Origin of the sequence: Halomonas gemina, assembly GCF_023554995.1 — a bacterium.
Lineage (GTDB): Bacteria > Pseudomonadota > Gammaproteobacteria > Pseudomonadales > Halomonadaceae > Halomonas > Halomonas gemina.
Genome location: NZ_JAMJPK010000001.1, coordinates 108133 through 161776 on the forward strand (window position 1 = coordinate 108133; position 53644 = coordinate 161776).

Below are 53644 nucleotides of genomic sequence, written 5' to 3' on the forward strand. Positions count from 1 at the left end.
CCTCTCTCTCTGGCGCGGATGCGAGCGATGCGCCGAGCGTGTTCGACCGTGCCGATGGCCTGAGCGACGACGGCCACCCACTGGACGACACTGCCAGCCAGCTGCCGCCCCTGGCCGGCCACCGCGACCGCCAGCAGCCGATGACCCTGGACTGGGAGCCGGACCTGCCGACCTGGCAGTGCGCCTGCTTCGACCGCGGCTTGCCGGTGGACGTCGATGTCTCGATCGCCCTGATCGATTTCCGCGAGCACTACGCCGCCCAGCCAGGGCGCACCCATACCCCTGCCGACTGGACCCGCCGCTTCGCCAAGTGGGTCCACCAGAACCTGCAGCGCCAGGCTGCCCAGCCCGCCGCCACCGGAGGTGACCATGCAAACCGCCGCCAACGTACTCCAGCACGTCGTCTCACCGCAGCAGAGGCGCGTCAACGTGACCGACTCGCCCGCGAGCAACCTGCAGCGCGAGTCTTCGACGGCCAGTGCGCCGGCTCTCGCTGAGCAGGACATGGACCTGGTTTTCGATGCCATGGGCCAGCTGTTCGGTGCCAAGTTCTCTAGCCAGTGGGGCAGCTACGACGCCGACGGTGCCTGGCTGGCTGAGCTTTCCCACTTGAGCCGCCGCCACCTGGAGCTGGGGATCTCACGGCTGCGTCAGCAGGTGCGTGAGGCGGCCCGCTCCGGGGACGAGGCCTGGCCGCCCCAGCCGGTGGCTTTCGCCGCGCTGTGCGAGCCGCGTCCGGAGGATCTCGGCATGCCGGACGTGGCCGTGGCCTGGCGCGAGGCAGCAGGCCATGCCCACGACCCCGCTGGTCATCGCTGGCGCCATGAGGCTGTGCGCCTCGCCGGTGCCGCGGTGGGCTGGTGGGAGATCACTCACGTGGTGCCCAGCCGGGTCGAGCGACTGGAGCGCCGCTTCGCTCGGGAGTATCAGGCGCTGATCAACCGGGTGATGGCCGGCGAGGATCTCACACCGCGTCAGCTGCTCGAGCACGACGGCAACCGCAGCGCCGCCGAGCTGGCCGAACGCGCCGGGCGCGAGGCCGCACAGCAACAGGTAGAGGCCGCGGGCCTGCCGCATGCCATGAACGCCGACCAGGGGCTTCGCTCCCTGCGCGCAGCCCTGGGGAGGGACTGATTATGACCGCACTGGCACAACCCACCAGCAACGAGGTCAAGCGCGAGGGCCTGGACCACGCCCGCCGTGCCGGCCGGACTGCCCTGCAGCAGGGCCGCATCCTGCGCCATCTCTACTGGCTGGCCGAGGGGCAGGGCAGCACCCGGCAGGACATGGCCGAGGCTCTGGGGCTGGCGCTCTCGAGTGTATGCGGGCGCTGCGCCGAGCTGGCCGACCTCGAGCTGATCGCGCCGATCGGCACCGTGGGCAAGCCGGCCCGCCAGGTGCTGGGGATCACCGAGAAGGGCATCGACCACCTGCTGGCGGTGATGGAAGACGACCAAGGGAGCAGCGCATGAAACCCATCGACCTGGAGAACGCCATCCTGATCGCCCTGCGCCGCTGCGACGGCCGGGCCGGGAGTGAAGGCGCCACCGTAGGCCGGCTGCACAAGCTGCTGGCCGAAGGCTATGCCAAAGCTCCGATCTGGCGCGAGGTGGCCAACGCCGTGTGCCGGCTGGAGCGCATGGGCCTGGTGCGGCTCGTGGGTGACGAGACCATCGGCGAGGACTGCCACCCCACCTACGTCTTGAGCCCTGCCGGGAACCGGGCGGCCCACACCGCCCGCATCCAGCAGCATAACGCCGGCGTGCTGAACAATGAGGTGGACCATGGCTGCGCATGAACGTATCCGGGTGCCCGACTCGGTGCACCACTGCCGCCACTGCGACATCAAGTTCCGCCGGGCGGATGCTGCGCCGATCCCCGATGACCGCTGCCAGGCCTGCCACGAGGAGATCGAAGCGCGGAGACTCGATGCGCCTACCGACGCTTTCATGACCGCACCGTTGACACGCCCCAGCACTCGCCGCTGCGTGCAATGCGGCCAGCAGCGCCCGCACGGCCACTTCGCCGAGCAGGTCTCTCTCGACCACGATCCGCAGCGCTGGCGACGAATTGAGCACGACGCCTGCCGAGCTTGTCGGGTAATGAAACGCACCGCACCGGGGAGGGCCTTTCGATGACGCCATTGATCAGCTCCGGGCTGTTGCTCGCCACCGCCGGCCTCTCTATCGCCCTGGGACTGACCCTGCGCCAGCTCTACCGCGAGCTGGCCGGCCCCGAGGACGAGGGAGGTCGCCCATGACTGCCGATCCCGGCCACCAGGTGCTGCGCGCGCTGGCGCTGCAGGCCAACCGCGAGGGCAGCACCCCGCTCGACACCATCATGAACCATGTCTCGGGCATCACCTGGAGCGACGCCGAGGAGGCCCTGCAGCGCCTGCAGATGCTCGGCCAGGTTCGCTCTCTCTCCATGGGGCACTGGTTCATCACCCGCGAGGGGCTGGCTGAGCTGCGCCGACAGACCGAGGCCCTGGCCCGGGAGGCGCGTGATGGATGACAACCCCAAGGGAGGCACGCTGGCGCGCCAGGCCGCCATGCTCTGCGAGCTGCCGGTGTTCGGACTCTACCTGGACCAGCGCCGCCGCTGGCGCCAGGGCCTGAGCCCCGCCCAGCTGCCGGACGGCACCCACACCGCCCAGGACGCCGCTGATGCACTGCGTCAGGCCTGCGGCATCGAGAGCCGCGCCGAGCTGGATCACAACGACCAGGCCGCGGCGATGTACAAGCGCATCGCCGCGGACTTCAACCGCTGGAAGAGGAGGGCGGGACTGTGACCGAAGCCAATCACCCGATGGAAGACCAGGCCCGGGCCCTGGTCGATGACTTGAGGTTCTGTGAGTTCCTTGATGTCTGCCATGCTCTGCGAAGGGGCTGGCCGCATAGCCGCTACAGCGCCCGGCGCTGGCTCGAGGAGCAGTGCGGCATCGAAAGCCTGGGGCACTTGGCCATCGATCCGGAGGCGGCTGCCGCCTTCGCCGAGATCTCCCGGCGCTTCGCCGCCTGGGACCGCAATGGGGAGCTGGAAGTATGAGCCTGATTACGAAACATGAGGCGAACACGACTGGCCGCGACTTCTTCGTCGGCGACATCCATGGCCAATACGACCTACTGATGGAGGCCATGGCCCGGGTCGAGTTCGACAAGGCACGCGACCGGCTTTTCTCGGTGGGCGATCTGGTCGACCGAGGGGCTGAATCTTTCGAGTGCCTGTCGCTTGCCTTCGAGCCCTGGTTCTACGGGGTGCGCGGTAACCACGAGATGCTGGCCTATGACGCCCTGAATGAGGGAGCCGGCCAGGCCTGGGATCTCTGGCAGATCAATGGCGGCAGCTGGGTATACCTCCAAGGCGTTCATGAGGTGCGCACCATCCTCAATGCGGCCATGGAGCACCTGCCCTATGCCCGGGAGGTCGAGGTGGAGGGCAAGCATATTGGCATGGTGCATGCGGAACCGCCAGGCGACTGGGGCCTGCTCCAGCTGGAGGACCACTCGGCTGGCCTCGAGTCCCTGGTATGGGGCCGCAAGCGAATCAGGCAGATGGATGTGACACCGGTGGCCAACATCGACGCGGTGGTGGTTGGGCATACCATCCTCGAGCACCCGGAAACGCTGGGTAATGTCCACTACATCGACACCGGGGCCTTTACCACCGGCCGACTGACACTGATCGATGCCCGGGAGGTGCTGGCTTGACCTACCGCAAACGCAAAATGCCCACCCTGGCGCAGATCAAACGCAACCCGCCGCCCGGGGCGAAGGGGTATAGGCGACCGGACGAAAAGGGGAAGCGCAAACCCGCCGGGCAGGGGAGGCGCTGATGGAGCGCATGGAAGTGATGATGCCCTGGCCGCCCAGCACCAACAGCATCTGGCGCAATGTCGGCAAGCGCACCCTGCTAAGCAAGGAGGCCCGGGTCTACCGCAACCGGGCGAGGGGAGAGCTGCTGGCGCAGGGAGCCGCCAATACCAAGCTGGCGGGCCGGGTGGCGGTGGAGGTGATGCTCTATCCGCACAACGCCCGGGCATTCGACATCGACAACAAGCTGAAGGCTCTGCTGGATGCGCTGACCTACAGCCGGGTATGGCTGGATGATGGGCAGGTGGACGAGATCCTGGTGCGCCGCGCTGAAGAGCATCGAGACGGCGGCCAGGCGCTGGTGATCATCAAGACGATGGAGGTGGGTGAGCATGGGGATGGCAGCACTGGCGACGACACGGAGTGTGATGATGACGCGTGACGACTGGCAGCGGGTGGCCAGCCCCTGGCGGGTGGTGGAGGCGGCAGCCACCGACGAGGTGGCCCGGGATGCGGCGGTGATCCGCATCATCGACACCTGCCTCGAGCTGCAGCTGGTGCTCCGGCATGACTCGTTGGGCTATCAGCCGTTCTCGGTGACGGGTAACGTGCCGATGCCGGGGTCCGGCCGGAACATCGACCAGGCCATGCTTGCCGCCGAGCGCTATCGTCCCGAGAGCGAGTGGCACAGCGCCTGCGCCTGGCTGCTCGACAAGTTGCCCCGCCGCCAGGCCGCGGCGATGATGATGCAGGCGGCTCGGGTGCGTCCTGACAAGCTGGGCAGTAGCCAGTGGTCGGTGACTGCATCGCAGATGGTGGGGCGACAGGCTCTGCTGCTGCGCGACCTGGGCATGGCGGAGCATGTGCGGACCCCGTTCGCCAGCGTGGAGGATCTTCAGAAGGCCGCCCAGCGGGCCCGTAAACGGCTGCGCGAATGGCTGGCCGATGAGGCGTACCAACAACATCTTGACGAAGTGTCCGGTTAGCACTACCTTATGTAGTAGGCTGCTGGCGCTTTGCGCTGAAAGCCACCCCCTTTCGACGCCCTGCCGGTTCCCGGCGGGGCGTTCTCGTTTGCAGCAGGCGAGACAGACGGCAAGTCGCCGGGCTCATAACCCGGAGATACTTGGTTCGACTCCAGGGCTTGCTACCAGATACGCCCCTCCCAGCGTGCCCCTGGCCATGGATGGCCACCCCTTTCGTGATGGCGCCGCTGGCGCCTTGCCCGGCCAGTTCCTCCGGGCCCTTTCTGATGAGGTGTGCCATGTCTGCCCATGCTCCCGTCCACTGGTTGGGCGAGGTCGAGCTCGTGCCGTTCGACCCGCCGGCAGATCCAGCTGCAGACGACAAGGGCAACGTGGCCGCCTTCTTCGACATGCTGGCGCATGCCGAAGGCACTACACGCTTCGGCGATGAAGATGGGTATGACGTGCTGGTCGGAGGAGAGCTGTTCGACAGCTACCACGATCACCCGCGCCGCCTGGTTTACCTGCCGGCCTATGAGATCAGCAGCACGGCGGCCGGGCGCTACCAGTTTCTGGTTGGCACCTGGGACGACCTGGCCGCTCGCTTCGGGCTGCGCGACTTCACCCCGGTCAGCCAGGACGCGGGTGCCATCCAGTTGATCCGCCAGTGTAAGGCCCTTTGCCTGGTGCACGATGGCCGGATCCGCGAGGCCATCCATGCCTGCCGCCGCATCTGGGCAAGCCTGCCCGGTGCAGGCTACGGCCAGCGCGAGGTGGCTACCGAGGAACTGGTCGAGGTGTATCGACAGGCAGGCGGCCGCGTGGCCGAAGAGCAAACCGGCAGAGAACGAACGTGACTATGGCCGAGGTACCGAAGCAGGGATCGCAACTCGACCGCATCGAAGGTCTGCTGGCACAGGTTTTGGACCGGCTGACGCGAATGGAAGAGCGCCAGAACGCTCAGTCCGCGCAGATCGACAGCCACGCCATGCAGCTGACCGAGTACAGCCAGCGGATCCGCGAGCTGGAGGTACAACTGGCGGTGGCGGCGGCTTCCGGAAAGGAGCAGAGCAGGGCGCTTAATGGGCGCTGGACGGCAGTGGGTGCCGCCTCGCTCGTGGTGCTGGGCTCCATCGGTGCGTTCGTCGGAAACGCCGTCATCCAGCTGATAAAAGGTGTGTCATGAACTGGCGAGATGCCGTATCCGAGGTTGCCAAGTATGCGCCCGCCGTTGCTGCTGCGTTGGGCGGTCCTGCTGCTGGTGGTATCACTGCTGGCGCGTCCCGCATGGTCACTGGCCTACTCGGCGTTGAGGACTCTCCCGCGGGCCTGGTGGCGGCGACGCAGGACCCGAAGAAGCGGGCCGAGCTGATCCGCATCAACAACGAGCACCGCGAGAAGCTAGAGGGCATGCGCCTGAATGCCGAGGCTGCCCAGGCGGCGGAGGAGACGGCCCGGCTGGCTGAGACTCAGAAGACTTTGCGTGCCGAGCTCGAGCACGATGGCTGGTTCAAGAGTGGTTGGCGTCCTGCACTAGGCTGGGTATTTGCTGCGTCTCTCGGCGCGCTGGCCGGCGTGATGGCCTTCACGATCGCCCGCACGCCGACTGTGGTCAGCGATCCTGAGTTCACCGGCATGCTGGTGTGGCTGTTCGTGACCATGGGCGGCGCTCTCGGCATCAACGTGCGTGAGCGGAGCAAGGACAAGATCCGCCGCTTGGGCCAGTCGCCGCGGACGTTCATGGATGCGCTGCTGGTGAGAAAGCCGGAAGGTTAGAGGCTGGCTTAACCTCGGGGTGGGAATGGATCATTTCCGTGGCTATCCCGGTCTCGGATGGCTCCGTCTTTTCCTTGGATGATGAACTCGACGCCTTCTCGGCGGGCCATGTCCCGCCCGTAATTGATGGCCTCTTTTTGTGTTTCAAAAGTCCGGGCTACTCGATCTGTGTTCTCGTGGCGGACGGCCCAGCCTTTTGGATGTACAACAACCCATACATTGGGCTTCATAAGTACCTCCTTAGTTGGTGGTGCTACTCAGACTGGCATCTGCCGGTAGAGCCAGCAAGAAACTGAGTGTCGACATGCCTCAACGTCCACCACGCCCCTGCCGCGCTCCAGCGTGCGGGGGCAAGACCACTGAGCAGCACGGCTACTGCCAGGAACACGAGCACCTAGCGACTGGGTGGCAACGGACCCAGCAGGGCAAGAGCTCCTCGGTTCGTGGGTACGGCGCTCGCTGGCAGAAGTTACGTCGAGTAGTTATCCAGCGGGATGGTGGGTTGTGTCAGCCCTGCCGACAGGTCGGTCGGATCACGTCGTTTGATGCTGTCGACCACATCGTCCCAAAGGCCGAAGGCGGCACGGACAGCCACGACAACCTGCAGTGCATCTGCGACCCGTGCCATCGGGAGAAGACCCAGCAGGAAGCAGCCAGGGCCCGCCAGCGCGACGCCTGAGGGGGAGGGGGGGATGCAATCCCTACAGCCTTTGCCGGGGTCGACCGCAAGCCTTCGGCAGTTTCTTACACCCGCGAAATATGAAATTCCAGGGCTTGAGCAGGAGGTAGCACCATGGCAGGCACCAGCAAGAGTGGGCGGAAGCCCAAGCCCAGCCATCTGAAGGCGGTGCAGGGCAACGCCGGCAAGCGCAAGGTCAATGAGGACGAGCCCCAGGGAGAGGGGCTCGTCGAGGCGCCGGAGCCGCCGGAGTGGATGGACCCGATCGGCCAGGCTGCTTGGCGCGAGCTGGCGCCCTGGCTGGTCAGGGTCAAGATCCTGACCGGTTCAGATCTCCATGTGCTCGAAACTTATTGCGAGGCCTACGCCACCTGGCGAGCCTCGGTGGAGGAGGTTGCCCGCACTGGGCTGACCGTCGAGACCGCGATGGGCGGCATCGCCAAGAACCCCGCTCTGACGGCGAAGAACGAGGCACATCGCCAGATGACAGTAAGCGGGTCGGCCCTCGGTCTGACGCCTGCCGATCGCGCGCGGCTGGCCGTGCCCGGCGCCAAGGACGCCTCCAACCCCTTCAAAGACCTGGTAGGCAAAAAGCGATGACTCTCAATGGCCAGCTACCCCAACGTCAACGCCGCGAACAGGTACGCACGGGACGTGGTGGCTGGCCGGATTCCGGCGTGCAAGGAGGTCCGGCAGGCCTGCCGGCGCCATCTGGAGGACGCCAAGGCAGCGAAGTCCCGGTCCTATCCGTACCGCTTCGATCGCGAGGCCGCTGAACGCGCCGCCATTTTCATCCAGCTGCTACCCCACACCAAGGGGCGCTGGGCACGTGAGAAGCGACTGATTGCGCTGGAGCCCTGGCAGCTGTTCATCGTCTGCGCGATCTTCGGCTGGCTGAAGAAGCGCACCGGTATGCGCCGCTTTACCGAGGCCTACATCGAGGTCGAGCGCAAGAACGGCAAGTCAGTGCTGGCCGCGGCCATCGCCAACTATATGCTCGCCGCCGATGGCGAGTACGGTGCCGAGGTCTACTGCGGCGCCACCACCGAGAAACAGGCCTGGGAGGTGTTTCGGCCGTCCCGCTTGATGTTGATGAAGTCACCGGCGCTGGTGAGTGCCGCGGGCATCGAGATCATGGCCAAGAACGTCTCGATCCCGGAGGACGGATCGCGCCTCGAGCCCTTGATCGGCGACCCGGGTGATGGCTCGTCGCCCAGCTGTGCCCTGGTCGACGAGTTCCACGAGCACCAGTCGCCAAGTCTCTACGACACCATGGCGACCGGCATGGGCTCCCGCGACCAGCCGCTGATGTTCATCATCACCACGGCCGGCTTCAACCTGGCGGGGCCGTGTTACGACAAGCGCCGCCAGGTGCAGCAGATGCTCGATGGCGCGCTGCCCAACGATGAGCTGTTCGGCATCATCTACACCATCGACCAGGGCGACAGCTGGCAGGATCCGGCGGTACTGCGCAAGGCCAACCCCAACTTCGGCATCTCGGTCTCCGAGGAATTCCTGCTCAAGGCCCAGCGTGACGCGATCCGCTACCCCAGTCGGCAGAACTCGTTCCTGACCAAGCACCTCAACGTCTGGGTCAGTGCCCGCAGCGCCTGGCTGAACATGGCCGAATGGCATGCCGTCGGCGACGCCTCGCTTGCGATCGAGGACTTCATCGGCAAGCCGTGCTGGCTGGGTGTTGACCTGGCCAGCAAGACCGACATCGCCGCCATCGCGCTGCTGTTCCGCGACGAGATCGAGGACAAAAAGGGCCGGCTCAAGACGCGCTGGACCGTCTTCGTGCGCAGCTACCTGCCTGAGGGTGCCGTCGAGCGAGCCAGCAATAACAAGGCGGCCTATGAGACCTGGGTCAACAGTGGCTACCTGCTCACCACCGATGGCGAGGAGCTCGACTTCGAGGTCATCCGCGAAGACATCAAGGACCTCGCCAGCCTGTTCGAGATCCAGGAAATCGCCTACGACCCCTGGCGCGCCACCCAACTGGCTCACCAGCTGATGAACGACGGCGCCGAGATCATCGAATACCGCAACACCGTGCAGAACATGTCGCCGGCGATGCGCGAAATGGAGGCCGCCATCACCGGCGGGCGCTGGCGACACTCCTGCGATCCGGTGCTGACCTGGATGGCCAGCAACGTCGTGGCTAAGGCCGACGCCAAGGACAACATCTATCCGCGCAAGGAAAAGCCCGAGAACAAGATCGACGGCATCATCGCCATCCTCATGGCCCTGGGCCGTGCCATCACCGCCGAAGGCCAAGCGCCGGACGAATCCATCTACGACACCACGGACGTGACATGCTGATTTCCCTCGTCACCTTTCTCGTCGGCCTGGTGGGCGCTGCCCTGGTTGCCTTCGGCGCCTGGCTGCTGGCGCCCGCTGCCGGCTACATCGTCGCCGGCGTGCTGTGCCTGGCCTGGTCGTGGCTGGCCGCTCGGGCTGGCGCACGGCAGGCCCCGCCCACCGAAGAGGGTGACCACTGATGTTCTGGCCCAACATGTTCACCAGTGCCGCCAGCGGCCAGCAGCGCAAGGGTGTCGACTGGACCGGCGGGTGGGTCAGCTCGGTGGTCGGTCGCCAGAGCTCAGCCGGCACCATGGTCAACACCGAGACCGCGATGGCCGTCAGTGCTCTGCGTGCCTGCGTGACCCTGCTGGCCGAGTCGGTGGCTCAGCTGCCCTGCGAGCTCTACCGCCGTGACGACCAGGGCGGCCGCGTCCGTGCCGTGGATCACCCGCTCTACGACCTGATCCACAGCCAGCCCAACCGCAAGGACACCAGCTTCGAGTACTACGAGCAGGGCATGGGCGCTCTGACGCTGGAGGGCAATGAGTTCTCGCTGATCGACCGCGACGGCGCCGGTTATCCGCGCGAGCTGATCCCCGTTCACCCCAAGAAGGTGCGGGTGCTCAAGGGGCCGGACGGGCTGCCCTACTATCAGCTGCTCGAGCACGCCGACGAGATCGTGCCGATGCGCATGATGCACCACGTCAAGGCATTCTCCATCGACGGCTTCGTCGGCCTCTCACCGATCGCCACCAATGCCGATGCCATCGGGCTGGCGTTGGCCACCGAGCAGCATGCCGCCGCCGTCTTCCAGCGCGGCACCACCATGTCCGGGGTGATCCAGCGCCCGCGGGAGGCCGCCCCGATCCAGGATCAGGCCAAGGTCGACCGCCTGCTCGAGAAGTTCGCCGAGCGTCATTCTGGCCTGCGCAACATGTTCAGCGTGGCCCTGCTGCAGGAGGGCATGGAGTACAAGCAGCTGGCCATGGACAACGAGAAGGCCCAGCTGCTGGAGTCGCGCAACTTTGGCGTCATCGAGGTGTGTCGGCTTTATAAGGTGCCGCCGCACATGATCCAGCAGCTCGACAAGGCGACCTTCAACAACATCGAGCACCAGGGCCTGCAGTTCGTCATCTACACCCTGCTGCCGTGGATCAAGCGCAAGGAGGCCGCGATGATGCGCGACCTCCTGCTGCCCGAGGAGCGCAAGAACCTCTACATCGAGTTCAACGTCGGCGGCTTGCTGCGTGGGGACCAGAAGAGTCGCTACGAGGCCTACGCCCTGGGCCGCCAGTGGGGCTGGCTGTCGGTCAACGACATCCGCCGCTTGGAGAACATGCCGCCCATCGCTGGCGGCGGCAAGTACCTCACGCCGATGAACATGACCGATTCCCAGCGCCCCGGCGAGAGCCTGAACGCCACCCCCGAGCAGCTCCAGGCCATCCAGGAGATCCTTCAATGAGCCACGCCATGATCAACTACCCACACATCGCGTCGATGGTGTTCAACACCCCGCTCTATGCGACGCCGACCCTGGTGCAGGCCGTGCGCTCGGTGCTCGAGCCCCGCCTGCTGGGCCGCACCCACGACCTGCCGCAGAGCCTCGGTCTGGGCGGCGACGAAGAGCGCGAAATGCAGCGCCTGCAGGTGGTGGGGCGGCTCGCCATCATCCCCGTGCACGGCGTGCTGGTTGCCCGCCGCGGGCAGATCAACGGCGCCTGCGAGGAGATCCTCTCCTACGAGCGCCTGCGCGGGCAGATCACCGCCGCCCTCAACCATGAGTTGGTCGAGGAGATCGTCCTCGACTTCCACACCGGCGGCGGCCAGGCCATGGGCTGCAAGGAGCTGGGCGACTTCATCCGGGCCAGCACCGCCATCAAGCCGATCACCGCCCTCGTCAACTTCGCCGCTTACTCGGCCGGCTACTTCCTGGCTTCAGCCTGCACCCGGATCATCGCCAGCCCCACCGCCGGCGTCGGCTCCATCGGCGTGATCATCGAGACCTACGAGATCAGCCGGATGGAAGAGGAGATGGGCATCACCTTCAACACCTTCTTCCGCGGTGATCACAAGAACAACCTCTCCCCCCACGAGCCGATAACCGACCAGGCCATCCAGGAGATCAACACCAAGCTCGACGATGCCTATGCCACCTTCACCGAATCCGTGGCCAGCTACCGTGGGATCTCGGTCAGTGACGTGATGGCCAGCGAAGCGCGGCTTTACACCGCCAAGGACGCCCTCGCCGTCAAACTGATCGACGAGATCGCCCCCGCGCAGGACGCCCTCGATGCCATCGCTCAGGCCTACACCAGCCAGAGCCCACCCTTGACCACCCGAAACAGTCGACGCATTCAGGCCCAGGCCCGAGCGCTCGATACCAGTTGTCAGCTCTAGCCACGCGGCGGAGCGACACCCCAGGCGGCCACGGCCGCCTTTTTCGTGCCTAACCGAAAGAGGACGCACCATGCTTACCATCGAAGAACTCCGCCGCCAGCGCGCCGAGGTGAATGCCCAGGTGCAGGCCCTGGCCAAGCTGGAACAGGAGAACGGCGAGCTCGACGCCGAGCAGCTCGAGCAGTTCGAGCAGCTTGCCGGCCAGTTCGACAAGCTCAGCGAGCAGCTGACGCGTGCCGAAGCCGTGGAGCGCATGAACGCCACCGCTTCCCAGCCGGTGGAGAGCTACGGCAACCGCGCCCCGGCGGTACATACCAAGCCCGAGCTCAAGCAGTACACCGGTGCCAAGGTGGCACGCATGGCCATGGCGGTGGCCGCCGGCAAGGGCGACCTGCAGCTGGCCGCCAAGTTCGCCTCAGGCGAGATTGGTGATGCCGATGTGGCCATGGCCATCGAGACCAGCGCCGGCTCCGGTGGATCGCTGATCCCGCAGAACCTCCATGACGAAGTGATCGAACTGCTGCGCCCGCGTACCGTGGTGCGTGGCCTCGGCGCCCAGACCATGCCGCTGCCCAACGGTAACATGAGCATCCCGCGCATGGCCTCTGGGGCGACTTCCAGCTACGTCGGCGAGAGCTCCGACGTGCTGGCCTCCGAAGGCAGCACCGACGACGTCGCGCTGCAGGCCAAGACCATGATCACCCTGGTGCCGTTCTCCAACCAGCTGATCGGCCGCGCCGGCTTCAACGTCGAGCAGCTGTTCCTCAACGACATGATCGCCAGCATGGCGGTGCGCGAGGACAAGGCTTTCCTGCGTGACGACGGCTCCAGCGACACCCCCACTGGCTTCGCCAAGATCTGTGCCGATGAGGGTCGCACCGTTCCCTGGAACGGTACCGCCGACATGGCCGGCATCGACGCCTACCTCGACAGCCTGATCCTGACCCTGATGGAGAGCGACAGCCTGCTGCTCCAGCCGGGCTGGGCGTTGTCACCGCGCACCTACATGAAGCTGTTCGGTCTGCGCGATGGCAACGGCAACAAGGTCTATCCGGAAATGGCTCAGGGCGAGCTCAAGGGCTGGCCGATCAAGCACACCACCACCATTCCCACCAACCTCGACACCTCAGGGGATCTCAACAACAACGAGACCGAGATCTTCTTCGCCGACTGGAACGATGTGGTCATCGGCGAGAGCGACATGATGACCATCGACTTCTCTCGCGAGGCCACCTACAAGGACGCCAGCGACAACCTGGTCAGCGCCTTCTCGCGCAACCAGTCGCTGCTCCGTGTAGTGAAGGAGCACGACGTGGCCTTCCGCCATCCCGAAGGTCTGGTGCTGGGTACCGAGGTGCCCTGGTAACACCGAGCGCCGCCACCCTGTCGCCGGCCGCCTGAGTGCGGCCGGCGTCGTATCCGGATCCCATCCCCGAAAGGAGCCACACCATGGCCACCACCAAGAAAACCGATCGCCAACTGGTCTCGATGACCTTCCGAAAGCCCTGGGGCCGCTACACCAAGGGCGACCGCGCCGGCTTCGAGCCCGAGCGTGCCAAGCAGCTTGAGGAGCGCAAGCTCGCCGTGCGCAGTGCCCAGGCCAAGGATGCCGAAATGGCGGCGGACACCAAATCGAGCAGCGCCAAGGGCACTGAAGGCGCCGACAAGACCTGAGCCCGTTGCCGCCCATTCGGGCGGCAACCCGAACACTGACCGAGCGCACTCATGATCACACTCGCCGAGGCCAAGCTGCACCTGCGCCTGATCGATGACATCGCCGATGCCGACAGCTACACCGTCGAGGACACTCACATCCAGGCGCTGATCGGCGCGGCCTATCGTCATGCCGAGCAGGTCACCCGGGTGATGTTCGAGAAACGTAACGAGACCCTGGTGCTCGACGGCTTTCCTTCGGGCAGTGAGAGCATCGAGCTGCCGTGGACACCGGTCGCATCGATCGAATCACTCGACTACATCGACGCTGATGGCATCAGCCAATCCCTGGACGCCGAGACCCTGCGTCTCGATACCCGTCCGATCACTCCTCGGCTGGCGCCGCAGTGGGGCAGCCTGTGGCCCAAGACCATCGACGAACCTGAAAGCGTCACCCTCATAGCCGGCGTTGGGATGGACGTCACGCCCCCGGACGTTCGGGCTGCACTGCTGCTGTTGATCGGTCACCTCTACGAGAATCGCGAGGCGGTGGTGATCGGCACCATCAGCAGCGAGGTTCCCCTAGGCGTCCAGATGCTGCTGGCGCCCTACACACTCCATTCCGTGGGGTAGGACATGCGTATCGGACGACTCCGCCACCGCGTCACCCTGCGCGGCGCCCGCCATGGCCACCAGCCGAGCTGGCCCGAGGCCGGCCAGGCATGGGCCGAGTTCGTCGAGCCAAAGAGTGCGGGGCGTACCGAACAGCAGGGCATCCGCGCCCCCGGGGCGACCCTGGTGCGCATGCGCCCGCGGCCCGGCCTGCAGGTGGGCCAGCTGATCGAGCGTCGCGACGGGGCGCTGTTCATCATCGAGGCCATCGACCCGGCGCGCACGGTGGTGGAGATCGCCGCGCGGCGCCTGCAGGGCGTGCCGGCCAGCTACGTGCCGTTCGCCACCGGCATCGGCTACGCCATCGAGGCCTTCCTGCTGCGCGAGAACGTCTTCGTCGGCCAGGCCAACGAGCCGCGCCACCTGGTGGAAGTCATCCAACTGCAGCTGACCTGGCCATGGGCCGAGGGCGGCGACCTGATCCAGATCGCCGGGCTGTCGCTGGAGATCGTCGGCCAGGTGGAAGGCACCGACGACGGCATCACCGTCCAACTGTTTACCATTCCGGGCTGAGCCTTCGCCGGCTTCGGGGCGATGTAAGGAGCCGTCATGGCACGTAAGCGCGGCAAGTACAGCAAGCTGCCCAAGGGCATCCAGGTCGGCGGGCTGAGTGAGAGCAAGAAGGCCTTCCAGGCGCTGCCCGCCGCCACCCGCCGGGCCATCGCCGGGGCGGTAAACGAGCAGGCCGCCGAGACCCGCACCACCCTGGTCGGCCGCATCAGCCAGGATGGCGGCGTGAAGAAGGGCGAGGTCGCCCGACGCATCAGCATCAACAAGGCCAAGGCCGGCGAGGGCCGGGCCTTCGCCGAGCTCAAGCTCAGCCGACGGCCGGTGCGCTTCAAGAATTGGCAGTACGAGACCCGCCAGACCGACAGCACCGGTACCCGGGCCAGCATCTGGATCCGCAAGGGCGGCGCCCGCATGCGCGTGTGGGGCTTCGTGAACCCCAAGGGCCGTGGGGTGCCGCTCACTCGGTACCGCAAGGGCAACAAGGACCGCATCCGCCGCGCCGCCGGCTGGGGCCTCAAGAACCACTGGAACCACCAGGTCAACGATGCGCTGCGTAGCGAGATCGCCACCGGCGTCGACGGCAAGTTCCTCAACCGCTTCAACAAGGAGTGGGCAAAACGATGAGTCAGCCCAAGAGCACCCAGGTGGTCAACAAGCTCATCCAGCGCCTGGCGGCGATCAGCACCGCCAACGGCTACCACACCGATGTCGCCGACCTGGAGACCAGCGCCCAACAGGTGCAGATCGACCACCACACCACGCTGCCGGTGCTCCACCTCCACAACGTCGAGAACGCGATCACCCGCGTGGTGGCCGGAGGCGCCCGCAGCGAGAAGCGCACCCTGCAGATCGACGCCTACCTCAAGGGCGGGCAGGGCACCCGCGAGCGGCAGGATGACATGCTCGATGACCTCTACCGGGCGCTTTACACCGGCGAGAAGATCAAGCTCGACCGCCTCGCGGTGGAGATCGAAACGGGCGTTGCCGCCCTCGACGATGCCGACCTGGGCAGTCGCATCGTGCCCATCTACCTGCCCGTCACCATCACCTATACCAGCGAGAGGTAATTCGCCATGCCTGGCTATCAAGATACCGGCCTGATCGTCGCCGGCGACGTGTTCATGGGCGAGGTCGACTCGGACGGCAACGTCGGTGCCCTGCGCGGCCCGATCAACGTGCCGTCCCTGGCCATCACCCCTAACACCGTCGAGACCATCGAACGGCAGAGCTACAAGAAGGCTACCTACGGGCAGACGCTCGACGCCGTCAACCTGCCCAACGAGGCCGCCAACCTGACCATCCAGTTCGACTCGCTGCCGGCGATCCAGCTGGCCGAGGCCTTGGCCGGCAAGACGGTGGCCATCGACGATGCCGCCGACACCGTCACCGGCGAGGCCCACACCCTGGAGGAAGGGCTGTGGATCAAGCTGGCCAAGTCGAACCTGTCCAACGGCTCGGTCACCATCACCGAGACCAGCGGTAGCACCGACATCACCGCCGACTGCGAGATCGACCATGCCGCCGGCCTGGTGCGTGCCAACACCAGCGCCGCCGCCACCGACGTGACCATCGACTACGACACCGATGCCGCCACCGGCACCCGAGTGCTGGGCGCGAGCGAGATCTCCAAGCCGCGCTTCGTGATGGTCGAGGGCATCAACCTCGCCACCAACAAGCGGGTGCGCGTCGAGATCGACCGCGTGGTGCTCAGCTCCGACCAGGCCACCGAGTTGATGGGCCGCGAGTTCATCAGCGGTCAGCTCACCGGCTCGCTGGTCACCCTGGAAGGCAAGGACAGCCCGTACACCATGGACATGTACGACTGAGCCGATGAAGGAAGGGCGCCCGGGCTGACCCGGGCGTAAGCCATTTGCAACACGTAACGTAAGACATCACCGATGGAGTCACCGTCATGAGCGATACCAAGGCCCAGCCCGCCGACCTGGTGCAGGTCACCCTCAAGAAGTCACACACCCACAGCGGCCAGCCCCACAAGGTTGGCGACAAGCTAAAGGTCCGCCCTGACCAACTCGAGCGCCTCAAGAAGCACGGCAAGATCTAGGCATCTCCCGGGCCAGCCGATTGGCGGGGCCGGGTTACAAGATGTAACCTGCCTTCAGGGAACTGAAGGAGGTGGAAGATGGAAACGGAACCGAATGCGTTTTACGCCATCGGCCAGATGGCCGGGTGGTGGCTAATTTTCCTGGTAGTGGTGCCGTGGCTGGCAGTGCTGCTGGCCGTATACAGTCGTGGCAATTCGATGATCGTGGCAGGTTTTATCGGCTTCTTCGGCACTCCGCTGATCGGGATGCTTTATGTGATCGCTCAGCCGGTGAACCAGTCGGTATTGGACGAGCGGGCCATTCGTTCGGGAAAAAGCCGACGCTGTTCCAAATGCATGACGCTCAAGCATCCCACGGCGCGCATCTGCCCACAGTGCAAAACCATCGCTGGAAAGAGTGACGCACCGGAACCAAGCCGGCTCGAGCCATCGCTATCAGGCATGAGCGCTGTGCACGATCCAGGTGAAAACGTCGAGCGAGCTGAACCAGATGAAAACGGTGTCGCCGAGTTCCAGCGACGGATGCAGCAGCGCGATCCATAGCGATACCCACACGATCCCCGAGCCCCGCCACCGAGCGGGGCTTTTCTTTGCCTGCACGGTGACCCATGGCCCAGAACCAGAACGACATCCAGCTGCGCATCAGTGCCGCGGTCGACGGCCTGCAGGACATCGGCGCGCTGCTCGCCGAGATCGACGAGCTGGGCGGTGATACCACCTCGGCCTCCTCCGATGTCGAGAAGCTCAACGAGGCGATGTCATCGCTCGGCCAGCAGCGCAAGCTGATCGACTCGCTGGAGCAGACCCGCGGCAAGGTCGCCGAGGCCGAGCAGGCCATGAACGAGGCGGTGGGCGAGGCCGAGCGCCTGCGCAGCGCCTACGAGGACAGCGCCCAGGGTGTGGAGGCCCAGCGGCGTGCTGCCCAGCAGGCCGCCGAGCAGGCGGAGACCGCCAGCAATGCCTACCAGCAGCAGCGCCGCGAGTTGCAGGCGCTGCAGACCCAGTACAAGGGCGTGCAGGAGAGCACCACCGGCGCCCGCCAGGCGTGGCGTGATGCCGCCCAGCGGGTGCAGGATCTCGAGGCCGCCATCGAAGCCAGCGGCGGGGCCACCGAGCAGCAGGCCCGCCAGCTCAACGAGGCTCGCGGCGCCGCCGACCAGGCTCGCCAGAGCTACGAACAGCAGGCCGGCACGCTCAGCAACTTGCGCGACGAGCTGACCCAGCAGCGCACCGCCGTGGATGGCGCCAAGCAGAGCTGGGAGGACTACCGCGACGAGAGCCGCGACCTCAATCGCGACCTGAAGGAGAGCGAGCGCGCCTTCGCCCGGCAGGGCAAGGAGCTGGATCGCGCCGAGACCGCGGCTGACAAGGCCACTGGCAGCTTCCAGCGCCAGGCCAATAGCCTCGACGAGCTCAGCTATGACGCCCGCCAGGCGGGGGTGGACGTCGACAATCTCGCCGACGAACAGCAGCGCCTCGACGTGGAGTCCCAGCAGCTCGAGGGCTCGGTCGATCAGCTCAAGGGCAGCCTGCGCGAGTACCGCCAGGAAGTCGACCAGACCGACGGCAAGCTCAAGCAGTTCGGCAAGCGCCTGGCCGGTGGTGCCGTCAGCTTCGCCAAGTGGGCCGCCGCCGGTGCCGCGCTCTCGGTGGGGCTGATCACCCGCTACACCGCCCGCCAGGCCGAACTGGCCCAGCAGCTCGACAACACCTCCGAGGCGATCGGCGTCAACGTCCAGCGCCTTCAGGAACTGCAGTACGGTTTCTCGCGGGTGGGCATCGATGCCGACAAGACCGGCGACCTGCTCAAGGACGTGGCCGACAAGATCGGCGACGCCTACACCAATGGTGGTGGCGAGGCGAAGGACGCCATCGACGCCCTGGGCCTCAGCCTCGACGAGCTGATCAACCTCTCACCGGATGAGCAGCTGCTGGCCATCGCCGGGGCCTTGGATAGCCTGCCCCAGGCCAGCCAGGTCAACGTGCTGGAGAGCCTGGCCAACGACGCTAGCCTGCTGCTGCCGCTGCTGCGCGATAACGCCGCCGGCCTGCGCGAGCTCACCGACGAGGCCAACCAGGTCGGGGCCATCATGGACCCCGAGCAGATCGCCAATCTGCAGGCCACCAACGATGCCATCGAGCGCCTCCAGGGCAGGCTGCAGGGGCTGCGCAACCGGCTGATTGGCGAGGTCAGCCCGGCGGTCAACGACCTGGCCGGCTCGTTCGATGAGCTGCTCGAGGACAACCCCGGCCTGGTCGACGATCTCAGCCAGGTGTTCCGCGGCCTCATCCAGCAGACGCAGCGCTGGATGGAATACGTCATCACCAACCGCGAGCGGGTGGGCTCGGCCCTGCAGGGGCTGATCGACACCGCCCAGTTCCTGGGCAACTCGTTCGTGGCGGCGTTCCGCGGCATCCAGACGGCGGCCAGTGGCGTGCTCACTGTGGTCGCCGGGGTGATCGCCGGCATCATGTCGCGGATCGAGCTGGTGGCCAATGGCCTGAACCGGCTCGGCCTGGTCAGTGACGAGACCATGCGTGGCCTCGAGGCCCGCGCCGCCAGTGCGCGCCAGGCGGTTGTGGATCTCGCCAATCAGACGGTGGAGTACGGCAAGCAGACCCTCCAGGCCGGCGCCGATGCTGTCGGTGCCTTCGACAACACCGGTAAGGCAGCCTCCCGGGGGGCAGATGCCGCCGAGGCCGCCGCCGAGCGTCAACAGGTCATCAGCGCCGCGGCGCTGCAATCCGCCCAGGCCATCGCCCAGGCCACCGCGGATAACGCCAACCAGCAGGCCCGCTTGGCCGAGGCGCTGGACGGTGCTCGCGTCGAGCACGAGGCCCTGCGCGAGGAGCTCAGAAAGAACCCCTCGAGCGAGCTGGCTCAGAAGACCGGCGAGGCTGCCAATGAGGTGGCGCGGCTCGAGCGCGAGCTGCGTAATGCCGAACGTGCTGGTCGCGACAACGCCAAGGCCATGCAGGCCGCCGCCGATGCCATCGGCCTGACCCTTGAAGAGCTGCGCACCGGGGTCAGCGACAGCGCCCGCGAGGCCATCGAGGGCTTCGAGACCCTGGCCCGCTCCGGCGAGCTTACCGGTGAGCAGCTGCAGGACGCCTTCCAGGCCACCTGGGAGAACCTCGACAGCCCCGAGGCCCGCGAGGCCTTCCTCGAGAACCTCCGTGAGATGGTCGCCGACGGGGTGGATGGCGCCGGTCAGTGGCTGGCGGCCTGGCAGGAGGCTTTCCAGGGCCTGGAGGACGGCAGCGACGGCGCCGTCGATGCGCTGAAGAAGGTCAACGAGGCGGCCAAGGAAGCCGCTGAGGGCCAGAACGAAAATGCCGAGGCCGGCAAAAGCATGCAGCTCAGCCTGCAGCAGATCCAGGGCGCGGCCGCCAATGCAGCCGGCGGGGTTCGTGCTGCCTGGAAAGCGGTGGCTCAGGGGGCCCGTGAGGCGGCGTCCTCCACCGATGATGCGGCCGACAGTAGCCGCGACCACGCCGATGCCGTGGACGAGCAGACCCGCGCCATGGAAGAGGCCGAGCGAGCCAGCCAGCGCCTCAACGACTCGCTGGAATCCAGCATAGCCAGCATGCGCGAGCAGCTCGCCCAGCTCGAGGGCGACCAGGAGCGCGTGCAGGAATTGCAGTACGACCGCCAGAAGCTCGAGCTGCAGCAGCAGCTCAACGAGGCCCGCGAGGCCGGCGACGCCGAGGCACAGCGTGCCGCCCGCGAAGCGCTGCGGCTGGCCGATGAGATCCACCAGCGGCGCCTCACCAATATCCGCGAGGAAGCCCGCGAGCGTGAACGCCAGGCCACCGCCGATGCCGGGGCCTCAACGTCACGGCAGGGCAGTGTGGCTCAGCCCGCCAGCGCCGCCCAGCCGGCCGCCGTCGCTCAGCCCACCCGGCGCTATGAGGTGCTGGTGCGCGCCGAGACCGGCAACGCCACCGCCTACGTCGCCACCGAGCGCGACGCCGAGAACCTGATCACTGCCCTGGGCCGCGATGCCCGCCGCGTACAGTAGGAACGCCCATGATCACCCTTACCCATGCCGGCGGCGTCATCACGCTGCCGGAGGATCTCGCCTGGCCGGATGAGTTCGACTGGTCGCCGGTGGTCGGCGCCGAGCAGCGCTCGCTCAGCGGGGCGCTGATCGTCCACCACAGCACCGCGCAGGGCGGCCGGCCGATCACCCTCGAGAGCGCCGGTGCCAGCTGGTACCCGCGTGCCGACGTGCTGGCCCTGCAGGCGCTGCTCGAGGACGCCGCCAACACGGTGGCCACCGGCGACACCCCGCCGGCGATGACCCTGGACGTGCACGGCCGCACCTTCGCGGTGGCCTGGCGGCTGGCCGGCAACGCCCGGCCGCTGGAGGCCACGCCGGTCTATCGCCTGGCCGACCCCGATGGCACCCACCCCTACCTGATCACCCTCCGCCTGATGGAGATTTAACGCATGCCGATTCTGCAGGGCGACATCAAGCTGCTGAAAAGCGAGCGCATGACCGACAACGAAGACGGCGGCGGGCGCATCACCGGCAACGAGATCGAGGACGGTCTCTCCAACGAGATCTTCAACGACGTCTCGGACCTCGACCGCGTCTACGGGCGCACCAGCCTGCGCAAGGTCTACGGCGCCGCCGAGAGCGACGACACCGCCATCTACTTCGGCAGCCACGTGATCATCGATCAGGCCCCGGATGACGACAACGTGGCCGTGCTGGCGTTCTCGACCGGCTCGCCCACCGACGAGCGCGACGAGGCCCGCGAGCGGGTAGAGGGCTACGTGGTGCCCGGGCCGCTGACCCGCATGCGGCTGTATGGCGACCAGCTGGTCGGCCAGCGCTCGCTGCTGGCCTACACGCGCACCGGTGAGACCCCGCCGGACATCGGCGACGTGCTGGTGCTCTCGACCGAGAGCGGTGCGGATGCCGGCGACGAACAGTACGTGCGCATCACCGGCGTGGAGAGCCAGAACCAGGTGTTCACCGATTCGCAGGGCGATTTCACCCGCCAGGTGCTCACCCTGGAGATCTCCACCGAGATCACCACCCGCTTCCATGGCCACGAGCCGGTGCGCGGTTCCAGCCCGCAGCCCGATACCCTGCTGCGCCAGAGCCAGGTGGCGGACGCCTCGCGCTACTACGGCATCAGCCCGCTGGCCGAGGCGGCCAGCCTGGGTGCCAAGCAGTTCCGGGTGGCCAGCGTCTACCAGCCCATAGTGCCCAGCACCCAGAGCGAGAGCCCGGTGGTCGATGTGCAGGTGGGCGGCCAAGTGGCGCTTTCGGTGGATAGCGGCGGCATCACCCACGAGATTCCGCAGGTCGCCGAGACGCTGCAGATCGGGGTGGCCGTCAATAACCGCGGCTATTCCTACACGCGCAACCTCCAGCCGCTACCCGCCCCCGGCACCGTGGTGGTGGAGTTCCTGGCGCTGGGCAAGTGGTACACCCTGCGTGATGAAAACGGCAACGGCGAGCTGACCGGCAGCGGTACCGGCCAGGTCAATTTCGCCACCGGCTCGCTCTCGATCACCCTGCAGGAACTGCCGGACGTCGACTCGGCGATCCTCATCTACTGGGGCACGCCGGTGCACTACGTCGACCGCGCCGGCTACCAGGTGCCGTTCGCCACGCCCTCGCTGCGCTTCATGCTCGAGCACGGCGGCGTGGTGCCCGGCAGCGTCACCGCCACCTGGCTCTCCAACGACACCGAGGTCACCGCCACCGACGACGGCCAGGGCAACCTGACCGGCGCCGCCAGCGGGCGCATGGTCTACGGCTTCCAGGATGGCACCAACGGCGACCGCCTGGGCGAGCTATGGATCGAGTTCAACGACGGCGCCTGGCCGGATGCCGGCGGCAACGTGGTCATCGACTACGAACACGGCGCCTCCGACACCGCAACGTTCAATCCCAGCAAGGACGGCAGCGGCTTCGTCCAGCTGCAGCTGCCCAACGCCCCGATCAAACCGGGCTCGGTCAGCCTGCAGTGGGTCGTCGAGCACAGCGACACGGAGGCCAGCGGCGGCACCATCGATGAGTCGACCTGGTCGGCGTGGCGTTCCGGCCGCGCCTCCTGGGCGGATTACAGCGCCGACAGTGGCGGCGATACCATCAGCCACTTCGAGTCGCGCTATGAAGAGAGCTCGAAGTTGACCTACCGCGCCTATGACGACGGGGCGGGCAACCTGCCGGGCTTCGAGGGCGTGGTCGATTACGAGACCGGCCTGGTGACGATGCGCGTCGAGCTCGAGGGCAAGCTGCAGCGCTGGGATCGCAACGACGCCGACGGCGATGCGAGCTGGAAGGAGGTCGGCGTCACGGAGGAGTTTGCCGATGGCTCGGCCGTCATCGCCCGCTGGCAGCCGCAGACCATCGGCAGCACCGCCGGCAGCGTCTCGCAGAGCCCCAGCCCGTTGCGCGTCGACCTGCTGCCCCTGCTGCAGGACATGATCGTGCCGACCACGCTGCGCTTCACCTTCCGCGGCGCCACCTACGAGGACCGCGACGGCAGCCTCTACCGCGATGTCGACCCGCAGACCGGCGCCGGACTCTACAGCGGCACCATCGACTACGCCCGGGCCAGCGTGGTCCTCGAGGACTGGGGCGGCGGCGGCAGCAACCAGATCGGCATCGACAGCCTGATCACCGTCTACGGCGAGTGGAACGTCAACGAGGTGTTCTTCCGCACGCCCGGCAGCCCGATCCAGGTCGGCGAACTCTCGCTGCTGGCCACCGCCGCCGATGGCGAGCTGCTCGATGGCCAGAGCCAGTTCAACGGCGAGATCCAGGGCGGCGACCTCGAGGGCCAGATCGACTACAGCACTGGCGTGGCCAGCGTGCGCTTCGGGGAGCTGGTGGCCGATTCGTCACTGACCACCGAGGAGAAGAACCAACCCTGGTACGACCCGGCCAACGTCGACGGCGACGGCAACATCTGGCGCCCGCGCCCGGTGCTGCCCAGCACCTGCCGCTTCAACACCGTGGTGCTCACCTCGCTGCCGCTGGACGCCGAGCTGCTGGGGCTGGACCCGGTGCGCCTGCCGCCGGACGGCCGCGTGCCGATCTATCGGCCGGCACAGGTGGCGGTGGTGCACCATACGGCGAAGACCGCCTGGCCGTTGGACACCCAGCCGGGCGACAGCCTGGACGTGGGCCGTACCCGCCTGGCGCTCGGCCACGTCGAGGATGCCAACGGCGAGCGCCTGCCCCAGGCCGATGTCAGCGTGGACCTCGATGCCGGCCTGTTCACCCTCGACAGTGGCGCGGATCTCAGTGGATATGCCGAGCCGCTCTACGCCGTGCATCGCGTCGAGGACCTGGTGCTGATCTCTGATGTGCAGATCGGCGGGCAGATCACCATCATCGGCCAGCTCAGCCACGACTACCCGGCCGACGACACCTACGTCAGCTCGGCGCTGATCAGCGGCGACCTGCAGGCCCGCTGGGCCAACCTGTTCGACCAGGCCACCTGGACCAACGAATGGTCGGACAGCCTGATCGGCGACGAGACCAGTGCCGAGTACAACGCCACCCAGTACCCGCTCACCGTCACCAACCGCGGTGCCATCACCGAGCGTTGGGCGTTGATCTTCACCAGCTCAACAACCTTTCGGGTCGTCGGGGAGAGCGTGGGCGAGATCGGCACCGGGGACATCAACACCGAGCTGGCCATCCACAACCCCAATACCAACGTGCCCTATTTCACCGTGCCAGTGCTGGGCTGGGGGCAGGGGTGGAGCACCGGCAACGTGCTGCGCTTCAACACCATAGGGGCCAACGCCCCCATCTGGCTGGCCCGCACCGTGATGCAGGGCGAGGCTCAAGGCAACGACTTCGAGTTTCGTATCCAAGTTCGCGGCAACGTGAACGCCGACCCGCAATAAGAGAGGCAACGACATGTCTGATCCGATCCGCATGTATGACAGTGGCATGGTGGGTGCCCCTGTGTTGATGACCCGCAGCCTTGGCTCTTTGAAGGAGGTGCTTAGGCAGGTCTTGGTAACCGGCTTCAACGTATCCCCAGCCGACGACCTAACCTATGATCCTGCGGAAGGGGAGGGAGTTATTCTTTTTTCTGGTGGGCACTCCTTTGTGGTCCACCAAGTAGTGGAAGTCGCCGGGGCCAATGAGGAAGAATGGAATGGCTTGTGGAAAGTTACCGGGGTGGGTAATACCACCGTGCGGTTTGCTATGGACACTGTGCCATCTGGAAACGCGACAGGCGCCTTGTCGGTCAAAACCGCCTCGGCAGGGTGGACGATGCCTCATGAATCAACCGATGGTCACCGGGCCATCTTTCAACCCTCTGAACCATCCAGCCCCTGTTACTATATTGATAACAGCGATTGGATGGCTGCTTCTTGGGCTTATGCTGACGAGGATATAGTACAGGTGCTCCTGCGTGGGCACCTTTCAGTCACTGACATCGACACGCGACACGGTGAGTTCGGTGATGGGGGTATCTCTCAGGGTACCTACAATGATTCCTCATACTACGATTTTCCGAGGAGTTGGAAGATTGTAGCTAACGGTAGGTTCGTGTGGATGCACGTCTCCGACCCTAACCCCGAACAGACAAGCATCACAGCCCAGAGCACCATTATTGCCTTCGGCGACCTAGCCAAAGGCAGATCCGGTTATCAGGATGCCTTCATTGGTCTGATGGAGTTCGGCACAAGTGACTCTAGCCCAGAGGGCTATATGGGTGACCTTACCTCATCGACTTACAAGAGGGTGTCTCGGGGTATCGGGGGGAGGGGGGTCAACCTAGAAGTGAAAACCCTGTCGTATTCCCCTTACTTGGGAAAACCGTTTGTCCTTCCAGACGCAGGCGATAACAAGGCTCGTGTGGAGACCGAGCTTACAGCACTGGCAGAAGTTCCGGGGGGCGGTTACGTGCCAGTGGGTGTTCTGCCGGGTCTTGCCAACTGCCTGTCGGGGGCAATGTACGGCGACGATTCTACTGTCGAGCTAGGGGGCCGTGTCTATTGGGTCTGGTATTTTGCCGGACTGAGCAGCACTGATTACAACGACAACAATCAGAACATGGCCTTGATCGACATTTCCGGTCCTTGGCACTGATTAGGAGGTGCGGACATGCCTATAACATATCCTCCCTCTTCGGGATACGGGCTAACGAAAGCACCCCCCGGTGCTATTGACCCGTCCAAAGTAGGGTACGACGCTCTGATCATCACCCCGTTCCCTGTGAAGAGGAGCGGCGACAGATTCGAAACTTTCACGCTGGAGTTTTATGTTTTCTGTAGGGATGTTTCTGGAACTATCCTCACATCACAGAAAGGCTACAGCTCCAGCCCCACGAGTCGTGGCCTCTACATTCGGAGAACAACTGACGGGATTAGGGTTTATCTTGATGGTACTTCGCTTTCTATTGATTCCCTAGCCAAGGACCAGTGGCATCACATTGCCATTGTTCATGAGTACCAGACCGCCTTTAAGGTGTACCTCAATGGCTCGCTTGCCTCCAGCACGGCGGTTGGTTCGCTCTATATGGGCTCTAACCCCAGTTACCTATCGTCTGACCCTATGGGGTACTACGATCAGGCCGATGTTGACTTGGCGAACATTCGACTATGGAGCACCGCAAGAACTGATGCTCAGGTCGCGGTGGACAAAGACACAGACTATGGCCCGGGAGAACCCGGTCTTCTATGGGCCCTGTCTCTGGACAGCGACGACCCCACCATGAATGCCGAGGTTAGCGGGGGTTACACATACGCTATTTTGGGTAATAACGTGGTGGTCGAAGGCTCGGTTCCATCGGACTTAGCCGCGCCAGTAGAAATCGACTTTCTGGTACCTACAGATTCGATCCTTACTGAGCCTGAGCCTGTGGTTTACCCCGGCCAGATCAGTGGCACCGTGACCGTGAAGGGCGACCCCGCCGCCCAGCGGGTGCTGGCCTTCGTGCGCTCGACCGGCAAGAAGGTCGCCGAGACCACCAGCGCCATTGACGGGACCTACACCCTCGAGGGCCTGAACCCCGAGGTGGCCCACTACATCGTCGCGCTGGATAAAAACCTCGAGTACAACGGGGTAATCGCCGACAACATCGTGCCGGAGGTGCCGGCATGATGGACCTCGCCCTGCCGGTCAAGAACGACCGGCTGCAAGCCATCGCCAGCCGCGTGGACAACGCCGGCAACGGTGCCACCTTCACCCTCTACACCGAGGAGCGCCCGGCCAACGCCCAGCAGGCGCCGAGCGGGGAGGAATTGGTGGCCCTGCCGGTGCCGGTGCCGTTCGCCGACAGCATCGAGAACGGGGTGCTGACCGGCAAGCCGATGCCCGAGACCATGGCCACCGGAGGCGGCGAGGCCGGCTGGGGCCGACTGCGGGACGCCACCGGCGCCACCGTGATGGACCTCGAGGTGGGGGAGGACGGCAGCGGGGCCCCCGCCACCATGCCAGCCACGCAAGTCTATGCCGGGATGCTGGTCGAAGGGGTTTCCCTGGTCCTGGTCGAACCCTGATAAGGAGGCCCCATGGCCAAGGACCTACCGCTGTGGCGGCCCCTGCTAGAGTATGAACCCGGGGCGGTCGACCTCGACTTCTCGGCCACGGGAGTCGAGCCCTACGTGGCGCCTTATGAGGCGCCCAGCGCCGGGTCCGTGGACCTCGATTTCTGGGGCGACTACAGCCCCGGCGAGCCGTTGGACCTGCGCCTCGACTTCGCGCCCACCACCTACCGCTACCAGCCCCCCGGGGCCGGTGCGGTAGACCTCGATTTCAGCGGAGACTACACCGCCCCCGAGGCCGGGGCCGCCGATCTGGCCTTTGGTGGGGAAGCCGGGGGAACCCCCGAGGCGGCCACGCCGCTGACGATCAACGCCACCCTGCCCAGCCTGGCAGCCTATGTACGGCTGGAGGCGAGCAACACCCTGCGCGTGCAGGCGACGTTGCCCAAGACTGTCGCCGTGGTGGCGCTGTCCACTGACATCAACGTGCACCGAGATCCCAGTCACCTTGCGGCTAGCGGTTACCAGCGCGCCGCCACATTGGCCGCAGTCACGGGTGACGGGTACCGGCAGAGCAAGCAGCGTCGCCAGCAGACGGCTACTCGCTACCAGCACGCAGACCCGGCCCGCCTCGCCACCAGTGCTCCGGCCCGGCAGCTGTCTCGGCTCGATGCCCTGCGCCGCGGCGTGCAGCAGCAGGCCGCGCCACTCAGCCATACCGCCGCCTGGCGGTACCAGCTCTTGCCTCCTCTCGACAGGTTCCGCCGCGTGCGCGAGCAGCAGGGTGTCTCGGCGTGGGCTGTCCAGGGAGTGTTGGGCCGCTTCCTGCCACATCTGCGAACCGGCTGGGGGCTGGCGTACCAGGAGACCGAGCGGATACTCGCTCGACACTGGGGCAGCGACTGGCAGTTCGGTGAATTCCGCCCTCTGGACGTTCATGGGCCTTACGAGCAGGCCATCGACCCGCCACCCGGGGTTTCGGTGCCGCCCCGGCCGCCTGAACCTCCGGAAGAGCCTGGCTGGCCGGAGTTGCCGGCCTTCTTCCGCGGCTCATCGGACCTCAATTTTTGCCAACGCCTGCCGGTAGGCACTGCACTCGATGTCGGTGTCGATCCCTGCGATCCCGACGCGCCCATCGTCGCCCCCATCCAGAGGACCTACCTCGTGAGCAACAGCGCATCCCTGACCCTGGTGGCCACCGGCCAGGCCCTCGAGGCCAGCGCCATCAGCGTGGCCATCGACGCCGACTCCTGGGCCTGGGAGCTGCGCGCCACCCTGCTCGGCGAGGCCAGCCTCAAAGCCGTGCGCGATGCCGTCCAGCCCGTCGAGGTCGAGGCCGAGATCAACGGCCACACCTGGCGCGGCGTGCTCGACGGCTGGAGCCGCGATCGCCAGTGGGGCAGCCTGCCCACCGCCACCCTCAGTGCGCGCAGCCTGGCTGCCTACCTCGGCGCGCCCCACGCCCAGCCACGCAGCTACGCCGAGACCCAGACCCGCACCGCCCAGCAGCTCGCCGAGCAGGAGCTGCCCCTAGGCTGGACGCTCGACTGGCAGATCGACGACTGGCTCATCGAACCCGAGGCCTGGCACTACACCAACCGCACGCCGATCGAGGCCATCACCGCCATCGCCACCGCCGCCGGCGCCGTGGTGCAGGCCCACCCCAGCGAGCCGCGGCTGATCATCGCCCCGCGCTACGCCGCCCCGCACTGGGCCTGGGCCGGCGAGACCCCGGATGTCACCCTGCCGCTCGACCTGCTCACCCGCCTGGGCAGCGAGTATCGCCCCAGCGAGCCACTCAACGGCGTCTACGTCTCCGGCGAGACCACCGGCGTGCTGGCACTCGTCAAGCGCACCGGCACCGCCGCCGACCGGCAGGGCGAGATGATCGTCGACCCGCTGATCACCCGCCAGGCCCCGGCCCGGGGCAGAGGCATCGCCGTGCTCTCCGCCAGCGGCGAACAGACTCGCGAAAGCCTGGCGCTGCCCGTGGCCACCGACATCGCCGGCCTGCTCGCCACCGGCCAGCTCGTGCGCATCGACCCCGACGGCAACGACTGGCGCGGGCTAGTGCGCGCCGTCAGCGTCAGCGCCCGGCTCAACAACGACGCCCTGGTCGTCGAGCAGACCGCCGAACTCGAACGCCACCTCGAGGAGACCGCCTGATGGCCCGCAACCTCTATCGCCAGTTCCTTCAGCTGATCCCCCGCGACCCCCTGCTGGTCGGCGAAGTCACCAGCCACAACAGCGACGGCACCAGCACCCTCGAGCTCCCCGGCGGCGGCACGCTCCGGGCGAGAGGGCAGGGCGTGGCCGTTGGGCTCAAGGCGTTTGTGCAGGGTGGCGCAGTGGTGGGGGAGGCGCCGACGCTGACGGATGTGACGGTGGAGGTTGGAGGGTAGAAGCCCCTGCAAGTCAGTCTTTATTTCTTAATGCAATAAAGCATCAAGTTGTGTATGTATTGATCTAGGCTTAATGGCACGCCTTCGCCATGTTCTTTTTCAAATGCTTGGCTGGCCTCATTGATTCTTTTTGCTGCCATTTTTATTTCCTGTTCGTCAATGTTTTCCTCGGGCATGTTATTGAATGCATTGATCTTTAAGTGAAGAAGGTATATGGCTTCTATTAGTTCTCTAGCCTCAAAGGTGCCAGTTTTTCCAATGGCTTCAAGATGTTGGCTGATGAAATCAAGGTGCCTTATGCACTTGCTGTATGCTATGTTTTTGCCACCAGATGTTATTAATGGGAGCGATTTGCAAATTGCCCAGTAAGAATTGGTTGATGTTTTTTCAACCCACCTGATGTTGTTTATCGTGCTGGCTATATCTGTTTTTATATGGCGATAGTTTCTTTCTAAAGCTTCGCAAAGATAATAAGCTTCTTTTCTTCTCCACTCTCCAATCTGTTCCCGTGTTAGGTTTAGCGCAAAGAGGGCGGTTAGCAAGATTCCAAAAGTGGATAGCCCGCCGAGAGAAACTCCAGGAACAAATGAGGCTATGAGAATAATGGAAGATAGTGCTATAATGGTTAACGATGTGGGTGTTTTCATGCATTGTACAAACTGTTCGTATGTCATCCAAGGTTCCTGATGTGCGGTCGATTCGCTCTCTTCACCGACCCTCCAGCCGTGACCATGCGTCTGGGCCTACCTGATGCTGAAACCGGTTGGGCGCCTCGCTACAACGTCTCGCCCGGTACCTGGATCACCGGCGTTCGCCGGCGAGAGCCTAAAGACGAGCCTACCATCGATGACTTGTGGTGGGGGTACCGCCCGAGTTGGGCTGGCGGCGATGCGCCGCAGCCCATCAATGCGCGTGTCGAGACCCTGGCAACCAGCCGCTACTTCAAGGGAGCCTTCCGCCATCACCGTTGCCTGATCCCCGCAGACGGTTGGTATGAGTGGGTGCCGACTGCCAGCGGTAAACAGCCTCACTTCATCTGCCGTGAGGATCGCGAGCTGCTGTTCCTCGCCGGGATCTGGGCTGACTATGCTGATGGCTCAGCATGCTGCGCGATTGTCACCGAACCGGCCCGCGGGCCGGCCAAAGAGATCCACGTCAGGATGCCCTTGGCATTGGCCGAGGATAGCCTCGAAGCCTGGCTCGATCCCCTGCTCCATGAGCGCGATGCGATCCGTGCCGCGGTTCAGCACCTCGACGTCGACCTGGTCACCCACTGGCCGGTCAGCAAACGAGTCAACCGGCCAGGGAATGACGACGCTACGCTTCTGGAGCCGCTGAAGGCATAGCCGGGCTCGGCAATCTCTTCTGAGGAAGATTCTTTGGGTGACTATGCTCAAGACATAACGCCTTAACAGCATGCATGATCGCATGCCGAATGACCGGGGTTCCCAGCAGATCAGCGTTAAGCCCGACAGGCTCCTAGTGTTGGTCACTGCCCGCAATAGGATGGCCTTCAGGGTAGGGTGCGTCCTGGGCCAAGGGGGTTCCGGTTCGCTCTCGCGGTCGATTACCGCAGAGCGCCGCCTCGCGCAGCAGGAGGTGCTCACCCTCATCAGTTTCCACACTCCCCCCCCAAGTGGCAACGGTCCCCTGGAAGTTGGGTGGCGGCTGTTCCCAACAGTTCCAGATGTAATACGCCTCGCCGGTGTCGGTCCCCTCGGGCAGCAGCGTGTCGGCATTGCCAATTACACCGTCGAGCTGAACCTGCGTAAGCCCTTGAGCGCCACGAAGATCGGCGGTATGCAGGACGGCCCACCTGAGGTCCGCCCCCTCCAGCCGTGCCCCCTGCAGCCGCGCCCACCTCAAGTCCGCCCCCTCCAGCCTCGCCCCAAAAAGGTCTGCTCCTTCCAGCCGCGAGCCTAAGAGTTGCGCCCCCTCCAACTGCGCATGATCTAGGTGCGCCCCCTCCAGTTGTGCCCCAAAGAGTTTCGCCCCATCCAGCCTCGCCCGCGTGAGATATGCTCCCACCAGCCGTACTTCTCTGAGTTTCGCCCCGTGCAATCGAGCCTCAGAAAGGTCCACATGCTCCAACCGTGCCCATTCGAGATTCGCTCCCTCCAGCCGCGCACTCCCCAGCCGTGCCCCTTTCAGCTGAGCCCAGCTGAGGTCCGCTCCCTCCAGCCTTGCATGAGAGAGGTCCGCCCCCTCCAGCCTCGCCCCAATGAGGTTTGCCCCCTCCAGCCTCGCCCCAACGAGGGTTGCCCCCTGCAGCCGCGTCCGCCAGAGGTCTGCGTTTACCAGGGTGGCCCCGTATGCATTGACTCGCCGTAGGTCACGTTTGGCCAGTTCAAGCTTGGGCAGGTTGGCCAGCTTGGCTTTGCGTTCCTCATCCCAGTCATTTGCGAAGCGTTGATCAAGGGTATCAAACCAGGCCAGGCAGTCGTTCGCCGGAATGTCAGGAAATTCAGTGCACCACTTGGCTCGCGTCGCCGCCAGCGTGAGCAGCGGTGGGCGGTCGACCGAGATGAGATGGCCACAATCCTCCATACTTAGCCCCTCGCGCCGGCACCAACGCTCGCGAAAGTCGGCGCGAGCGGTCTCGGCGGTGCGCCAGGACTCGGGCAGCTCTACCAGCTCGACACCGGTGAGATCGGTCCGGGCGAGAGGGGTCCAGGCCATCCTGACATCATAGAGCCAGCGGTATGCTAACCAGTGGTCATCATCCAGAGAGAAGGTAGCTAGATTGGGGATCCAGATACGCGAAGCTACCCATTCCTCCTGCACGACCTGGGCGGATTTCGGATCGCCATTGGGATAGGTTCCGTTGTCGAATAAGGGTATGCCGATGAGCACCTCAGCGAAGTCAATGACACGATTGACGTAGTGGTCGACGCCTCCTTCGGTGCGTAACCAGCTGATGGCCATGATGGCAAGCGCGGCGGCGAGGCCGGCACGGCGGTGCCACCGGCCGCGCCACGGATTTGGCCAGGGGCGTCGGAAGGTGCGGCAGAAGGCGCTGCGGGCGCTCCACCAGCTGGAAAGGCCGGTGTAGATGGCGATAAGCAGGTTGAGGGCGAGAAAGAGCGTCAGCCACTCCTCATGGGCGGGCATCGAGCGCCACCAGAAGCCAGCCAGTACCAGTGGCGCGGCCACCCAGACCAACAAACGGCTGGCAAGATTCGAGAGGCCGCGCAGCGGTCGACTGCTGGCAGCCCCGTCGGCACGCATCGTCAGGAAAAGGTCGTTGGCGAGCCAGGGGTGGATGCGGTCGGCGAGCGCTTCTCCGTCGATGCGGGCTGGGGCTGCGGCGAGCGCATCGCAGAGCTTGAGCAGGTGAATATGCAGGTAGATGTAGAGGGCGGCACCCAGCGGCGGGGCAAAGACGAAGAACGAGAACGTGGGGATAGCAATGCCCACCAGCGGCAACTCGGTCTGGCGGGAGGGAACGAAGAAATCGGCATCCTGGACGGCGAGCAGGGTGATGCCGATGTAGCCAAGGTAAGCGAGCAGCGCCAGCCAGGAGGTGCGAGCCAGCGCCGAGAGCTCATTGATGCGGGCGACCTGTTGTTGCTCTCGCTCGGTCATCAGGGGAGTCCTCCCCGGTCAGTGCTGCATAGTATAGTTCACCGAGTCATATCGGGATGGATAGCACCACCTGACCAGGGACGGCCGCTACAGAGCACAGAGTGAGTGGCCAACGGTGTGAACGCAACGTAGTGGATAGAGTCCATGTAGGCGCATTTCCTCTCTATCATGGAGCTATCTCATGGACGTGATCCGCATCATCCTCGCCATTCTGCTGCCCCCGGTGGGCGTCTTCCTCCAGGTCGGCCTCGGCCTGCATTTCTGGGTCAACATCCTGCTGACCCTAATGGGGTACATTCCCGGCATCGTGCATGCGGTGTGGATCATCGCGCGTAGGTGACAAGGCGCCAGGGCGGCACCTGACTTCACGCCTGCTCGACGGGGCTCTCTTGGATGCCGCATCTCGGGCAGTTTCCGACACGGATCCGCGCATCGCGCTTGACGAGCATTGGGTCGTCCAGCAATTCGGAGACGCTAATCCCAAACGCAGACGCCAGGGTCAGTAGGCGTTCATGCCCGATCTGCTTGATGTTGCCGGTCTCCCAGTAGCCGATGGTGACATCGCTGACGCCGATGCAGCGTGCAAGATCAGCCTTGGTAAGGCCAGCCGCTTCCCGTAGCTGGAGGATGCGAGTTGCCAACGAGTCCCGCGATGCTTCGTGTCCCATGCCATCCTCTGATTCTGAAGTTGCATTCGAGCTCATTGATGATACTTGCTTTGGAGAGTCAGGGTAGGGCGCTTGCACCAGGTGCTGAGGCGTTAGCGGGTGGCCTCGTCCATAGGGCGACGATGCCGGGCCAATACCGGTCAGGCAAGCAGCGGCAGGAGAGTGCTGGTAAAACCTCCTCGGCGCGCCCCGCCACACCGTTGCTTCATGTGCTGTATATATCGACACCCAAATGAAGCGAATCTTCAACGATGGCATGGGGTTAGGGGAGGGCAGAGGTAACACTGGCAGTGTTGAGGTCAGCGGTTCGATCCCGCTAGGCTCCACCAACAGCCTTCATGAAAACGCCGCCTGAAGCCCTGCTTCAGGCGGCGTTTTCGTTGATGTGCCCGTGAACGTGCCTGACGGGGCCGGCCGGTGTAATGGAGCCAACGCTGCCCACATCCTTCGTTACGAACGACCAACAGTGCAGTACCCTGTACCGGGACCGGTCATCAGGGAGAGGCCATCGTGGGGTTTCGCTTCCAGCGTCGCATTCATCTCGCACCCGGTGCGCGACTCGTTACCTGCAGGCTGCGTCCCGGGCTCTCGGTCGGGCCGCCCGGCATCCAGATGCAACTGGCAGCCGGTGAGGGAGGCGAGGGCCTGCCGGTGTACCTCGATATCGCCGCCAGCGGGGAGATCCGCTATCGGCATCCCGACGGGCACCGCCTTCCCGATGCCGAGGCCCGGGCGCTGCGCCGCCATGGCGAGGCGGCGATACGCGCGGCGCTCGAGTCCCACTGCGAGCAGCTCAATGCCGACCTCGACCGGCTCGAGCGCCTGCACGAGCAGATGCCGCCCCCGGGGGCCACCGGCTATCAGCCACGCAGCTACCCGGTGCCTCCTCCCTCGCCGGTGACCCTGCAACAGCCCGACTGGCGGCATGCCCTCTGGCCGGCGGCCCGGGCAGGGCTCGAGCGGGAGAATGCGCGCCGCGAGGCGTCGCACGCCGAGGCCTATCGTGCCTGGGAGTGGGAGAAGGCCGCGTTCGATGCCCGCGAGTTCGAGCGTCAGCAGCGCGAGGAGGTGGCGGCCTGGAACGACCCCGAGGCCATACAGCAGACGCTGGCCGAGCGATTGGATGAGCTCGGCTGGCCGCGCGAGACGCTGGTCGACTTCGAGCTGAGTGATGACTGTCGCACCATCGCCCTGGACATCGACCTGCCGGGCGAGGAGGAGATGCCCGACCGCTACTGGGCGATGCCCGCCAAGCGCCTCAAGCTCTCGCCGCGCAAGCTCGGCGCCACGCGACAGCGCGAGCTCTATCGGCGCCACGTGCATGGCGTGGCCTTCCGCGTGCTGGGCACGGTCTTCGCCCGGCTGCCGGGCATCGAGCGCGTGCTGGTCTCCGGCCATTGCCGCGTCAAGGCCGCGGCCAGCGGCGAACGCCAGGCCCGGTATCTCTTCAGCGTCAAGGTCACCCGCGAAGCGTGGGAAGGCGTCGACTTCGGCAGCCTGGCGGACCTCGACCCGGTCGAGGCCCTGGCGGCCTTCCCCCTGCGGCGCGAGATGGCCCGGGCCGACACCTTCCACGACATCACGCCCTTCGAACTGGACTGGCGTCGCCGCTGACGCGCGGGTGGCCCGGCGAGCCCGTCGCCCGCCGGGCAGCGTTCAGTCGGCGGCGGCCTGGCCGGCACTGAGGATATGGTGCAGGCCGGCGCACGCCACCAGGGGGTCGTCGCAGTTGACCACGATGTCGGAGCGGGCCAGCACGTAGCTCTTGCCGGTGATGGTGTTCTCCACGACCGTGTGGCTCCCTTCCTGTCGCGTGCCGGTGAACTCGCCAATGAAGCCAGTCTCGCGTAGCGACACGGTCTCCAGTTTGTCGCCCGGCTGGATGGTGCCCTCGTGGCGCATCAGCGCCAGCCGGGCCGAGGTGCCGGTGCCGGTGGTGCTGCGACAGATCACGCCCGGATGCACGTAGGTGGCCGAGCGCGAGCGGTAGAAGTCGTCGGCCACCTGCTCGACGGGGCCCATGAAGTGCAGGAAGGGCAGCGGACCCACGTCGCCCAGGGTGTAGTGGGAGAAGCCGCGCTCGGCCTGGATCGCCTCGACGATGCGATGGGCGCAGTCGGCGAGTTCCCGCTCCTCGTCGCGGTTGAGGTGGAAGCCCAACTCGCTGGCGTCCACCAGGGCGTAGAAGCCGCCGCTGTAGGCCACCGAGTAGGTCACGTCGCCAAGGCCGGGCACATGGATCGAGGCACGGTAGGTATCGATGTAGCTGGGCAGGCCCCCGCAGGTGATCGCCTCCACGACGCCGTTCTCGATAAGCGCCTCGATCTGCACCAGCCCCGCCGGCGACTCCAGCTTGAAGCGCTGGCGCCCCTCCTGCTTGGGCACCAGGCCGCTCTCCAGCACCGCCGTGGCGGTGCAGATGGTGTTGGAGCCGGAGTAGATGGGATAGCCCATCACTTCCATGATGATGTAGCCCACCTCGGCGGCCGGGTCGGTGGCGGGCACGAGCAGGTCCACCGACATCTCAGGAATGCCGTAGGGCTCCTCCAGCAGCAGCCTACGCAGGCCATCGGCATCGTCGCGCAGGTAGTGCATCTGGTCACGCACCGTGGCGCCGGGCAGGGGCTCGATGCCGCCGACCACGATGCGGCTGACATCCCCGCCGGCATGGGTGTCGATCAGTTGCAGGGTCAGTTCCTGGCTCATGAGTGTCCCTCGAGGGCGAAGGGCGCGCCATGCTCGTCCCACTGGCTGTCGGGGACGATCACGATCTTGCCCAGGAAGTTGCTGCCGCGGCTGACGAAGTAGCGCTCGGCCTCGTGCAGGTCGGAGAGCTTGAAGGCGGCGTGCAGCACCGGCTTGAGCCGGCCGCAACGGATCCAGTCGATCAGCTGTTCGGCCTCCTCGCGGGTGCCGTGGGAGACGCCGAAGATCTGCACCTGGTAGAGGTAGATGCGCGTCCACAGGATCTCCGAGATGTTGCCGCCGCTGGCCCCGGCGATGGAGAGCCGCGGGTAGGTGCTGCGTGCCTTCATGTCCTGGATCATGGTGTCGATGAAGCAGTCGGTCATCTCGCCGCCGACCAGGTCCATCACCGCATCGATGGGCGCGCCGCCTGTCGCCTCGAGCATCCGCTCGGCGAAGCCCGCCAGGTCGCCACGGTCGATCACCGCCTCGGCGCCCAGCGCCTTCAGCGCCGGGGCCTTCTCCTGCTGGCTCACCGCATAGGGCACGGCGCCGACGATACGGCACAGCTGGATCAGCGCCGTCCCCACGCCGCCGCTGGCGCCGCTGACAAGAATCCGTTCCCCCGCACTTACCCGGGCCGACGTCATCATATGGTAGGCGGTCTGGTAGGAGCACATGCCCAGGGCGGCGAGCTCGGCGTCGCGCAGTTCCGGGTTGGGCACGTGGTGGAACTGGTCCGAGGGCACGGCGACATACTCGGCGAAGCCGCCGTCGGCGCCGTGGCCGTAGTAGTCCGGGGTCAGGTTGATGTCGCGCCGGGCGTCCGGATAGAGGTTGAAGTCGAGCAGGCCGCGCTCATCGATCCGCGACTCATCGACTCCCTTGCCCACCGCCACCACGCGCCCGGCGATGTCGGCGCCCTGGATGCGCGGGAAGGTCAGGGTCGGCTCGCCGCCCATGGCAAACGAGGTCACCTCGCCCTTCTTGACCGGATAGAGCCCTTCGCGGGCCTTGCGGTCGGTGTTGTTCTTGGCGGTAGCCGTGACCTTGACCAGCACCTCGCCGGGTCCCGGCTGCGGGATCGGCACGTCGTCGTGATAGACCAGCTTGTCGACGTCACCATGCCCGGTCAGCAGCATGGCGGCCATGGTAGCGGGAAGGGTCTCGCTGCTCACTGGGTGCCTCCTTTCGTCTGCGGGGTCGACTCGAGCAGACGATAGCAGACTTCCCCGTCCCGACGTCATCCCCCTGGCGGCCCGCTGTGTCGCGAGGCGGCGCCGAGGCTACCCACCCTCGCGGTGCCAGAAGGGCTGACCGACCGTCGGCGTGCTGGGACTGGCGGTCTGGCGCTGCTGCATCAGCCCGGCCAGGTAGGCCTTGCGCCCTGCGCGGATGGCCTCGGCAAAGGCCTCGGCCATCAGCGGCGGGCGATGGGCGCGGGCCACGGCGGTGTTGAGCAGCACGCCGTCGAAGCCCATCTCCATGGCCTCGGCGGCCTGGGACGGGGCGCCCAGGCCGGCATCGATGATCAGCGGCACGTCGAGTCGCTGGCGCAGGGTCTGGAGGGCGTAGCGGTTCATCAGGCCGCGGCCGGTGCCGATGGGCGAGCCCCAGGGCATCAGCGCCTGGCAGCCGGCGTCGCGCAGCCGTTGGCAGAGCACCAGGTCGTCGGTGCAGTAGGGCAGCACCTTGAAGCCCTGGTCGACCAGCTCCCGGGCCGCCTCCAGCAGGCCGAAGGGGTCCGGCTGCAGGTTGTAGTCGTCGCCGATCACCTCGAGCTTGATCCAGGGCGTGTCGAAGAGCTCGCGGGACATCTGGGCCAGGGTGATCGCCTCCCGGGCCGAGCGGCAGCCGGCGGTGTTGGGCAGCAGCCGGCAGCCGCTGTCGCGCAGGATCTGCCAGAAGGCGTCGCCGTCGCCCGCCGCGGGGTTCTGCCGGCGCAGGCCCAGGGTAACCATCTCGCAGCCGGCGGCCCGGATGGCCTCCTGCATTACCGTGGGTGAGGGATAGAGGGCGGTACCGAGCAGGAAGCGGCTGGCAAAGGCCTCGTCGTAGAGCGTCAGGGTGTCGTCGCGCAGCGCGTCCATCAGCCACCTCCCACCGCGGCCACGATGTCGATGCGGTCGTCGTCCTGCAGGACCCGGTCGGCGTAGGCGGAGCGCGGCACGAACTCGCCGTTGACCGCCACGGCGACTCGGCGGTCGGTGTAATGCCACGCCTGCAGGGCGTCCGCAAGCGGTGTGCCGGCGGGAAGGCGGGCGGGCTCGTCGTTGAGGCGCAGGGTGATCTCGTTCATGCAGCGGTCTCCTGTGGCGGGCATGCCGCCAGGGTGTCGGCGAAGGGCCGCTCGCCATGGCCGCGGATCCTGGCCAGCAGGTGGCAGACCACGGCCGGTGCAAGCAGGTAGCCGTGCCGGAACAGGCCGTTGGCGGTGACCAGCCCCTCCTGGTGGGTGACATGGGGCAGGTTGTCGAGAAAGGCGGGGCGCAGGTTGACGCCCTGCTCCAGGATGCGCGCCTCGGCAAAGGCCGGCGACAGGGTGTAGAGGGCACTGCCCAGCTCCAGCGAAGACTGCAGCGACACCGGCGAACGGTCCTCGCTCTCGATCTGGGTGGCGCCGATGACGAAGCGATGGCCCGGCTTGGGGACCACATAGAGCTGGTAGCGGGGGTGCATCAGCCGCACCGGACGCGAGAGCCGGATCTCGGCGGTCTGCACGTGCAGGGTCTCGCCGCGCACGCCGCGCAGGCTCGGGTGGCGCTGCCGGGCACCGGTGCCGCGACAGTCGATGACCAGGTCGAAGCCTCGACGGCCGTCGGCGCTGACGATCTCGCCGGGGAAGGTCTCCACCGGGCAGTGGGCATGGCACTCCCCGCCCAGGGTGCGAATCTCGTCGAGCAGGCGGGTGAGCAGGGCGCGATTGTCCAGGTGGGCCTCGTCCGGCAAGTACAGGCCCTGCTGGAAGCCGGGTGCCAAATCGGGCTCCAGCCGGTGGACCTCCCGGGCGTCTAGGGGTTGGCAGGGCGAGCCGCCGCCCAGCGCATGGTCGAGGTCGCGACGGAACTGGGTGAGCTCGCCCAGGTCCTGGGGGTGCGCCACCATCAGGCTGCCGTGCTGCTGCCATAGCGATCGGGCGTCGAGGGCCTCGAGCCACCGCGGCCACTGGCTCAGGGCGAAGCGGCCCATGTCGTATACGCAGCGCTCGGAGATGGCCGTCTCGCAGAGCGGGGCGACCATGCCGGCGGCGGTCCAGGCGGCAGCGGGCGGGGCGTCCAGGTCCCCGGCGTCATAGAGGGTGACGGCGTGGCCGTCGTCGAGCAGCTGCCAGGCGACCAGGCGCCCCAGCAGGCCGGCGCCGGCGACGGCGATGTGTTCGGTGGTGGGTGTCACGATGGCGGCCATCCAGCAGGAGATGTGGCTGACCAGGCGTGATGGCGGCAGGGGCAGGCAGGCGTGACATGCGCTTGTTCCCTCCGCAGGCATCAACCTGATCAGGTTCAACGGGTTCGGCCGTACCGATCTCAGCCCCCGTGCACGGCGCCATGCGCGTACCGGGGCTCCCCGACAAGTCCTGTCAACTTAACCAAAGATGCCCGGGCACGCAATCGCGTTGCGTGCCCGGGCATCAGGGGCGATGGCGTCCTGTCCGGCTCAGGCGCAGTCGGCGGCCCCTTCGCCGAACATGTCGAACAGCAGCTCGCGGCCGAGGCCGGTCAGCACGAAGCGCTGCTGGTCGTTCCAGGTGGCCGCTCGGCTGGTCTCGAGGATGTGCTGGCAGGGTGCCCAGTCACGGTCCGCATCGCCCAGCGCCTTGAGGGCGTTGCGGTCGAGGCCGCGGTGGGCAACGGTGACCGTCTCGAGGACGTGCCCCTGGCGATAGAGCAGGGCGGCCATGTTGGAGAGGCACTGGCGCAGGCTGCGCTGCATGCCGGTGGTGCTTGGGGTGTCATGTCTCATGCTGCCGCATCTCCTGTAGGGATTCTGCTGCAGCGCATTATACATGCGACGAAGGTCGATGTCATACCAAGGTCTAAGATGCCCCGCCCGGAGATCCTGCGCGCGGGATGGGGCGTCTCCCTCAGCCCTCCACACGTCCCAGTAGCAGGAACTCGATCAGCGCCTTCTGGGCATGCAGGCGGTTGCCGGCCTCCTGCCAGACCACCGCACGCGGATCATCGAGTAGGGTCGTGCTGATCTCCTCGCCGCGGTGGGCGGGCAGGCAGTGCAGGAAGAGCACGTCATCCTTCGCCTGGTCGAGCATCGCCTCGCTCACCTGGAGGCCGGCGAAATCCGCCTCGCGCCTGGCCTGCTCCTCCTCCTGGCCCATGGAGGCCCAGACGTCGGTGGTCACCAGATCGGCGTTTGCCACGGCCTGCAGGGGATCGCGGTGAATGCTCACCCGGTCGCCGGCGGCCGCCAGGATGTCCTGGCGCGGCTCGTAGCCTTCCGGACAGCAGATGCGCAGCTGGAAGTCGAACTGGCGGGCGGCGTTGATCCAGGAGTGGCACATGTTGTTGCCGTCGCCGATCCACACCGCGGTGCGCCCCTTGACGCTGCCGCGCAGCTCGGTCCAGGTCATCACGTCGGCGAGCAGCTGGCAGGGGTGGTAGTCGTCGGTGAGGGCGTTGATCACCGGCACCGTACTGGCGGCGGCATACGCCTCCAGGCCCTGGTGGGAAAAGGTGCGGATCATCACCGCATCGACCATCTCCGCGAGCACCCGCGCGGTATCGCCGATGGGTTCGCCGCGGCCGAGCTGGGTGTCACGGGGCGAGAGAAACAGCGCATGGCCGCCGAACTGCGCCATGGCGGTCTCGAAGGAGACCCGGGTGCGGGTCGAGGACTTCTCGAAGATCATCGCCAGGGTGCGGTTGGCGAAGGGCGTGTAGGTCGGCCCGTGGGTCTTCAGGCCGTTCTTGATCGAGATGGCGCGCTGGATCAGGTAGCGCAGCTCGTCCGGACTGAGGTCAAGCAGGGTGAGGAAATGGCGGGTGGCCATGGTGTCGCTCCACGGGAAAAAACGACCATCCTAGCCAGCCCGCGGGGGATGCGCAACGCGCCCGTCATCAGTAGAATGGCCCTCATCCACAAGGCCGACCAGCATGCTCGGGTATTGTCCGGGCGGCTGCCGGCCACCGTCTATCGAGGCCCGGTCCGCCGAGGCCCGGCCACACGAGAAAGGGAGATGTCATGAGCACCACCGTCGAGAACATACAGCGCCAGATCGGCGAGAACCCCATCCTGATCTACATGAAGGGCACCCCCCAGCTGCCGCAGTGCGGCTTCTCCGCCCAGACCGTCCAGGCGCTGATGGCCTGCGGCGAGCGCTTCGCCTTCGTCAACGTCCTGGACAACCCGGACATCCGCGCCGAGCTTCCCAAGGTGGCCAACTGGCCGACCTTCCCGCAGCTCTGGGTCGATGGCGAGCTGGTCGGCGGCTGTGACATCGTGGTCGAGATGCACCAGAGCGGCGAGTTGGAGAAGCTGGTCAAGGAGACCGCCGCCAAGCACAAGGACGACGCCGAGCAGTAAGCGCCGAGCTAAAAGTGCCGAGCTACAAGCGCCGAGCCGCCAAGCTGTTCGGTGACGGGCGGCAGGTAGCGAGGCGAGAACGCGAAACCCCACCGGATTAACGTCTGGCGGGGTTTCTTGCTATTTGTTGCTGATTGAACCTAGCCTCCGCTTGGTGGCCGCTTGGCCGCTTGGCCGCTTGGCCGCTTGGCCGCTTGGCCTCTTGGCGCTAGTCCTCCAGCCCCTGCTCCTTCTGGGCCAGGGCCCAGCCGCCCAGGTCCTTGTAGCGGTTGACCATGGCACAGAACAGCTCGGCGGTGCGCTCGGTGTCGTAGCGTGCCGAGTGGGCGGCGCTGTTGTCGAACTCGATGCCCGCAGCGCGGCAGGCCCGGGCCAGCACGGTCTGGCCATAGACGAGGCCACCGAGCGAGGCCGTGTCGAAGCTCGAGAAGGGGTGGAAGGGATTGCGCTTGATGCCGCAGCGGTTGACTGCGGCGTTGAGGAAGCCGTGGTCGAAGGCGGCATTGTGGCCGACCAGCACGGCCCGGGTGCAGCCATGGGCCTTGATGGACTTGCGCACCGGGCGGAAGATCTCGCCGAGCGCCTCGGCCTCGCTGACGGCGACCTGTCGGCGCAGCGGGTCATCGAGGCGAATGCCGGTGAAGTCCAGCGCCGACTGCTCCACGTTGGCCCCCTCGAAGGGGGTAACATGGTAGGCGTAGGTGGCGTCGGGGATCAGGTTGCCCTCCGGGTCCATGGTCAGGGTGACGGCGGCGATCTCGAGGATCGCATCGCCCTCGGGATTGAATCCGCCGGTCTCCAGGTCCACCACCACGGGCAGGAAGCTGCGGAATCGCTGCGCCATGAGTTCGCGGACGATCGCCTCGCTCATGCACCTCTCCTTGTCTGGGCCATCGTGTCTCGAAACCGCGAAAGTCTAGCAGCTTGCCCTCGGTGAGTCGCGTCGCCGGTATTCGCTGCAGGCTCGGCGCGCTATAATCGCCCCTTTCGAGAACGTTACTAGAGGAGCCTCAGCATGTCCGATGTCAAGAAGGTCGTGCTCGCCTATTCCGGCGGCCTGGACACGTCCGTCATCGTCAAGTGGTTGCAGGAAACCTATGACTGCGAGGTCGTGACCTTCACCGCGGACATCGGCCAGGGCGAGGAGGTCGAGCCGGCCCGAGCCAAGGCCCAGGCGCTGGGGGTCAAGGAGATCCATATCGAGGATCTTCGCGAGGAGTTCGTGCGCGACTACGTCTACCCGATGTTCCGCGCCAATACCCTCTACGAAGGCGAGTACCTGCTCGGCACCTCCATCGCCCGCCCGCTGATTGCCCGCCGCCTGATCGAGATCGCCGACCAGACCGGCGCCGACGCCATCTCCCATGGCGCCACCGGCAAGGGCAACGACCAGGTGCGCTTCGAACTGGGCGCCTATGCCCTGAAGCCGGGCGTCAAGGTGATCGCGCCCTGGCGCGAGTGGGACCTCAACTCCCGCGAGAAGCTGATGGCCTACTGCCATCAGCACGACATCCCGGTGGACTTCTCCTCCAAGAAGAAGTCGCCCTACTCGATGGATGCCAACCTGCTGCACATCTCCTACGAGGGCGGCATCCTCGAGGATCCCTGGGCCGAGGCCGAGGAGGACATGTGGCGCTGGAGCGTGTCGCCCGAGGCCGCGCCGGATACGCCTACCTATATCGAGCTGACCTATGAGCGTGGCGATATCGTGGCCATCGACGGCGTGCCGATGAAGCCCCACGAGGTGCTCGAGAAGCTCAATACGCTGGGTGGCGACAACGGCATCGGTCGCCTCGACATCGTCGAGAACCGCTATGTGGGCATGAAGTCTCGCGGCTGCTATGAGACGCCGGGGGGCACCATCATGCTGCGTGCCCATCGCGCCATCGAGTCGCTGACCCTCGACCGCGAGGAGGCGCACCTCAAGGACGAGCTGATGCCCAAGTATGCCGAGGTGATCTACAACGGCTACTGGTGGAGCCCGGAGCGTCGCATGCTGCAGGCCGCCATCGACGAGACCCAGAAGAATGTCTCCGGCGTGGTGCGCATGAAGCTCTACAAGGGCAGCGCCACCGTGGCGGGCCGCCGTTCCGACCAGTCGCTGTTCGACGAGTCCATCGCCACTTTCGAGGACGATGCCGGCGCCTACGACCAGAAGGATGCCGAGGGCTTCATCAAGCTCAACGCCCTGCGCCTGCGCATCGCCGCCGGCAAGGGCCGCCGGCAGGACTGAGCCTGACGCTCATGCCTGACATTCATGTCTTCCTCGACGCCGGCTCGCCGCCGGCGTCGTCGTGTCGAGGCCTATCCCCTGTGAGGAGTGCACCATGTTCAAGAAACTGTTATCCGGGCTGTTCGGCGGTGGCGATAGTTCGTCCGGCAACGCTGCGGCCGCCGAGCCGGTGGAGTACAAGGGCTACCTGATCATCTCCGAACCCGCCGACCAGGGCGGCCAGTACCGCGTCAGCGGCTGGATCCGCAAGCCGCTGCCCGCCGCCGACGGGGAGGACGGCGAGATGCTCGAGCACCGGTTCGAGCGCTCCGACATGCTGCCCGGCCGCGAGGCCTGTGATGCCCTCATGGTCAGCAAGGCGCAGCGCTTCATCGACGAGGTCGGCGACGAGATGTTCTCGCCGCGCTGAGACTCGCCTTATACTTCAGGACATGACGATTCATGGCGTGATCCGGAGCCACCATGCGCCTGCTGCACCGACCCTCGCCCTGGCGAGCGCTCTTCGCCACCGATGCGTTGCCCGACCCCGGCGAGTGGCCGGCGCTGCTGGCCCCGCTGGGCCAGTCCCTGGCGCGCCTGGGGCCTGCCCCCGACCTGGCCGAGGCCCACGCCTGGCAGGGTCAGCTGGTGGAGGCCCTTGACCGGCTCGACCTGCCCGCCTGGCGAATCAGCCAGCTGATCAGCGACCACAACGACTGGCTCTATCGGCGGGCCATCACCCTCTCCCTGGAGGAGATGCGCGGCCTGGGCTGGGGGACTCCACCGGCGGCCTTCTGCGTGCTGACCCTCGGGTCGGGAGCGCGCCACGAGAGCCTGCTGGCGCCGGACCAGGACAACGCCATGATCATCGCCGACTACCCCGACGATCGGCATACCGAGATCGATGGCTACTTCCAGTCGCTGGGTGAGCGCTTCACCGCGCGCCTCGACGCGGCCGGGATCCCGCTCTGCCAGGGCCATGTCATGGCCCGCTGGCCGATGTGGCGCAAGCGGCTCTCGGAGTGGCGCGCACAGCTCGATATCTGGACCGCGGAGCGCCGCGTCAAGCGTGTCCAGCAGGCTAACATCCTGCTCGACTTCCACCCGGTCCATGGCGAGGTCGCACTCGCCGAAGCCCTGGCCGAGCGCGTCGCCTGGCTGCTGCCGGGAGCCCACCTCTTCCTCGACGAGATGGCGAGCCTGCTCGATGAGCTGCCGCTGGCCCTGGACCGGTTCGGCAGGCTTGGCGGCGACGGCGAGGGTGCCCCCCATGAACGGGCCATCAACCTCAAGCGCCAGGGAATGCTGCCGCTGGTGAGTGCCGTGCGCCTGCTGGCCGTGCGCCACGGGGTGCGCCCGCCGGATACCCGCTCGCGGCTGGTGGCGCTGGTGATGCAGGAGGCGCTCGACGCCGAGCATGCCCGGGCCCTGACCGCGGCACACGAGCGCTTGCAGGCGCTGATGCTCGGCGAGCAGCGCCGGGCCCTGGCCGAGGGGCGCGTCCCGGATGGCTGGGTGGACATCGCCCGGCTGGGCGAGGACCAACGACTGCTGCTGCGCCACGACCTGCTGCAGATCCGTGCACTTCAGAGAAAAGCGCGGAAGCCATAAGCTGGAAGAACGGCGCTTCGCGCCTTGAAGCTTGAAGGGAGCTCCCCTTGATTCCGCGCTTTGCCCGGCCATGCTGGTTTTCAGCTTTCAGCTTTCAGCTTTCAGCTTTTCGGCCGGCGCCTCGGGCAGTTCCATCACCAGGCAGGCACCGCCCAGTCGCGGCGCCTGTTCGACCCACAGCCGCCCGCCCAGGTGGGCGACGATGCCACGGCTGATGGGTAACCCCAGGCCGCTGCCGCGGGGACGGCCGCGCGCCTCGCCCCCCTCCTGGCGCTGGATCTGGTGGAACTTCTCGAAGACCCGTTCGCGCTCGTCCTCGGCGATGCCGGGGCCGTTGTCCTCCACGGCGAGGCGGTAGTGGTCCTTGTAGCGCTCGAGGCGTAGCAGCACCCTCGGGTCGTCGTCGGCGGCGAACTTGCCGGCGTTGTCGAGCAGGTTGATGATCACCTGTTCCAGACGGTCCGGGTCGCCGATGACCATCGCGGTCTCCGGCGTGATCTCGACCTCCAGGGTCACCCCGCGGTTCTCCTGCGGCCGGTGCACCGCATCCACGCTGTGGCGGGCCAGGGCCACCAGGTCCAGGCGCTGTGGCTCCAGGGTCAGGCGGCCGCTCTCGAGCCTCGCCAGGTCGAGGATCTCCTCGATCAGCCTGGAGAGCCGCTGGCTCTCGCGCACCACCACGTCGAGGAAGTGGCGGCGCTTCTCGTCGGGGAGGTCGTCGCTGTCGCGCAGGATCTCGGCGAAGGCGCGGATCGAGGTGAGGGGCGTGCGCAGCTCGTGGCTGACCATGGCCACGAACTCGTCCTTGAGGCGGTCGAGCTCGCGCAGGCGTTCGTTGGCCGCGCGCAGCTCCTCGCTGGCGTGTGCCAGTTCACTGGACTTCTGCTCCAGGCGACGGTTGACCTCCAGGGTCTCGGAGGTGGTGTCGAGGATGCTGAGGATCGATTCGAGGTTCAGGGCCTCGCCGCGCACCACCGAGTCGATCAGTACTCGCGCCGAGGCGCTGCCCAGCGACCCGGCCAGGGCCTGTTCGGCGCGGGCGGTCAGCCCCGGCGGCGCGGGCTGGCTGTCGTCGGCGGCCTCGTCGGGATGGGTGGCGAAGACGCGGGCGGTGGCGGCGCCCCCCAAGTAGCGGTCGAGCAGGGCGCGTAGTTCGCCACGCGTGGTCTGGCCCTGCCACAGCGTGGTCTGCACCAGGCCGGGGTGCATGGCCTCGGTGAACAGTGCCGCCTGGGTTTGTTCCAGCGGTGACTGGCGGGTGAACAGCGAGATGCCCACCAGCAGGCCGAGATTGGCGGTCAGGCTCCACAGCAGCGAGTGGGTATAGATGTCCCAGCCCTCCAGGCCGAAGAGCGCATAGGGCCTCAGCCAGGCGAGCCCCCAGGGGCCCTGGTCGAGGAAGCCGGCCTCCAGCCAGCCCGACTGGGCAAAGCCCGGGATCAGCAGGGTCCAGGCCCAGATCAGGAAGCCCGCGCTCATGCCCACTCCGGCCCCCAGGCGGTTGGCGCCCCGCCAGTACATGCCGACCAGCAGCGCCGGGGCGAACTGGCAGGCGGCGGCGAAGGAGACCAGGCCGATGGTCACCAGGCTGTAGGCGTCGCCGATCAGCGCATGGTAGAGGTAGCCGAGCAGCAGGATCAGCAGGATGGCCACGCGGCGGATGCGCAGCAGCCAGCCGGCGAGCTCGCCCCGGGTGCTCAGGTGGAGGTGGCGCGAGCGCAGCAGCAGCGGCATCACCAGCTGGTTGCTGACCATGGTCGACAGGGCGATGGTCTCGACGATCATCATGCCGGTGGCGGCCGAGAGGCCGCCGATGAAGACCAGCAGCGGCAGACCTTCCAGGCCGGCCGAGAGCGGCAGGGTGAGCACGAAGCTGTCCGGGTCGCCGCTGACGTCACCCAGCAGTAGCCCGGCCAGGGCGATGGGGATCACGAAGAGGTTGATCACCAGCAGGTAGAGCGGAAAGAGCCAGCTGGCGCGCTTGAGGTGTCGCTCGTCGACGTTCTCGACCACCAGCACCTGGAACTGGCGTGGCAGGGTGAGGAAGGCCAGGAACGCCAGCACCAGCATCCCCACCCAGCCCAGGGCGCCACCGGGCACCGCCTCCAGGCTCATCAATCGGGTCAGCTCGGGCGCGGCGACGACCCGAGCGAAGAGTTCCGCCGGGCCGTTGAAGAGCACGAAGACGGTGAAGACTCCGACCGAGAGGAAGGCCACCAGCTTGACCAGCGACTCGAAGGCGATGGCCGCCACCATGCCCTCGTGGCGCTCGCTGGCATCCAGGTGGCGCGTGCCGAAGAGGATGATGAACACCGCCAGTACCAGGGCGACCCAGAAGGACTTGTCGGCCCAGAAGCTCTCGTCGGCCAGGCGCAGCTCGGCGGCCTGGGGGTAGTTGACCAGCACCGCGTGGCTGACGGTGATGGCCTTGAGCTGCAGGGCGATATAGGGGGTGATGCCGATCAGCGCGATCAGCGCCACCAGCGCCCCCAGGCTCGAGCTCTTGCCGTAGCGGGCGCTGATGAAGTCGGCGATGGAGGTGATGCGCTGGGCGCTGGCGATGCGCACCATCTTGCGGATCACGAAGGGGGCCATCAGCATCGCCAGGGTCGGCCCCAGGTAGATCAGCAGGAAGCTGGGGCCATACTGGGCCGCGCGGCCGACGCTGCCGTAGAAGGTCCAGGCGGTGCAGTAGACGGCAATGGAGAGCGCATAGACGGTGGGCGAGCCGATCAGCGAGCGACCCTGTTCGGCGCGCCGGTCCCCCCAGGCGGCGATGACGAAGAGCAGCGCCAGGTAGCCGAAGGCCACCGTCAGGACCACGACGCTGCTTCTCATGGCGTGTCGGCCTGCATGCGGGTCTCACTCCTCGTGACGATGTTCCATCAGCCAGGCCATCAGCGCGATCACCGTGCCCCAGGCCAGGAACAGGTAGGCCACCAGCCAGCCCGGGGCCGCCGCGGAGCGGTCGGCGATCAGCAGCAGGGGCGGGGAGAACAGCAGGGCCGCCAGCACGATCAGCGCGACCAGGCGCTCCTTCAGGCGAGGCGTGCTCACGAGGCGAAGGCGTCCTCCTTGTCGAAGGCACTGGCCTGCAGCGCCAGCGCCTGCTCCAGCGTCTCGATGCCCCGCGCCTCCAGCCGGGGCAGCAGCGAGAGCCACAGCTCGGCGGTGACCCGGGCGTCGCCGAGGGCGGTGTGACGGGTGCCGGGCGGAAAGCTCAGATCATAGCGGTCGGCCAGGCTGTCCAGGTCGTGGCCGTCGAGGCTGTCGTCTAGTGCCCGGGAGAGCAGCAGGGTGTCGAGCACCGGCATGTCGAATTCGGTGCCGCCGCCGGGTGGCTGGATGGCCAGCAGGTCGAAGGCGGCATTGTGGGCGAGGATCACCGCCTCGCCGATGTAGTCGCGAAAGCGCGGCAGGGCCACGTTGAGCGGCGGTGCCCCGGCCACGTCGTCATCGGTGATGCCGTGGATGGCGGTGCTGGCCGGCGGGATGGGCCGCTCCGGGTCGACCCGCAGGTCGAAGACGTCGCTGGCCAGCAGTCGCGCATTGACGATGCGGCAGGCCCCGATGCTGACCACGGTGTCGCCGCGGCGCAGCTCCAGCCCGGTGGTCTCGGTGTCGAAGGCCACGACCTCCAGAGTCCTCAGGGGCCGGGCCGCCAGTTCGCTATCCGGCGGGGGCATGTCGGCGATGCCGAAGTCGTGGAATTCCGGGCGCGGCGGAGTGCGCGGGCGCGGTGCACCGACCCGTTCGGTGGCGGGCAGCGGCAGGCGCAGCCGGGCATGCTCGCCGTCCTCGTCGGCGATGCTCCAGGCATCGCTGGTGTGCTGGCGCAGCACATCCCCGACCCGTGGGGCCAGGGGCAGGGCGTCCAGGCGCTCGGCGCGCCACTCGTCCAGCACTTTCTCGCCCAGCGGGCGCCCGCGCCAGATCAGGTCCAGGTAGACCCGCCGGTTGCCCAGGCAGACCTCGCCTTCCAGCTCGGCCTGGCCGGAATGCGCCGCCAGGCGTTTGAGCAGCGAGTCGAGCAGTACCAGCAGGGCCGGGGCGTCGCCCCTCAGCCAGGCGGGCATGCCGATGGGGATGATGCGCAGGGACGCGCTCTCCTGGCGCTCCTCGAGGGCCGCCCAGAGGTCATTGGACCACAGCGGAACCAGGCGCTCGCCCTCGCGATGCATGTCCTCCATCAGACGGCCCATGCGCTCGAGCTGGGCGGCCAGGGCGCGGCTCTCCTCGTCGATCACCGCCTCCAGCCGCTGGCCCAGCTCGCCGGCCGTGGCGTCGTCGCGCACGCCGACCAGGGCGTCGGCGGCACTGGTCAGGCTGGCGCTGTGGCGGCGCAGTACCGGCAGCATCTCGGCGATGTCGGCGCGGGCCCCCATCTCGCTGGTCCAGGCCGCCGTGGTGTCGGTCAGGGTCAGCAGGGTCTCGTGGTTGCTGTCGGGCACGCGGCGCAGCACCACGTGCAGCCAGCGCTCGTCGCAGGGCACCAGGATCTCCCGCGGCGCGCCGTCGTCGGGCAGCTGGCCCAGCGCATCCTCCAGGCTTGCGATCGGCAGCAGGGCGTCGAGACGCTTGCCGAGCCCCAGGCCGGGATGGCCCTCGAACAGCGTCTCGGCGGCCTGGTTGAAGAGCAGCACCCGTCGGTGGTGGTCGCAGAGCAGCAGGGGCGTGTCGAGCACCTGAAGCAGGGTCTCGAGCTCCTGACGGATGCGGGCCGCACTGCGCGCGCCCTCGGCATGGGCGGTGGCCAGGCGCTCGCGGTCGGCCCGCCAGGCCTCGCGAACGCGCATGAGGTCGGGGCCGAGCCCTCGCAGCCAGCCCTCGGGCGGATAGTCCTGGCGGGCATCGGGGTTGGCCACCAGGCGGGCCAGCTGTACCTGCAGGTGCCGCAGGGGGGTGAACAGCTGGCGTTCGAGCAGCAGGCCGACCAGGAAGATGGTGCCGCCCCCCGAGAAACAGCCCAGCCACAGCAACAGCCGCGCCGTGCCCTCGAGGCCGGCGAGGCTGTCCAGCCACAGGGCGAACACGGCGCCGCCGAAGATACTGATGCCGCTGAGCAGCAGCCACAGGCCGATCAGCCGCTGGCGGCGGGGCAGGCGGGAGCCACGCTTGGTCATCAGGACACCTCGGCGAGCAGCGTCTTGACCTTCTCGACCAGCGCCTGGGTCGAGAAGGGCTTGGTGATATAGTCATCGGCGCCCAGGGCCAGGCCCTTCTCGCGCTCCACCTCGCGCCCGTGGGCCGTAAGCATGATGATCGGCAGCCGCGCATGGGCAGGGTCGCCGCGCAGGCGCTCGAGGACATCGAAGCCGCTGATGCCGGGCAGGCTGATGTCCAGCAGGACCAGATCCGGGGGCGACTCGGCGATGCGTGACAGGGCACTCTCGCCATCCTCGGCGGTGTCGACCTGGAAGCCGGCCTGCTGCATCAGGAATTCCAGGGACAGGACGATGTTGGCTTCGTCGTCCACCACCAGCACCTTGGCCATGGTGCCCTCCTATGAGTGTGTTGTCGTTTTATGCATGGTTGCTGATCAGTCTAGTGGCCGGCCGGGCGGTGGCAAAGACGACCTTGGCAGGAGGCGGTGCGGGTGGCGTGCTAGGGTGCGGGATCTGCCCCCGATGCCCGGGGGCCCAACGAGGAGGACGGCATGATCAAGGTCCATCACCTGGAGAACTCCCGCTCCCAGCGTGTCCTGTGGCTGCTGGAGGAGCTCGAGGTCGACTACGAGGTCATCACCTATCGGCGCGATCCCCGCACCATGCTGGCGCCCGCGTCGTTGCGCGAGGTCCATCCACTGGGCAAGTCACCGGTGATCAGCGACGAGGCCCGGGACGGTCGGGTGGTGGCGGAATCGGGGGCAATCCTCGAGTACCTGGTCGAACGCTTCGATACAGAGGGTCGTCTGGTGCCGGTGGCGGGCAGTGACGCGCACCAGCGCTACCGCTTCTGGCTACACCACGCCGAGGGCTCTGCCATGCCGCCGCTGGTGATGCGGCTGGTGTTCACCGCGCTGGGCAAGCCTCCGGTACCGGCGCTGGCCCGGCCCCTCGGTCGGCTCTTCGCCCGCGGGGTGGAGCAGCAGTTGCTGGGGCCGCAGATCCGCCAGCTGAGCGACTACTGGGAAGCCGAGCTCGGGCGTGACGCCTGGTTTGCCGGTGAGACATTCAGCGCCGCCGACATCCAGATGAGCTTTCCGCTCCTCGCCCTGGAAAGCGGGGGCGGCCTGTCCGGCTACCCCAGGCTGCAGGCCTTCCTGGCGGCCTGTCGCGAGCGTCCGGCCTATCGCCGTGCGGTGGAGAGCGGCGGCGAGTTCTCCCTGTCGTGAGGCGGCCCTGGCTACTTGCGCTGCCGGCCGAGCGCGCGCCGCGGTCCTAGCGGTCCCAGCCACAGCCAGACCTGCAGGACCACCAGTACCGGCAGCCACCAGGCCGGCGCGCCGGTGACCCAGTTGAGGGCCAGGTGGATGAAGAAGGCGGTGATGCCGGCGGCGAGGCCCACCAGGGGGAAGAGCAGGGGGCGGTCGTGGCCGGGCCAGCGCGTCAGCCGGCAGAGCGTGCCGATGAGGGCGCCGAAGGCGGTGGTCATCACCAGGGGAAGGAGTAGCGCTTGCATGGTGTCGGCTCGCTCTGGCTCGTGAAAGGCAAGCCTAGAGCCTGTCGGTTGGCGATGGCTCTACCACTTTTGTGGAAGGGGCACTTGCCGGACACGAGCTCCCACCCGGAGATGGCCCGTCGTTCATACCCTGGGAGCGCCATAACATTTCAAGGAATCCTGATGCGAGTATTGTTGTTGTCAGCCTATACGGCGGTTAGCCATCGGCATTGGGCACATGGCCTGACAGAGCGGATCCGTGATGTCGAATGGACGCTGCTCGAACTCCCGCCGCGTCATTTTCGCTGGCGGATTCGTGGCAACCCCTTGACCTGGAGTCTCAAGGAGCATGAGACGCTGTCGCGCCGCTATGACGTGGTGCTTGCCACCTCGATGGTGGATCTGGCGACACTGGTCGGTCTCTATCCCCATCTGGGGGCCGCTCGGCGTGTCGTCTACTTCCACGAGAATCAGTTTGCCTACCCGGAGTCCGAGGGGCAGCGGCCCCAGGGTGAGGCGCGCATGGTCAATCTCTACAGCGCGCTGGCGGCGGATCGCGTGGTGTTCAATAGCGCCTACAACCGCGACAGCTTCATCGATGGGGCGCGCGACTTCCTCAAGCGCATGCCCGAGAACCTGCCGGCGGCGGCGCCGCTAGAGCGTCTGCGCGAGTGCGCTCGTGTCCTGCCGGTGCCGATCGATCCCGTGGCGGGGCGTGGTCGAACGTCATCCCGGGGACGCCTTATCGTCTGGAACCATCGCTGGGAGTATGACAAGAACCCGGACGACTTCTTCGCGGTGCTCATTGCCCTGGCCGAGCGAGGCGTGGCGTTCGAGCTCGCCGTCATGGGGCAGCGTTTTCGCCGCTACCCGGCGATCTTCGATACGGCTCGACAGCGCCTTGCCGACCGATTGGTGGCCTGGGGGCCGCAACCCCGTGACGAGTATCTGGCGCTGCTCGACCGGGCGGCGATAGTCGTTTCCACCACCTGGCATGAGTTCCAGGGGCTGGCGCTGATGGAGGCAGCCCAGCGTG

64 protein-coding genes, 2 tRNA genes and 1 riboswitch (2 of these 67 running past the window's edge) are annotated in these 53644 nt (G+C 66.5%); of the genes, 49 read left to right on the forward strand and 17 right to left on the reverse strand.

What is annotated here, in order from left to right; all coding sequences use genetic code 11:
* The 16 genes from M8009_RS00605 to M8009_RS00675 form a co-directional block, all read left to right on the forward strand.
* Positions 1–497: the end of a DnaT-like ssDNA-binding domain-containing protein gene (locus tag M8009_RS00605; protein ID WP_250058827.1), read on the forward strand. It extends 523 nt beyond the left edge of the window; only the last 497 of its 1020 coding nucleotides appear in the window; its start codon lies off the left edge, out of view; it ends in the stop codon at positions 495–497.
* A 7-nt stretch (positions 498–504) separates the two neighbouring features.
* Positions 505–1134, forward strand: a complete 630-nt coding sequence (locus M8009_RS00610) for a replication protein P (protein WP_250058828.1) — start codon at positions 505–507, stop codon at positions 1132–1134.
* 2 nt (positions 1135–1136) lie between these two features.
* Positions 1137–1472 (forward strand): hypothetical protein, encoded by a 336-nt coding sequence (locus M8009_RS00615; RefSeq protein ID WP_250058829.1) that lies wholly within the window; start codon positions 1137–1139, stop codon positions 1470–1472.
* Complete coding sequence (locus M8009_RS00620) at positions 1469–1798, forward strand: hypothetical protein (RefSeq protein WP_250058830.1); 330 nt, start codon at positions 1469–1471, stop codon at positions 1796–1798. Before M8009_RS00615 ends, M8009_RS00620 begins: the two co-directional genes overlap by 4 nt.
* Positions 1785–2138: a hypothetical protein gene (locus M8009_RS00625; RefSeq protein ID WP_250058831.1), complete on the forward strand. Its 354-nt coding sequence runs from the start codon at positions 1785–1787 to the stop codon at positions 2136–2138. The genes M8009_RS00620 and M8009_RS00625 overlap by 14 nt, the downstream gene beginning before the upstream one ends.
* On the forward strand, positions 2135–2260 hold the full coding sequence (locus tag M8009_RS19035; RefSeq protein WP_284047672.1) for a hypothetical protein: 126 nt from the start codon (positions 2135–2137) through the stop codon (positions 2258–2260). Before M8009_RS00625 ends, M8009_RS19035 begins: the two co-directional genes overlap by 4 nt.
* Positions 2257–2514 carry a hypothetical protein gene (locus tag M8009_RS00630; protein ID WP_250058832.1) on the forward strand — a complete coding sequence of 86 codons (258 nt, stop codon included), beginning with the start codon at positions 2257–2259 and terminating at the stop codon, positions 2512–2514. Before M8009_RS19035 ends, M8009_RS00630 begins: the two co-directional genes overlap by 4 nt.
* Positions 2507–2791 (forward strand): hypothetical protein, encoded by a 285-nt coding sequence (locus M8009_RS00635; protein WP_250058833.1) that lies wholly within the window; start codon positions 2507–2509, stop codon positions 2789–2791. Before M8009_RS00630 ends, M8009_RS00635 begins: the two co-directional genes overlap by 8 nt.
* Complete coding sequence (locus M8009_RS00640; protein ID WP_250058834.1) at positions 2788–3048, forward strand: hypothetical protein; 261 nt, start codon at positions 2788–2790, stop codon at positions 3046–3048. The genes M8009_RS00635 and M8009_RS00640 overlap by 4 nt, the downstream gene beginning before the upstream one ends.
* Positions 3045–3710 carry a metallophosphoesterase gene (locus tag M8009_RS00645; RefSeq protein ID WP_250058835.1) on the forward strand — a complete coding sequence of 222 codons (666 nt, stop codon included), beginning with the start codon at positions 3045–3047 and terminating at the stop codon, positions 3708–3710. Before M8009_RS00640 ends, M8009_RS00645 begins: the two co-directional genes overlap by 4 nt.
* Positions 3711–3834: 124 nt before the next feature.
* Positions 3835–4254 (forward strand): RusA family crossover junction endodeoxyribonuclease, encoded by a 420-nt coding sequence (locus M8009_RS00650; protein ID WP_250058836.1) that lies wholly within the window; start codon positions 3835–3837, stop codon positions 4252–4254.
* Positions 4244–4798, forward strand: a complete 555-nt coding sequence (locus M8009_RS00655) for a hypothetical protein (protein WP_250058837.1) — start codon at positions 4244–4246, stop codon at positions 4796–4798. The genes M8009_RS00650 and M8009_RS00655 overlap by 11 nt, the downstream gene beginning before the upstream one ends.
* A 92-nt stretch (positions 4799–4890) precedes the next feature.
* Positions 4891–4965: transfer RNA gene (locus M8009_RS00660), tRNA-Met, on the forward strand.
* 111 nt (positions 4966–5076) lie between these two features.
* Positions 5077–5634, forward strand: a complete 558-nt coding sequence (locus M8009_RS00665; RefSeq protein WP_250058838.1) for a glycoside hydrolase family 24 protein — start codon at positions 5077–5079, stop codon at positions 5632–5634.
* 2 nt (positions 5635–5636) lie between these two features.
* Entirely contained in the window at positions 5637–5963 is a 327-nt protein-coding gene (locus M8009_RS00670; protein WP_250058839.1) for a hypothetical protein, read from the forward strand.
* Positions 5960–6553 (forward strand): 3TM-type holin, encoded by a 594-nt coding sequence (locus M8009_RS00675; protein WP_250058840.1) that lies wholly within the window; start codon positions 5960–5962, stop codon positions 6551–6553. Before M8009_RS00670 ends, M8009_RS00675 begins: the two co-directional genes overlap by 4 nt.
* 8 nt (positions 6554–6561) lie before the next feature.
* Here M8009_RS00675 and M8009_RS00680 read toward each other — a convergent pair whose 3' ends face one another.
* Positions 6562–6783 carry a DUF2188 domain-containing protein gene (locus M8009_RS00680; protein ID WP_250058841.1) on the reverse strand — a complete coding sequence of 74 codons (222 nt, stop codon included), beginning with the start codon at positions 6781–6783 and terminating at the stop codon, positions 6562–6564.
* A 74-nt stretch (positions 6784–6857) separates the two neighbouring features.
* Between M8009_RS00680 and M8009_RS00685 the strand changes: the two genes are divergently transcribed.
* The 23 genes from M8009_RS00685 (at position 6858) to M8009_RS00795 (ending at position 29712) form a co-directional block, all read left to right on the forward strand.
* Complete coding sequence (locus M8009_RS00685) at positions 6858–7232, forward strand: HNH endonuclease (RefSeq protein WP_250058842.1); 375 nt, start codon at positions 6858–6860, stop codon at positions 7230–7232.
* A 114-nt stretch (positions 7233–7346) separates the two neighbouring features.
* Complete coding sequence (locus tag M8009_RS00690) at positions 7347–7832, forward strand: phage terminase small subunit P27 family (RefSeq protein WP_250058843.1); 486 nt, start codon at positions 7347–7349, stop codon at positions 7830–7832.
* A gap of 6 nt (positions 7833–7838) precedes the next feature.
* On the forward strand, positions 7839–9554 hold the full coding sequence (locus M8009_RS00695; protein ID WP_250058844.1) for a terminase large subunit: 1716 nt from the start codon (positions 7839–7841) through the stop codon (positions 9552–9554).
* The gene (locus M8009_RS00700) at positions 9548–9733 is read left to right on the forward strand and encodes a hypothetical protein (RefSeq protein WP_250058845.1); all 186 of its coding nucleotides are present in this window, start codon (positions 9548–9550) and stop codon (positions 9731–9733) included. Before M8009_RS00695 ends, M8009_RS00700 begins: the two co-directional genes overlap by 7 nt.
* The gene (locus M8009_RS00705) at positions 9733–10998 is read left to right on the forward strand and encodes a phage portal protein (RefSeq protein ID WP_250058846.1); all 1266 of its coding nucleotides are present in this window, start codon (positions 9733–9735) and stop codon (positions 10996–10998) included. The genes M8009_RS00700 and M8009_RS00705 overlap by 1 nt, the downstream gene beginning before the upstream one ends.
* The gene (locus tag M8009_RS00710; protein WP_250058847.1) at positions 10995–11933 is read left to right on the forward strand and encodes a S49 family peptidase; all 939 of its coding nucleotides are present in this window, start codon (positions 10995–10997) and stop codon (positions 11931–11933) included. The genes M8009_RS00705 and M8009_RS00710 overlap by 4 nt, the downstream gene beginning before the upstream one ends.
* A 70-nt stretch (positions 11934–12003) precedes the next feature.
* Positions 12004–13299 (forward strand): phage major capsid protein, encoded by a 1296-nt coding sequence (locus tag M8009_RS00715; RefSeq protein WP_250058848.1) that lies wholly within the window; start codon positions 12004–12006, stop codon positions 13297–13299.
* Between the two features lie 83 nt (positions 13300–13382).
* Positions 13383–13607, forward strand: coding sequence for a hypothetical protein (locus tag M8009_RS00720; RefSeq protein ID WP_250058849.1), 225 nt, complete (start codon positions 13383–13385; stop codon positions 13605–13607).
* 51 nt (positions 13608–13658) lie between these two features.
* Positions 13659–14219 carry a head-tail connector protein gene (locus M8009_RS00725; RefSeq protein ID WP_250058850.1) on the forward strand — a complete coding sequence of 187 codons (561 nt, stop codon included), beginning with the start codon at positions 13659–13661 and terminating at the stop codon, positions 14217–14219.
* A gap of 3 nt (positions 14220–14222) precedes the next feature.
* Positions 14223–14771, forward strand: a complete 549-nt coding sequence (locus M8009_RS00730) for a head-tail adaptor protein (protein WP_250058851.1) — start codon at positions 14223–14225, stop codon at positions 14769–14771.
* A 36-nt stretch (positions 14772–14807) separates the two neighbouring features.
* Positions 14808–15392, forward strand: coding sequence for a hypothetical protein (locus M8009_RS00735; protein ID WP_250058852.1), 585 nt, complete (start codon positions 14808–14810; stop codon positions 15390–15392).
* On the forward strand, positions 15389–15835 hold the full coding sequence (locus M8009_RS00740) for a hypothetical protein (RefSeq protein WP_250058853.1): 447 nt from the start codon (positions 15389–15391) through the stop codon (positions 15833–15835). The genes M8009_RS00735 and M8009_RS00740 overlap by 4 nt, the downstream gene beginning before the upstream one ends.
* Positions 15836–15841: 6 nt before the next feature.
* Positions 15842–16594 carry a phage tail tube protein gene (locus tag M8009_RS00745; RefSeq protein WP_250058854.1) on the forward strand — a complete coding sequence of 251 codons (753 nt, stop codon included), beginning with the start codon at positions 15842–15844 and terminating at the stop codon, positions 16592–16594.
* An 86-nt stretch (positions 16595–16680) separates the two neighbouring features.
* Entirely contained in the window at positions 16681–16830 is a 150-nt protein-coding gene (locus M8009_RS00750; RefSeq protein ID WP_250058855.1) for a DUF7210 family protein, read from the forward strand.
* Between the two features lie 78 nt (positions 16831–16908).
* Positions 16909–17373, forward strand: a complete 465-nt coding sequence (locus tag M8009_RS00755) for a hypothetical protein (protein WP_250058856.1) — start codon at positions 16909–16911, stop codon at positions 17371–17373.
* Positions 17374–17438: 65 nt separating this feature from the next.
* On the forward strand, positions 17439–20852 hold the full coding sequence (locus M8009_RS00760) for a hypothetical protein (RefSeq protein WP_250058857.1): 3414 nt from the start codon (positions 17439–17441) through the stop codon (positions 20850–20852).
* 8 nt (positions 20853–20860) lie between these two features.
* A complete protein-coding gene (locus tag M8009_RS00765; protein WP_250058858.1) occupies positions 20861–21280 on the forward strand; it encodes a hypothetical protein in 420 nt (139 codons plus the stop codon).
* A gap of 3 nt (positions 21281–21283) precedes the next feature.
* Entirely contained in the window at positions 21284–24715 is a 3432-nt protein-coding gene (locus M8009_RS00770; protein WP_250058859.1) for a hypothetical protein, read from the forward strand.
* A 13-nt stretch (positions 24716–24728) separates the two neighbouring features.
* A complete protein-coding gene (locus M8009_RS00775) occupies positions 24729–25913 on the forward strand; it encodes a hypothetical protein (RefSeq protein ID WP_250058860.1) in 1185 nt (394 codons plus the stop codon).
* 15 nt (positions 25914–25928) lie between these two features.
* Complete coding sequence (locus tag M8009_RS00780; protein ID WP_250058861.1) at positions 25929–26927, forward strand: LamG domain-containing protein; 999 nt, start codon at positions 25929–25931, stop codon at positions 26925–26927.
* A complete protein-coding gene (locus tag M8009_RS00785) occupies positions 26924–27325 on the forward strand; it encodes a hypothetical protein (protein WP_250058862.1) in 402 nt (133 codons plus the stop codon). Before M8009_RS00780 ends, M8009_RS00785 begins: the two co-directional genes overlap by 4 nt.
* A 12-nt stretch (positions 27326–27337) precedes the next feature.
* Complete coding sequence (locus M8009_RS00790) at positions 27338–29476, forward strand: hypothetical protein (RefSeq protein ID WP_250058863.1); 2139 nt, start codon at positions 27338–27340, stop codon at positions 29474–29476.
* A complete protein-coding gene (locus tag M8009_RS00795; RefSeq protein WP_250058864.1) occupies positions 29476–29712 on the forward strand; it encodes a hypothetical protein in 237 nt (78 codons plus the stop codon). The genes M8009_RS00790 and M8009_RS00795 overlap by 1 nt, the downstream gene beginning before the upstream one ends.
* A 20-nt stretch (positions 29713–29732) precedes the next feature.
* On the opposite strand, the gene M8009_RS00800 is transcribed toward M8009_RS00795, so the two are convergent.
* Positions 29733–30386, reverse strand: coding sequence for a hypothetical protein (locus M8009_RS00800; protein ID WP_250058865.1), 654 nt, complete (start codon positions 30384–30386; stop codon positions 29733–29735).
* 12 nt (positions 30387–30398) lie between these two features.
* Between M8009_RS00800 and M8009_RS00805 the strand changes: the two genes are divergently transcribed.
* The gene (locus tag M8009_RS00805) at positions 30399–31058 is read left to right on the forward strand and encodes an SOS response-associated peptidase (RefSeq protein WP_284047673.1); all 660 of its coding nucleotides are present in this window, start codon (positions 30399–30401) and stop codon (positions 31056–31058) included.
* 133 nt (positions 31059–31191) lie between these two features.
* Here the strand turns inward: M8009_RS00805 and M8009_RS00810 are convergent, their stop codons facing one another.
* Positions 31192–33297: a pentapeptide repeat-containing protein gene (locus M8009_RS00810; protein ID WP_250058866.1), complete on the reverse strand. Its 2106-nt coding sequence runs from the start codon at positions 33295–33297 to the stop codon at positions 31192–31194.
* A gap of 181 nt (positions 33298–33478) precedes the next feature.
* Here M8009_RS00810 and M8009_RS00815 point away from each other — a divergent pair, with 181 nt between their 5' ends.
* Positions 33479–33637, forward strand: a complete 159-nt coding sequence (locus M8009_RS00815; protein ID WP_250058867.1) for a YqaE/Pmp3 family membrane protein — start codon at positions 33479–33481, stop codon at positions 33635–33637.
* A 25-nt stretch (positions 33638–33662) separates the two neighbouring features.
* On the opposite strand, the gene M8009_RS00820 is transcribed toward M8009_RS00815, so the two are convergent.
* Entirely contained in the window at positions 33663–33965 is a 303-nt protein-coding gene (locus M8009_RS00820; RefSeq protein WP_250058868.1) for a helix-turn-helix transcriptional regulator, read from the reverse strand.
* A gap of 259 nt (positions 33966–34224) precedes the next feature.
* On the opposite strand from M8009_RS00820, the gene M8009_RS00825 reads away from it, so the two are divergent.
* Both M8009_RS00825 and M8009_RS00830 read left to right on the forward strand, forming a co-directional pair.
* Positions 34225–34294 (forward strand) — tRNA-Ser (locus tag M8009_RS00825).
* 181 nt (positions 34295–34475) lie between these two features.
* Entirely contained in the window at positions 34476–35579 is a 1104-nt protein-coding gene (locus M8009_RS00830; protein ID WP_250058869.1) for a DUF4236 domain-containing protein, read from the forward strand.
* A 42-nt stretch (positions 35580–35621) separates the two neighbouring features.
* Here the strand turns inward: M8009_RS00830 and M8009_RS00835 are convergent, their stop codons facing one another.
* The 7 genes from M8009_RS00835 to argF all read right to left on the reverse strand — a co-directional run bounded on the left by M8009_RS00835 (position 35622) and on the right by argF (position 41652).
* Entirely contained in the window at positions 35622–36671 is a 1050-nt protein-coding gene (locus M8009_RS00835) for a proline racemase family protein (RefSeq protein WP_250058870.1), read from the reverse strand.
* Positions 36668–37801, reverse strand: a complete 1134-nt coding sequence (locus M8009_RS00840; protein WP_250059469.1) for a zinc-binding dehydrogenase — start codon at positions 37799–37801, stop codon at positions 36668–36670. The genes M8009_RS00835 and M8009_RS00840 overlap by 4 nt, the downstream gene beginning before the upstream one ends.
* 135 nt (positions 37802–37936) lie before the next feature.
* Positions 37937–38740, reverse strand: coding sequence for a thiazole synthase (locus tag M8009_RS00845; RefSeq protein ID WP_250058871.1), 804 nt, complete (start codon positions 38738–38740; stop codon positions 37937–37939).
* Positions 38740–38949 (reverse strand): sulfur carrier protein ThiS, encoded by a 210-nt coding sequence (gene thiS, locus M8009_RS00850; protein WP_250058872.1) that lies wholly within the window; start codon positions 38947–38949, stop codon positions 38740–38742. The genes M8009_RS00845 and thiS overlap by 1 nt, the downstream gene beginning before the upstream one ends.
* Complete coding sequence (gene thiO / locus M8009_RS00855; RefSeq protein ID WP_250058873.1) at positions 38946–40043, reverse strand: glycine oxidase ThiO; 1098 nt, start codon at positions 40041–40043, stop codon at positions 38946–38948. Before thiO ends, thiS begins: the two co-directional genes overlap by 4 nt.
* A gap of 61 nt (positions 40044–40104) precedes the next feature.
* Positions 40105–40227: riboswitch (TPP riboswitch) on the reverse strand.
* 77 nt (positions 40228–40304) lie between these two features.
* Complete coding sequence (locus M8009_RS00860) at positions 40305–40610, reverse strand: hypothetical protein (protein ID WP_250058874.1); 306 nt, start codon at positions 40608–40610, stop codon at positions 40305–40307.
* A gap of 121 nt (positions 40611–40731) precedes the next feature.
* On the reverse strand, positions 40732–41652 hold the full coding sequence (gene argF / locus M8009_RS00865; protein WP_250058875.1) for an ornithine carbamoyltransferase: 921 nt from the start codon (positions 41650–41652) through the stop codon (positions 40732–40734).
* Positions 41653–41843: 191 nt separating this feature from the next.
* Between argF and M8009_RS00870 the strand changes: the two genes are divergently transcribed.
* On the forward strand, positions 41844–42185 hold the full coding sequence (locus M8009_RS00870) for a Grx4 family monothiol glutaredoxin (protein WP_250058876.1): 342 nt from the start codon (positions 41844–41846) through the stop codon (positions 42183–42185).
* A gap of 208 nt (positions 42186–42393) precedes the next feature.
* Here M8009_RS00870 and rnt read toward each other — a convergent pair whose 3' ends face one another.
* Positions 42394–43056 (reverse strand): ribonuclease T, encoded by a 663-nt coding sequence (gene rnt, locus M8009_RS00875; protein ID WP_250058877.1) that lies wholly within the window; start codon positions 43054–43056, stop codon positions 42394–42396.
* A gap of 144 nt (positions 43057–43200) precedes the next feature.
* On the opposite strand from rnt, the gene M8009_RS00880 reads away from it, so the two are divergent.
* The 3 genes from M8009_RS00880 to M8009_RS00890 all read left to right on the forward strand — a co-directional run bounded on the left by M8009_RS00880 (position 43201) and on the right by M8009_RS00890 (position 46008).
* Complete coding sequence (locus M8009_RS00880; protein WP_250058878.1) at positions 43201–44418, forward strand: argininosuccinate synthase; 1218 nt, start codon at positions 43201–43203, stop codon at positions 44416–44418.
* A 94-nt stretch (positions 44419–44512) separates the two neighbouring features.
* Positions 44513–44827 carry an HlyU family transcriptional regulator gene (locus tag M8009_RS00885; protein WP_250058879.1) on the forward strand — a complete coding sequence of 105 codons (315 nt, stop codon included), beginning with the start codon at positions 44513–44515 and terminating at the stop codon, positions 44825–44827.
* A gap of 53 nt (positions 44828–44880) precedes the next feature.
* Entirely contained in the window at positions 44881–46008 is a 1128-nt protein-coding gene (locus M8009_RS00890) for a DUF294 nucleotidyltransferase-like domain-containing protein (protein WP_250058880.1), read from the forward strand.
* A gap of 87 nt (positions 46009–46095) precedes the next feature.
* On the opposite strand, the gene M8009_RS00895 is transcribed toward M8009_RS00890, so the two are convergent.
* From M8009_RS00895 to M8009_RS00910, 4 genes are read right to left on the reverse strand one after another with little or no spacing between them, the layout of a single operon-like run.
* Positions 46096–48846, reverse strand: a complete 2751-nt coding sequence (locus tag M8009_RS00895) for a sensor histidine kinase (RefSeq protein ID WP_250058881.1) — start codon at positions 48844–48846, stop codon at positions 46096–46098.
* 24 nt (positions 48847–48870) lie between these two features.
* Entirely contained in the window at positions 48871–49065 is a 195-nt protein-coding gene (locus M8009_RS00900) for a hypothetical protein (RefSeq protein WP_250058882.1), read from the reverse strand.
* Positions 49062–51131, reverse strand: coding sequence for a 3'-5' exonuclease (locus M8009_RS00905; RefSeq protein WP_250058883.1), 2070 nt, complete (start codon positions 51129–51131; stop codon positions 49062–49064). The genes M8009_RS00900 and M8009_RS00905 overlap by 4 nt, the downstream gene beginning before the upstream one ends.
* Positions 51131–51502 (reverse strand): response regulator transcription factor, encoded by a 372-nt coding sequence (locus M8009_RS00910; RefSeq protein WP_250058884.1) that lies wholly within the window; start codon positions 51500–51502, stop codon positions 51131–51133. Before M8009_RS00910 ends, M8009_RS00905 begins: the two co-directional genes overlap by 1 nt.
* Before the next feature lie 162 nt (positions 51503–51664).
* Here M8009_RS00910 and M8009_RS00915 point away from each other — a divergent pair, with 162 nt between their 5' ends.
* A complete protein-coding gene (locus M8009_RS00915; RefSeq protein WP_250058885.1) occupies positions 51665–52342 on the forward strand; it encodes a glutathione S-transferase family protein in 678 nt (225 codons plus the stop codon).
* A gap of 11 nt (positions 52343–52353) precedes the next feature.
* Here the strand turns inward: M8009_RS00915 and M8009_RS00920 are convergent, their stop codons facing one another.
* The gene (locus M8009_RS00920) at positions 52354–52629 is read right to left on the reverse strand and encodes a hypothetical protein (protein ID WP_250058886.1); all 276 of its coding nucleotides are present in this window, start codon (positions 52627–52629) and stop codon (positions 52354–52356) included.
* 162 nt (positions 52630–52791) lie between these two features.
* On the opposite strand from M8009_RS00920, the gene M8009_RS00925 reads away from it, so the two are divergent.
* On the forward strand, positions 52792–53644 hold the 5' portion of the coding sequence (locus M8009_RS00925) for a tRNA-queuosine alpha-mannosyltransferase domain-containing protein (protein ID WP_250058887.1). Its footprint extends 203 nt past the window's final position; only the first 853 of its 1056 coding nucleotides appear in the window; it begins with the start codon at positions 52792–52794; the stop codon falls past the right edge of the window.

Bases quoted from the DNA above. Each gene is read 5' to 3' on its own strand.
- M8009_RS00610 (WP_250058828.1), top strand. From the start codon at position 505: ATGGACCTGGTTTTCGATGCCATGGGCCAGCTGTTCGGTGCCAAGTTC.
- M8009_RS00615 (WP_250058829.1), top strand. From the start codon at position 1,137: ATGACCGCACTGGCACAACCCACCAGCAACGAGGTCAAGCGCGAGGGC.
- M8009_RS00620 (WP_250058830.1), top strand. From the start codon at position 1,469: ATGAAACCCATCGACCTGGAGAACGCCATCCTGATCGCCCTGCGCCGC.
- M8009_RS00625 (WP_250058831.1), top strand. From the start codon at position 1,785: ATGGCTGCGCATGAACGTATCCGGGTGCCCGACTCGGTGCACCACTGC.
- M8009_RS19035 (WP_284047672.1), top strand. From the start codon at position 2,135: ATGACGCCATTGATCAGCTCCGGGCTGTTGCTCGCCACCGCCGGCCTC.
- M8009_RS00630 (WP_250058832.1), top strand. From the start codon at position 2,257: ATGACTGCCGATCCCGGCCACCAGGTGCTGCGCGCGCTGGCGCTGCAG.
- M8009_RS00635 (WP_250058833.1), top strand. From the start codon at position 2,507: ATGGATGACAACCCCAAGGGAGGCACGCTGGCGCGCCAGGCCGCCATG.
- M8009_RS00645 (WP_250058835.1), top strand. From the start codon at position 3,045: ATGAGCCTGATTACGAAACATGAGGCGAACACGACTGGCCGCGACTTC.
- M8009_RS00650 (WP_250058836.1), top strand. From the start codon at position 3,835: ATGGAGCGCATGGAAGTGATGATGCCCTGGCCGCCCAGCACCAACAGC.
- M8009_RS00655 (WP_250058837.1), top strand. From the start codon at position 4,244: ATGACGCGTGACGACTGGCAGCGGGTGGCCAGCCCCTGGCGGGTGGTG.
- M8009_RS00665 (WP_250058838.1), top strand. From the start codon at position 5,077: ATGTCTGCCCATGCTCCCGTCCACTGGTTGGGCGAGGTCGAGCTCGTG.
- M8009_RS00670 (WP_250058839.1), top strand. From the start codon at position 5,637: ATGGCCGAGGTACCGAAGCAGGGATCGCAACTCGACCGCATCGAAGGT.
- M8009_RS00675 (WP_250058840.1), top strand. From the start codon at position 5,960: ATGAACTGGCGAGATGCCGTATCCGAGGTTGCCAAGTATGCGCCCGCC.
- M8009_RS00680 (WP_250058841.1), bottom strand. From the start codon at position 6,783: ATGAAGCCCAATGTATGGGTTGTTGTACATCCAAAAGGCTGGGCCGTC.
- M8009_RS00685 (WP_250058842.1), top strand. From the start codon at position 6,858: ATGCCTCAACGTCCACCACGCCCCTGCCGCGCTCCAGCGTGCGGGGGC.
- M8009_RS00690 (WP_250058843.1), top strand. From the start codon at position 7,347: ATGGCAGGCACCAGCAAGAGTGGGCGGAAGCCCAAGCCCAGCCATCTG.
- M8009_RS00695 (WP_250058844.1), top strand. From the start codon at position 7,839: ATGGCCAGCTACCCCAACGTCAACGCCGCGAACAGGTACGCACGGGAC.
- M8009_RS00700 (WP_250058845.1), top strand. From the start codon at position 9,548: ATGCTGATTTCCCTCGTCACCTTTCTCGTCGGCCTGGTGGGCGCTGCC.
- M8009_RS00705 (WP_250058846.1), top strand. From the start codon at position 9,733: ATGTTCTGGCCCAACATGTTCACCAGTGCCGCCAGCGGCCAGCAGCGC.
- M8009_RS00710 (WP_250058847.1), top strand. From the start codon at position 10,995: ATGAGCCACGCCATGATCAACTACCCACACATCGCGTCGATGGTGTTC.
- M8009_RS00715 (WP_250058848.1), top strand. From the start codon at position 12,004: ATGCTTACCATCGAAGAACTCCGCCGCCAGCGCGCCGAGGTGAATGCC.
- M8009_RS00720 (WP_250058849.1), top strand. From the start codon at position 13,383: ATGGCCACCACCAAGAAAACCGATCGCCAACTGGTCTCGATGACCTTC.
- M8009_RS00725 (WP_250058850.1), top strand. From the start codon at position 13,659: ATGATCACACTCGCCGAGGCCAAGCTGCACCTGCGCCTGATCGATGAC.
- M8009_RS00730 (WP_250058851.1), top strand. From the start codon at position 14,223: ATGCGTATCGGACGACTCCGCCACCGCGTCACCCTGCGCGGCGCCCGC.
- M8009_RS00735 (WP_250058852.1), top strand. From the start codon at position 14,808: ATGGCACGTAAGCGCGGCAAGTACAGCAAGCTGCCCAAGGGCATCCAG.
- M8009_RS00740 (WP_250058853.1), top strand. From the start codon at position 15,389: ATGAGTCAGCCCAAGAGCACCCAGGTGGTCAACAAGCTCATCCAGCGC.
- M8009_RS00745 (WP_250058854.1), top strand. From the start codon at position 15,842: ATGCCTGGCTATCAAGATACCGGCCTGATCGTCGCCGGCGACGTGTTC.
- M8009_RS00750 (WP_250058855.1), top strand. From the start codon at position 16,681: ATGAGCGATACCAAGGCCCAGCCCGCCGACCTGGTGCAGGTCACCCTC.
- M8009_RS00755 (WP_250058856.1), top strand. From the start codon at position 16,909: ATGGAAACGGAACCGAATGCGTTTTACGCCATCGGCCAGATGGCCGGG.
- M8009_RS00760 (WP_250058857.1), top strand. From the start codon at position 17,439: ATGGCCCAGAACCAGAACGACATCCAGCTGCGCATCAGTGCCGCGGTC.
- M8009_RS00765 (WP_250058858.1), top strand. From the start codon at position 20,861: ATGATCACCCTTACCCATGCCGGCGGCGTCATCACGCTGCCGGAGGAT.
- M8009_RS00770 (WP_250058859.1), top strand. From the start codon at position 21,284: ATGCCGATTCTGCAGGGCGACATCAAGCTGCTGAAAAGCGAGCGCATG.
- M8009_RS00775 (WP_250058860.1), top strand. From the start codon at position 24,729: ATGTCTGATCCGATCCGCATGTATGACAGTGGCATGGTGGGTGCCCCT.
- M8009_RS00780 (WP_250058861.1), top strand. From the start codon at position 25,929: ATGCCTATAACATATCCTCCCTCTTCGGGATACGGGCTAACGAAAGCA.
- M8009_RS00785 (WP_250058862.1), top strand. From the start codon at position 26,924: ATGATGGACCTCGCCCTGCCGGTCAAGAACGACCGGCTGCAAGCCATC.
- M8009_RS00790 (WP_250058863.1), top strand. From the start codon at position 27,338: ATGGCCAAGGACCTACCGCTGTGGCGGCCCCTGCTAGAGTATGAACCC.
- M8009_RS00795 (WP_250058864.1), top strand. From the start codon at position 29,476: ATGGCCCGCAACCTCTATCGCCAGTTCCTTCAGCTGATCCCCCGCGAC.
- M8009_RS00800 (WP_250058865.1), bottom strand. From the start codon at position 30,386: ATGACATACGAACAGTTTGTACAATGCATGAAAACACCCACATCGTTA.
- M8009_RS00805 (WP_284047673.1), top strand. From the start codon at position 30,399: ATGTGCGGTCGATTCGCTCTCTTCACCGACCCTCCAGCCGTGACCATG.
- M8009_RS00810 (WP_250058866.1), bottom strand. From the start codon at position 33,297: ATGACCGAGCGAGAGCAACAACAGGTCGCCCGCATCAATGAGCTCTCG.
- M8009_RS00815 (WP_250058867.1), top strand. From the start codon at position 33,479: ATGGACGTGATCCGCATCATCCTCGCCATTCTGCTGCCCCCGGTGGGC.
- M8009_RS00820 (WP_250058868.1), bottom strand. From the start codon at position 33,965: ATGGGACACGAAGCATCGCGGGACTCGTTGGCAACTCGCATCCTCCAG.
- M8009_RS00835 (WP_250058870.1), bottom strand. From the start codon at position 36,671: ATGAGCCAGGAACTGACCCTGCAACTGATCGACACCCATGCCGGCGGG.
- M8009_RS00840 (WP_250059469.1), bottom strand. From the start codon at position 37,801: ATGGCCGCCATGCTGCTGACCGGGCATGGTGACGTCGACAAGCTGGTC.
- M8009_RS00845 (WP_250058871.1), bottom strand. From the start codon at position 38,740: ATGGACGCGCTGCGCGACGACACCCTGACGCTCTACGACGAGGCCTTT.
- thiS (WP_250058872.1), bottom strand. From the start codon at position 38,949: ATGAACGAGATCACCCTGCGCCTCAACGACGAGCCCGCCCGCCTTCCC.
- M8009_RS00860 (WP_250058874.1), bottom strand. From the start codon at position 40,610: ATGAGACATGACACCCCAAGCACCACCGGCATGCAGCGCAGCCTGCGC.
- argF (WP_250058875.1), bottom strand. From the start codon at position 41,652: ATGGCCACCCGCCATTTCCTCACCCTGCTTGACCTCAGTCCGGACGAG.
- M8009_RS00870 (WP_250058876.1), top strand. From the start codon at position 41,844: ATGAGCACCACCGTCGAGAACATACAGCGCCAGATCGGCGAGAACCCC.
- rnt (WP_250058877.1), bottom strand. From the start codon at position 43,056: ATGAGCGAGGCGATCGTCCGCGAACTCATGGCGCAGCGATTCCGCAGC.
- M8009_RS00880 (WP_250058878.1), top strand. From the start codon at position 43,201: ATGTCCGATGTCAAGAAGGTCGTGCTCGCCTATTCCGGCGGCCTGGAC.
- M8009_RS00885 (WP_250058879.1), top strand. From the start codon at position 44,513: ATGTTCAAGAAACTGTTATCCGGGCTGTTCGGCGGTGGCGATAGTTCG.
- M8009_RS00890 (WP_250058880.1), top strand. From the start codon at position 44,881: ATGCGCCTGCTGCACCGACCCTCGCCCTGGCGAGCGCTCTTCGCCACC.
- M8009_RS00895 (WP_250058881.1), bottom strand. From the start codon at position 48,846: ATGAGAAGCAGCGTCGTGGTCCTGACGGTGGCCTTCGGCTACCTGGCG.
- M8009_RS00905 (WP_250058883.1), bottom strand. From the start codon at position 51,131: ATGACCAAGCGTGGCTCCCGCCTGCCCCGCCGCCAGCGGCTGATCGGC.
- M8009_RS00910 (WP_250058884.1), bottom strand. From the start codon at position 51,502: ATGGCCAAGGTGCTGGTGGTGGACGACGAAGCCAACATCGTCCTGTCC.
- M8009_RS00915 (WP_250058885.1), top strand. From the start codon at position 51,665: ATGATCAAGGTCCATCACCTGGAGAACTCCCGCTCCCAGCGTGTCCTG.
- M8009_RS00920 (WP_250058886.1), bottom strand. From the start codon at position 52,629: ATGCAAGCGCTACTCCTTCCCCTGGTGATGACCACCGCCTTCGGCGCC.